Annotated in this window: 55 protein-coding genes (1 of these 55 only partly in view); 40 read left to right on the top strand and 15 right to left on the bottom strand. The window is 70.6% G+C overall.

Translation table 11 applies throughout. The features are described from left to right. Positions 1-268: 268 nt before the first annotated feature. From secY to KSO97_RS02640, 4 genes are all read left to right on the top strand, one after another. Entirely contained in the window at positions 269-1576 is a 1308-nt protein-coding gene (secY, locus tag KSO97_RS02625) for a preprotein translocase subunit SecY (protein ID WP_232676324.1), read from the top strand. A 6-nt stretch (positions 1577-1582) separates the two neighbouring features. Next, positions 1583-2158, top strand: a complete 576-nt coding sequence (locus KSO97_RS02630; RefSeq protein WP_232676326.1) for an adenylate kinase — start codon at positions 1583-1585, stop codon at positions 2156-2158. 19 nt (positions 2159-2177) lie between these two features. After that, a complete protein-coding gene (gene map, locus KSO97_RS02635; protein ID WP_232676328.1) occupies positions 2178-3005 on the top strand; it encodes a type I methionyl aminopeptidase in 828 nt (275 codons plus the stop codon). A gap of 267 nt (positions 3006-3272) precedes the next feature. Further along, positions 3273-4283: a TerC family protein gene (locus KSO97_RS02640; protein ID WP_232676330.1), complete on the top strand. Its 1011-nt coding sequence runs from the start codon at positions 3273-3275 to the stop codon at positions 4281-4283. Between the two features lie 82 nt (positions 4284-4365). Here the strand turns inward: KSO97_RS02640 and KSO97_RS02645 are convergent, their stop codons facing one another. Continuing rightward, complete coding sequence (locus tag KSO97_RS02645) at positions 4366-4854, bottom strand: inorganic diphosphatase (protein WP_232676492.1); 489 nt, start codon at positions 4852-4854, stop codon at positions 4366-4368. Between the two features lie 139 nt (positions 4855-4993). On the opposite strand from KSO97_RS02645, the gene dacB reads away from it, so the two are divergent. The 13 genes from dacB (at position 4994) to KSO97_RS18145 (ending at position 18080) form a co-directional block, all read left to right on the top strand. After that, entirely contained in the window at positions 4994-6559 is a 1566-nt protein-coding gene (gene dacB, locus KSO97_RS02650) for a D-alanyl-D-alanine carboxypeptidase/D-alanyl-D-alanine-endopeptidase (protein WP_232676331.1), read from the top strand. 90 nt (positions 6560-6649) lie between these two features. Continuing rightward, positions 6650-7714, top strand: coding sequence for a zinc-dependent metalloprotease (locus KSO97_RS02655; RefSeq protein ID WP_232676332.1), 1065 nt, complete (start codon positions 6650-6652; stop codon positions 7712-7714). 10 nt (positions 7715-7724) lie between these two features. Next, the gene (tilS, locus tag KSO97_RS18140; RefSeq protein ID WP_232676333.1) at positions 7725-8699 is read left to right on the top strand and encodes a tRNA lysidine(34) synthetase TilS; all 975 of its coding nucleotides are present in this window, start codon (positions 7725-7727) and stop codon (positions 8697-8699) included. A gap of 257 nt (positions 8700-8956) precedes the next feature. Continuing rightward, positions 8957-9508 carry a hypoxanthine phosphoribosyltransferase gene (hpt, locus tag KSO97_RS02665; RefSeq protein WP_232676334.1) on the top strand — a complete coding sequence of 184 codons (552 nt, stop codon included), beginning with the start codon at positions 8957-8959 and terminating at the stop codon, positions 9506-9508. Positions 9509-9643: 135 nt separating this feature from the next. Continuing rightward, on the top strand, positions 9644-11695 hold the full coding sequence (ftsH, locus tag KSO97_RS02670; protein ID WP_232676335.1) for an ATP-dependent zinc metalloprotease FtsH: 2052 nt from the start codon (positions 9644-9646) through the stop codon (positions 11693-11695). 14 nt (positions 11696-11709) lie between these two features. Beyond that, positions 11710-12324, top strand: coding sequence for a GTP cyclohydrolase I FolE (folE, locus tag KSO97_RS02675; RefSeq protein WP_232676336.1), 615 nt, complete (start codon positions 11710-11712; stop codon positions 12322-12324). Continuing rightward, positions 12321-13835: a sulfatase gene (locus KSO97_RS02680; protein ID WP_232676338.1), complete on the top strand. Its 1515-nt coding sequence runs from the start codon at positions 12321-12323 to the stop codon at positions 13833-13835. The genes folE and KSO97_RS02680 overlap by 4 nt, the downstream gene beginning before the upstream one ends. A gap of 55 nt (positions 13836-13890) precedes the next feature. Further along, a complete protein-coding gene (gene folP / locus KSO97_RS02685) occupies positions 13891-14718 on the top strand; it encodes a dihydropteroate synthase (RefSeq protein ID WP_232676493.1) in 828 nt (275 codons plus the stop codon). Beyond that, positions 14715-15086, top strand: coding sequence for a dihydroneopterin aldolase (gene folB, locus KSO97_RS02690; RefSeq protein WP_232676339.1), 372 nt, complete (start codon positions 14715-14717; stop codon positions 15084-15086). Before folP ends, folB begins: the two co-directional genes overlap by 4 nt. Beyond that, positions 15083-15652 carry a 2-amino-4-hydroxy-6-hydroxymethyldihydropteridine diphosphokinase gene (gene folK, locus KSO97_RS02695; protein WP_232676340.1) on the top strand — a complete coding sequence of 190 codons (570 nt, stop codon included), beginning with the start codon at positions 15083-15085 and terminating at the stop codon, positions 15650-15652. Before folB ends, folK begins: the two co-directional genes overlap by 4 nt. A gap of 84 nt (positions 15653-15736) precedes the next feature. Next, a complete protein-coding gene (locus tag KSO97_RS02700) occupies positions 15737-16159 on the top strand; it encodes a DUF3180 domain-containing protein (protein WP_232676341.1) in 423 nt (140 codons plus the stop codon). A 118-nt stretch (positions 16160-16277) separates the two neighbouring features. Then, entirely contained in the window at positions 16278-16868 is a 591-nt protein-coding gene (locus KSO97_RS02705; protein WP_232676342.1) for a hypothetical protein, read from the top strand. 108 nt (positions 16869-16976) lie between these two features. Then, positions 16977-18080 (top strand): N-acetyltransferase, encoded by a 1104-nt coding sequence (locus tag KSO97_RS18145; protein WP_232676343.1) that lies wholly within the window; start codon positions 16977-16979, stop codon positions 18078-18080. A gap of 14 nt (positions 18081-18094) precedes the next feature. Here KSO97_RS18145 and KSO97_RS02715 read toward each other — a convergent pair whose 3' ends face one another. After that, positions 18095-19111 carry an ABC transporter ATP-binding protein gene (locus tag KSO97_RS02715; RefSeq protein WP_374198433.1) on the bottom strand — a complete coding sequence of 339 codons (1017 nt, stop codon included), beginning with the start codon at positions 19109-19111 and terminating at the stop codon, positions 18095-18097. A gap of 3 nt (positions 19112-19114) precedes the next feature. Between KSO97_RS02715 and KSO97_RS02720 the strand changes: the two genes are divergently transcribed. The 3 genes from KSO97_RS02720 (at position 19115) to KSO97_RS02730 (ending at position 21667) form a co-directional block, all read left to right on the top strand. Beyond that, positions 19115-19831 (top strand): ABC transporter permease, encoded by a 717-nt coding sequence (locus KSO97_RS02720; protein ID WP_232676344.1) that lies wholly within the window; start codon positions 19115-19117, stop codon positions 19829-19831. Positions 19832-19898: 67 nt separating this feature from the next. After that, positions 19899-20708, top strand: a complete 810-nt coding sequence (locus KSO97_RS02725) for an ABC transporter permease (protein WP_232676345.1) — start codon at positions 19899-19901, stop codon at positions 20706-20708. Next, a complete protein-coding gene (locus tag KSO97_RS02730; RefSeq protein WP_232676347.1) occupies positions 20705-21667 on the top strand; it encodes a glycine betaine ABC transporter substrate-binding protein in 963 nt (320 codons plus the stop codon). The genes KSO97_RS02725 and KSO97_RS02730 overlap by 4 nt, the downstream gene beginning before the upstream one ends. Positions 21668-21775: 108 nt before the next feature. On the opposite strand, the gene KSO97_RS02735 is transcribed toward KSO97_RS02730, so the two are convergent. Beyond that, entirely contained in the window at positions 21776-22900 is a 1125-nt protein-coding gene (locus KSO97_RS02735; protein WP_232676348.1) for a glycosyltransferase, read from the bottom strand. Between the two features lie 100 nt (positions 22901-23000). Here KSO97_RS02735 and KSO97_RS02740 point away from each other — a divergent pair, with 100 nt between their 5' ends. The 11 genes from KSO97_RS02740 (at position 23001) to KSO97_RS02790 (ending at position 35730) form a co-directional block, all read left to right on the top strand. Beyond that, a complete protein-coding gene (locus KSO97_RS02740; protein ID WP_232676349.1) occupies positions 23001-24110 on the top strand; it encodes a sulfotransferase family protein in 1110 nt (369 codons plus the stop codon). Position 24111: 1 nt separating this feature from the next. Further along, positions 24112-25056 (top strand): glycosyltransferase, encoded by a 945-nt coding sequence (locus KSO97_RS02745; RefSeq protein ID WP_232676350.1) that lies wholly within the window; start codon positions 24112-24114, stop codon positions 25054-25056. Between the two features lie 197 nt (positions 25057-25253). Then, entirely contained in the window at positions 25254-26240 is a 987-nt protein-coding gene (locus tag KSO97_RS02750; protein ID WP_232676351.1) for a Rossmann-like and DUF2520 domain-containing protein, read from the top strand. Continuing rightward, positions 26237-27175 (top strand): pantoate--beta-alanine ligase, encoded by a 939-nt coding sequence (gene panC, locus KSO97_RS02755; protein ID WP_232676352.1) that lies wholly within the window; start codon positions 26237-26239, stop codon positions 27173-27175. The genes KSO97_RS02750 and panC overlap by 4 nt, the downstream gene beginning before the upstream one ends. Continuing rightward, entirely contained in the window at positions 27175-27597 is a 423-nt protein-coding gene (gene panD / locus KSO97_RS02760; protein ID WP_232676353.1) for an aspartate 1-decarboxylase, read from the top strand. Before panC ends, panD begins: the two co-directional genes overlap by 1 nt. A 41-nt stretch (positions 27598-27638) precedes the next feature. After that, on the top strand, positions 27639-29375 hold the full coding sequence (locus tag KSO97_RS02765) for an L-aspartate oxidase (protein ID WP_232676354.1): 1737 nt from the start codon (positions 27639-27641) through the stop codon (positions 29373-29375). Further along, a complete protein-coding gene (gene nadC / locus KSO97_RS02770) occupies positions 29372-30274 on the top strand; it encodes a carboxylating nicotinate-nucleotide diphosphorylase (RefSeq protein ID WP_232676357.1) in 903 nt (300 codons plus the stop codon). The genes KSO97_RS02765 and nadC overlap by 4 nt, the downstream gene beginning before the upstream one ends. Before the next feature lie 3 nt (positions 30275-30277). Then, positions 30278-31051, top strand: a complete 774-nt coding sequence (locus KSO97_RS02775) for a type III pantothenate kinase (protein WP_232676358.1) — start codon at positions 30278-30280, stop codon at positions 31049-31051. An 87-nt stretch (positions 31052-31138) separates the two neighbouring features. Beyond that, complete coding sequence (locus tag KSO97_RS02780; protein WP_232676359.1) at positions 31139-31468, top strand: Lsr2 family protein; 330 nt, start codon at positions 31139-31141, stop codon at positions 31466-31468. A 349-nt stretch (positions 31469-31817) separates the two neighbouring features. Beyond that, positions 31818-34427, top strand: coding sequence for an ATP-dependent Clp protease ATP-binding subunit (locus tag KSO97_RS02785; protein ID WP_232676360.1), 2610 nt, complete (start codon positions 31818-31820; stop codon positions 34425-34427). Positions 34428-34527: 100 nt separating this feature from the next. Continuing rightward, on the top strand, positions 34528-35730 hold the full coding sequence (locus KSO97_RS02790) for a glycosyltransferase family 2 protein (RefSeq protein WP_232676361.1): 1203 nt from the start codon (positions 34528-34530) through the stop codon (positions 35728-35730). A 16-nt stretch (positions 35731-35746) separates the two neighbouring features. Here the strand turns inward: KSO97_RS02790 and KSO97_RS02795 are convergent, their stop codons facing one another. Then, entirely contained in the window at positions 35747-36658 is a 912-nt protein-coding gene (locus KSO97_RS02795) for an A/G-specific adenine glycosylase (RefSeq protein WP_232676362.1), read from the bottom strand. Positions 36659-36769: 111 nt separating this feature from the next. On the opposite strand from KSO97_RS02795, the gene KSO97_RS02800 reads away from it, so the two are divergent. Beyond that, a complete protein-coding gene (locus KSO97_RS02800; protein WP_232676363.1) occupies positions 36770-37507 on the top strand; it encodes a hypothetical protein in 738 nt (245 codons plus the stop codon). Positions 37508-37665: 158 nt separating this feature from the next. Here KSO97_RS02800 and disA read toward each other — a convergent pair whose 3' ends face one another. Together disA and radA are read right to left on the bottom strand one after the other, a co-directional pair. Further along, on the bottom strand, positions 37666-38748 hold the full coding sequence (disA, locus tag KSO97_RS02805; RefSeq protein ID WP_232676364.1) for a DNA integrity scanning diadenylate cyclase DisA: 1083 nt from the start codon (positions 38746-38748) through the stop codon (positions 37666-37668). A 75-nt stretch (positions 38749-38823) separates the two neighbouring features. Further along, positions 38824-40194, bottom strand: coding sequence for a DNA repair protein RadA (gene radA, locus KSO97_RS02810; protein WP_232676366.1), 1371 nt, complete (start codon positions 40192-40194; stop codon positions 38824-38826). A gap of 85 nt (positions 40195-40279) precedes the next feature. Between radA and KSO97_RS02815 the strand changes: the two genes are divergently transcribed. Further along, positions 40280-41344 carry a LacI family DNA-binding transcriptional regulator gene (locus tag KSO97_RS02815; protein WP_232676367.1) on the top strand — a complete coding sequence of 355 codons (1065 nt, stop codon included), beginning with the start codon at positions 40280-40282 and terminating at the stop codon, positions 41342-41344. Positions 41345-41374: 30 nt separating this feature from the next. On the opposite strand, the gene KSO97_RS02820 is transcribed toward KSO97_RS02815, so the two are convergent. The 3 genes from KSO97_RS02820 to KSO97_RS02830 form a co-directional block, all read right to left on the bottom strand. Further along, complete coding sequence (locus KSO97_RS02820; RefSeq protein ID WP_232676368.1) at positions 41375-42082, bottom strand: class I SAM-dependent methyltransferase; 708 nt, start codon at positions 42080-42082, stop codon at positions 41375-41377. A 26-nt stretch (positions 42083-42108) separates the two neighbouring features. Then, positions 42109-42750, bottom strand: a complete 642-nt coding sequence (locus KSO97_RS02825) for a VOC family protein (protein WP_232676369.1) — start codon at positions 42748-42750, stop codon at positions 42109-42111. A gap of 203 nt (positions 42751-42953) precedes the next feature. Next, positions 42954-43715 carry a hypothetical protein gene (locus KSO97_RS02830; RefSeq protein WP_232676370.1) on the bottom strand — a complete coding sequence of 254 codons (762 nt, stop codon included), beginning with the start codon at positions 43713-43715 and terminating at the stop codon, positions 42954-42956. A 143-nt stretch (positions 43716-43858) separates the two neighbouring features. On the opposite strand from KSO97_RS02830, the gene KSO97_RS02835 reads away from it, so the two are divergent. The 5 genes from KSO97_RS02835 (at position 43859) to KSO97_RS02855 (ending at position 48446) form a co-directional block, all read left to right on the top strand. Beyond that, positions 43859-44833 (top strand): Ppx/GppA phosphatase family protein, encoded by a 975-nt coding sequence (locus tag KSO97_RS02835; protein WP_232676371.1) that lies wholly within the window; start codon positions 43859-43861, stop codon positions 44831-44833. Continuing rightward, entirely contained in the window at positions 44830-45666 is an 837-nt protein-coding gene (locus KSO97_RS02840; protein ID WP_232676372.1) for a sugar phosphate isomerase/epimerase, read from the top strand. The genes KSO97_RS02835 and KSO97_RS02840 overlap by 4 nt, the downstream gene beginning before the upstream one ends. A gap of 194 nt (positions 45667-45860) precedes the next feature. Further along, positions 45861-46796 carry a proline dehydrogenase family protein gene (locus KSO97_RS02845; RefSeq protein WP_232676374.1) on the top strand — a complete coding sequence of 312 codons (936 nt, stop codon included), beginning with the start codon at positions 45861-45863 and terminating at the stop codon, positions 46794-46796. A gap of 9 nt (positions 46797-46805) precedes the next feature. Next, positions 46806-47630 (top strand): pyrroline-5-carboxylate reductase, encoded by an 825-nt coding sequence (proC, locus tag KSO97_RS02850; protein WP_308188249.1) that lies wholly within the window; start codon positions 46806-46808, stop codon positions 47628-47630. 60 nt (positions 47631-47690) lie between these two features. Next, positions 47691-48446, top strand: a complete 756-nt coding sequence (locus KSO97_RS02855) for a hypothetical protein (RefSeq protein WP_232676375.1) — start codon at positions 47691-47693, stop codon at positions 48444-48446. 31 nt (positions 48447-48477) lie between these two features. On the opposite strand, the gene KSO97_RS02860 is transcribed toward KSO97_RS02855, so the two are convergent. The 5 genes from KSO97_RS02860 to KSO97_RS18150 form a co-directional block, all read right to left on the bottom strand. After that, positions 48478-49170, bottom strand: a complete 693-nt coding sequence (locus KSO97_RS02860) for an EthD domain-containing protein (RefSeq protein ID WP_232676376.1) — start codon at positions 49168-49170, stop codon at positions 48478-48480. 65 nt (positions 49171-49235) lie between these two features. After that, the gene (locus tag KSO97_RS02865; protein ID WP_232676377.1) at positions 49236-49841 is read right to left on the bottom strand and encodes a mismatch-specific DNA-glycosylase; all 606 of its coding nucleotides are present in this window, start codon (positions 49839-49841) and stop codon (positions 49236-49238) included. A 60-nt stretch (positions 49842-49901) separates the two neighbouring features. Beyond that, complete coding sequence (locus tag KSO97_RS02870; protein ID WP_232676378.1) at positions 49902-51173, bottom strand: DUF1501 domain-containing protein; 1272 nt, start codon at positions 51171-51173, stop codon at positions 49902-49904. A 15-nt stretch (positions 51174-51188) separates the two neighbouring features. Continuing rightward, entirely contained in the window at positions 51189-52766 is a 1578-nt protein-coding gene (locus tag KSO97_RS02875; protein WP_232676379.1) for a DUF1800 domain-containing protein, read from the bottom strand. A 91-nt stretch (positions 52767-52857) separates the two neighbouring features. Continuing rightward, entirely contained in the window at positions 52858-54132 is a 1275-nt protein-coding gene (locus tag KSO97_RS18150; protein ID WP_232676380.1) for a phosphodiester glycosidase family protein, read from the bottom strand. 92 nt (positions 54133-54224) lie between these two features. Between KSO97_RS18150 and KSO97_RS02885 the strand changes: the two genes are divergently transcribed. Next, complete coding sequence (locus KSO97_RS02885; RefSeq protein WP_232676381.1) at positions 54225-55415, top strand: site-specific DNA-methyltransferase; 1191 nt, start codon at positions 54225-54227, stop codon at positions 55413-55415. Between the two features lie 20 nt (positions 55416-55435). On the opposite strand, the gene KSO97_RS02890 is transcribed toward KSO97_RS02885, so the two are convergent. Then, entirely contained in the window at positions 55436-56860 is a 1425-nt protein-coding gene (locus KSO97_RS02890) for a wax ester/triacylglycerol synthase family O-acyltransferase (protein WP_232676382.1), read from the bottom strand. A 228-nt stretch (positions 56861-57088) separates the two neighbouring features. On the opposite strand from KSO97_RS02890, the gene KSO97_RS02895 reads away from it, so the two are divergent. Next, positions 57089-57277 carry the beginning of a hypothetical protein gene (locus tag KSO97_RS02895; protein WP_232676383.1) on the top strand. It continues 207 nt past the right edge of the window, so only the first 189 of its 396 coding nucleotides appear in the window; its start codon is at positions 57089-57091; its stop codon lies beyond the right edge, outside the window.

Here is a 57277-nt window from a genome sequence, read left to right on the forward strand (position 1 = left end):
CCCGTCCGCTGAGTGCAGACGGGTCGACGTCGTTCAGGGGTCTACCGCTCTCCTGGAGAGCGGCAGACCCGTGGCGACGGCGCGTCCCGCGTCGTCGGCACAACAGTCGGACACGTGGCCAGCGCAGCCCTTCGCTCCATGGCCCCGGCTTCGGTCGGGCGGTGTGGGCCGAGAGCGCGATGCGAGGCCGTGCGTGCCTGCCTGTTAGGCTCCCGTGGGCTTTGGGGTGACCCGAAGCCACGATGTTTGTCGGAGAAAGAGGAACTTCGTGCTCAGCGCGTTCGTGAACGCCTTCAGGACACCTGACCTGCGGCGCAAACTGCTCTTCGTCCTCGCGATCGTCGTGATCTTCCGGGCCGGATCTCAGATCCCGGCGCCAGGGGTGAACGTCGCGAACGTGCAGGAATGTCTGAGCGACTCCGCCAACAACGAGGGCATCTACAACCTCATCAACCTGTTCTCAGGTGGTGCGCTGCTCCAGCTGACGGTCTTCGCGCTGGGGATCATGCCCTACATCACCGCGAGCATCATCCTGCAGCTCCTCGTCGTGGTCATCCCGCGTCTGGAGGCCCTCAAGAAGGAGGGGCAGGCCGGGCAGACGAAGATCACGCAGTACACGCGCTACCTCACTCTCGGGCTCGCGCTGCTCCAGGCCACGGGCATCGTGGCGCTCGCACGGTCGGGCAATCTGCTGCAGAACTGCGACACGACCGAGTTCCCGTTGCTGCACAGCGACAACCTCTCGACCTTCATCATCATGGTCATCACGATGACCGCCGGTACCGCGGTGATCATGTGGCTCGGCGAGCAGATCACCGAGCGCGGCATCGGTAACGGCATGTCGATCCTGATCTTCACCCAGGTCGTCGCGACCTTCCCGACCGCCCTGTGGGCGGTCGGCAAGTCGCAGGGCTGGTGGGTCTTCGGCGTCGTGATCGCCGTCGGACTGGTGATCGTCGCCGCCGTCATCTTCATCGAGCAGGCGCAGCGCCGGATCCCCGTGCAGTACGCCCGTCGGATGGTCGGCCGCCGCATGTTCGGAGGCTCCTCGACCTACATCCCGTTGAAGGTCAACCAGGCCGGCATCATCCCCGTCATCTTCGCCAGCTCGCTGCTCTACCTGCCGGCGATGGCGGTGCAGTTCAACCAGAACAGCACCAACGGCTTCATCGACTTCGTCAACGCCCACTTCGTGCGCGGCGACCACCCGCTCTACATGGCGACCTACTTCGCCCTCATCATCTTCTTCACCTACTTCTACGTGTCGATCACCTTCAACCCCGAAGAGGTCGCCGACAACATGAAGAAGTACGGCGGCTTCATCCCCGGGATCCGGGCGGGCAAGCCGACCGAGGACTACCTGTCCTACGTCCTGTCCCGCATCACGTTGCCTGGCGCCCTGTACCTCGGTCTGATCTCGCTCATCCCGCTGATCGCCCTGGTGCTCATCGAGGCCAACCAGAACTTCCCGTTCGGCGGCACCTCGATCCTCATCATGGTCGGTGTCGCGCTCGACACGGTGAAGCAGATCGAGAGCCAGCTGCAGCAGCGCAACTACGAAGGGTTCCTGCGGTAACACGCCATGCGATTGATCCTGATGGGGCCGCCGGGAGCCGGTAAGGGCACCCAGGCCAAGTACGTGGCCGAACACTTCGGCATCCCGGCGATCTCGACCGGCGACATCTTCCGCGCCAACGTCTCCCAGGGAACGCCGCTCGGTGTCGAGGCCAAGCGGTACATGGACGCCGGGGAGTACGTCCCGGACGAGGTCACCAACCGGATGGTGCGCAACCGCATCGACGAGGACGACGCCGCGCCCGGCTTCCTGCTCGACGGATACCCGCGCACGGTCGCCCAGGTCTCCGAGCTCGACCAGATGATCGAGGCCACGGGTCACCGGCTCGACGCCGCGGTCGTGCTGACCGTCGACGCCGAGGAACTCGTCCAGCGGCTTCTTGCCCGTGCTCAGACCGAGGGACGCGCCGACGACACCGAAGAGGTGATCCGGCGCCGGCAGGAGGTCTACACCGAGCAGACCGAGCCGCTGATCGACGTCTACCGCTCGCGCGGACTGCTCGTCGAGGTCGACGGCATGGGCGAGGTCGACGAGGTGACCCAGCGGGTCTTCGCCGCACTCGACGTCCTGCCGTCCTCTTGACCCCTGCGCGGGATCCACGATGACGTGGAGGAATCCCGGCGTCGAGATCAAGACGCCGGAGCAGATCGCCGGGATGCGACGCGCCGGGCTCGTCGTCGGACGCACCCTGGAGATGCTCCAAGGGCTTGCCCGGCCGGGCCTGACGACCGGTGAGCTCGACGCTGCCGCCCAGCGGCACATCGAGCAGCTCGGTGCGCAGCCGAGCTTCCTCGGCTACCACGGCTTCACCGGCTCGATCTGCGCATCGGTCAACGACGAGGTCGTTCACGGCGTGCCGGGAGCGCGTGTCCTGCAACCGGGGGACCTGGTCTCGATCGACTGCGGAGCCATCGTCGACGGCTGGCACGGAGACGCCGCCGTCACCTTCTCGCTGGGCGAGCCCAGCCCCGAGGTCGCCGCACTCATGGACGTCACCCGGGACTCCCTCTGGCACGGCATCGCCGCCGCCCGGCTCGGTGGTCGCGTCGGTGACATCTCGACGGCCGTCGAGCAGCACGTCCGCGCGGCGGGCGACTACGGCATCGTCGAGGACTACACCGGACACGGCATCGGCTCGGAGATGCATCAGGAGCCCGACGTGCCCAATCTGGCTCCGCGCCGTCGCCGCGACCAGGGGCCGCGGCTGGTCGAGGGGCTCGCGCTCGCGATCGAGCCGATGATCACGCTCGGTACGGCCGAGACCACCGAGCTCGACGACGAGTGGACGGTCGTGACCGACGACGGCTCCTGGGCCGCGCACTTCGAGCACACCATGACCGTCACCACGGACGGCGTGTGGGTGCTGACGGCCCTCGACGGCGGCCGAGAGCACCTCGGTGCACTCGGCGTCGCGTACGGCGGCGACTGAGCCGGTCGCTCAGCCCGCCCGGAGCCGTCGTCGGAGATTTGGTCGAGGGCCGATCCCGCGTGGGAGGATCGCTCGAGCAGGAGGGGAGTATTCCTTCGCTGCGGAGTCGTCAACACGATCAGCCGCCGATGCCAGCGACGTCATCGGCATCAGGGTGATCCGGGTCCGCAGGTCAGGTGGGACCGTGTCGAGTGGCGTGGCCTGAGCACCGGGCGGAAGAGACCTCACGCGGTTATAGCCATCCCCTGACCTGCAGGAGCTACTGAGTTGGACGTCAGCACCCTCCAATGGAGCATCACCATCGCCATCACGTGCGCGGTGCTCCTCTTCGACGTGGTCGTCATCGCCCGCAACCCGCACGAGCCGACGATGAAGGAGTGCGCGCTCGCGCTCTCGGTCTACATCGGCGCGGCGCTGGCCTTCGCCGCCTACGTCTTCGCGACCGCCGGGCGAGACGATTCCGGCAACCTCTACGGGACCCAGTTCCTCACCGGCTGGCTGGTCGAGTACAGCCTCTCGATCGACAACTTGTTCGTGTTCATCATCGTGATGTCCTCGCTCGCGGTGCCGAAGAAGTATCAGCAGGAAGCGTTGATGGTGGGCATCATTCTGGCCCTCATCTTCCGCGCCATCTTCATCGCACTCGGCTACCAGCTCGTGTCGAACTTCAGCTGGATCTTCTACATCTTCGGCGCCTTCCTGGTCTACACGGCCGTCAAGCTGGTGCAGTCCTACCGGGCTCACGAGGAGGAGCATCCCGAGGAGAACCGGGTCGTGCGGTTCGCCAAGGCGCACCTCAACGTGGGCGATGAGTGGCGTGGGCTGAAGCTCTTCTGGCGTGAGAACGGCGTCCGGATCGTCTCCCCGATGCTGATCGTCATCATCGCGCTCGGCACCACCGACATCCTGTTCGCGCTGGACTCGATCCCGGCCATCTTCGGTATCACCCAGGAGCCGTACCTGGTCTTCACCGCGAACGTCTTCGCGCTGATGGGCCTGCGCCAGCTCTACTTCCTGCTGGGCGGCCTGCTGCAGCGTCTGGTGTACCTGTCGCTGGGGCTCTCGTTCATCCTGGCCTTCATCGGCGCGAAGCTGGTGATCCACGCGCTGCACAAGAACGAGCTGTCCTTCATCAACGGCGGCGAGAAGGTCATCGACTGGGAGGTGCCGACGCTGCTCAGCCTTGGCGTCATCATCGTCACGCTGGTCGTCACCGCCGTCGCGAGCCTGGCCAAGGACCGTCGCGACCGCTCGGCCGAGCAGGTCGACGCTCGCTGATCCGCCGAGCTCACGGCTGAAATCGACGCTGCCCCACCCTCCGAGGAAGGCGGGGCAGCGTCGATCCCAGCGTCAGCGGGGCTCAGTGCCCCTGGTGCTTGAGGCGCTCGAAGGAGGCCACGACCTCGGCCTCGGCGTCGGTGCGGCCGACCCAGTCGGCGCCTTCGACGGACTTGCCGGGCTCGAGGTCCTTGTAGACCTCGAAGAAGTGCTGGATCTCCAGCCGCTCGAACTTCGGCACGTGGCTGATGTCGCGCAGGTGCTCCAGGCGCGGGTCGGTCGCAGGCACGCAGAGGACCTTGTCGTCGCCGCCGGCCTCGTCGGTCATCCGGAACATGCCGATCGCGCGGCACTTGATCAGACAGCCCGGGAACGTGGGCTCCTGCAGCAGCACCAAGGCGTCGAGCGGGTCGCCGTCGAGCCCGAGGGTGTCCTCGATGTAGCCGTAGTCGGCCGGGTACATCGTGGAGGTGAACAGGTGGCGATCGAGACGGATCCGGTTGGACTCGTGGTCGACCTCGTACTTGTTGCGGCTCCCCTTGGGGATCTCCACCAGTACGTCGAACTCCAGCACCTGATGCCTCCAGCGTGATCGGGGTCAAAGTGCCCCACGGCCCACAGCGGTGGCGGCACACGAACGCGGGCCTCGTGACCCGTCGGCGCACAGTCTCGCGCACAATGTCGGCCAACGTGCAGTCGAGGGGGTCACGGTGAGAAGCGGGCAGGACGGCGTGGGCCACCACGCGGGTCGCAACGAGCGAGGAGCCGCGCGTACCGGCGTCGTGATCGCGACGGTGCTGCTGATGCTGGTGGGCGCGGTTGCCGGCATCGGCATCTGGCGTCAGGACGACGTGCGCGACTGGTACGACGCTCGCACCTGGCCGTGGGACGACGCGCCCGTCGCCGGGCCCGTCGACGTCGCCCCGCCGCCGCAGGTGGACGTCGAGCCGGCTCCGACCCTCGACGAGGTCGACCCGGTGGCGGCGCCGAGCGACACCGCGACCGGACTGTCCGTCCAGGCCGTGCGCCGAGCCATCGCGCGCCGTCTCGGCGTCCGCGCTCTCGGGCCGCACGTGGTGACGGCCGTCGCAGCGGTCGACGGAGGAGGCCCTCCGGTGTCCATCGGCCGCGGCACCGCCGTCCCCGCCTCGACGACCAAGATCGTCACCGCCGCGGCCGCACTGCTCGCTCTCGGCCCCGAGACGCGATTCTCGACCCGGGTCGTCGCCGCCGACCCCGTCGGCACCCGCGACGGCGCGCCCGATGTCGCGGGCGCACCGTCGATCGTGCTGGTGGGCGGAGGAGACCCCTTCCTGGAGCGCACGCCCTTCCAACCCGGCGCCGCCGATGGATCCGCGAACGGTCCCGCGTGGCCGTACCCCGTGCGGGCCGACCTGCAGACCCTGGCCGCCACGACGGCCTCGGCGCTGGCTGCCGACGGCGTCCGCCGCGTGCGGGTGCGCTACGACACGACGCTCTTCGCGGGCCCCTCGATAAGCCCCGCCTGGGAGTCCGGCTACGTGCCCGACGGCGTGGTCAGTCCGGTCAGTTCGCTGTGGGTGGACGGCGGACGCCCGCCGTCGCGATCAGGGCGGGTCGCCGACGCGCCCCTGGACGCCGCGCAGTCGTTCGCCGCGTCGTTGCGCGCGGCCGGCGTCCGAGTCGTGGGGGCCGTCGAGGAGCAGCCTGCGCCGCTCGACGCTGCCACCATCAGCAGCGTCGAGAGCGCACCGCTGGGCCAGATCGTCGAACGCGTCCTCGATGTGAGCGACAACGAGGGCGCCGAGGTGCTCCTGCGCCACGTCGGGCTCGCCGAGGCCGGGCGCGGCACGTTCGCCGCGGGCCGGCGCGCGGTTCGCGACCTCCTGACCGAAGCGGGTGTGCACTGGGGGCGCAGCGTGTTCCACGACGGCAGTGGTCTGGCGCGCACGAACGCCGTCGAACCGCGCACGCTGCTCGACGTCCTGAGGCTGGCCGCCTCCGACGACGAGCCCGACCTCCGTTCGGTCATCACCGGCCTCCCCGTCGCCGGCTTCACCGGTTCTCTGGCCTATCGCATGACGGAGGGGCCGCCCGCAGGACTGGGACGGGTCCGTGCCAAGACCGGAACGCTGACCAACGTCACAGCACTGGCCGGTGTCGCGACGACGCCCGACGGTGCGGTGCTGGTGTTCGCGATGCTCGCCGACCGGGTGCGGGTGGAGGACACCCTGACCGCTCGCGCGGCCATGGACGGTGCCGCCGCGGCGCTCGGTGCCTGCCGCTGCGCCGGCTAGTGTCGCGAGCGCGGACGAGGATCTGACCCTCGGCGCTCCCCGGAGACCAGCGAGACGTCCCTGCTATCTGGACCCCGGTACGTTCAAGGCATGAAACGCGAGTCCGAGGGCGACGCCGGGAACAGCGCGAGCTCGGACATGGTCGACTGGAACCTCGCGGTGCGGATCGGGTCGGCGCTGGCCGGCGAGGGGCCTCAGGTCGGGCGCGGCGAGGCCGCCGACGTCGTCGCGGAGCTGCGGGCCGGGGCTGACCGGTCCACCGGGTTGGTGCGCGACTTCACGGGGTTGGTCGCTCCTGCCGCGACCGCGCCCGTCCTCGTCGTCGATCGGGCGGGCTGGGTGCAGGCCAACGCCGACGCCTTCCAGCACGTCGTCACACCGCTCACCGACAGCCTCACCTCCGACCGCAAGGCTCCGAGCGGCCTCACCAAGGCGATCGGCTCGCGCATCACGGGTGCCGAGGTCGGCGGACTGCTGGGTTTCCTCGCGGGCAAGGTGCTCGGGCAGTTCGACCCCTTCCACGAGCCGAGCGGCCGGCTGCTCCTCGTGGCACCGAACATCGTGCACCTCGAGCGCGAGCTCGGCGTCGACCCGCACGACTTCCGACTCTGGGTCTGCCTGCACGAGGAGACCCATCGGGTGCAGTTCACCGCGGTGCCGTGGATGCGCGAGCATCTCTTCTCCGAGGTCACGGCGTTGTCGTCGACCGTCTCGCCCAGCGGCATCGACGACCTGACGAATCGTGTGGTCGAGGCTCTCAAGGGCGGCCTGGCCCGCGGCAACCTGATCGACCTGCTCAGCACGCCGGAGCAGAAGGAGATCCTCGACCGGGTCACCGGGATGATGTCGTTGCTCGAGGGCCACGCCGACGTCGTCATGGACGACGTCGGGCCGAGCGTGATCCCCAGCGTCGCCGGCATCCGCGCGAAGTTCACCAAGCGACGAGGAGGCGTCGGCACCCTCGACCGCATCCTGCATCGACTGCTGGGCCTGGATCAGAAGATGGCCCAGTACCGCGACGGCGCCCGCTTCGTCCGCGGGGTCCTGGACGAGGTCGGCATGGAGCAGTTCAACGTGGTCTGGGATGGCCCGGAGAATCTGCCGTCCAAGGCCGAGCTGAGCGACCCGGGCGCCTGGATGCGCCGCGTGCTGTGAGCCACGCACCGTGACGCTACCGCCGGCCGTGGCCGCCGTCCGGGTGGCCGTCCGCGGCTGTCTCGTCCGCGAGTCGCCGGACGTCGTCGCCGTCGCCTGTTCGGGAGGTGCCGATTCGCTCGCGCTGCTGGCGGCCACGGTGTTCGAGGCGCGATCGCGGGACGTGCGGGTGATCGGGGTGACCGTCGATCACGGTCTCCAGCCCGAGTCGGCCGACCACGCCGCGCACGTCGTCGCGCAGATGGCGGCGCTCGGCGTGCACGAGACCGTCGGTGCGCGCGTCGACGTCGAGGCGTCCGGCCGCGGGATCGAGGCCGCTGCTCGCGAGGCCCGCTACGCCGTCCTCGACCAGGTGGCCGATCACTTCTCCGTCGACCTGGTGCTCGTCGGGCACACCCTCGACGACCAGGCCGAGACGGTGCTGCTGGGGCTGACGCGGGGGAGCGGCGGGCGCTCGATCGCGGGCATGCGGCCTGCCTTCGACCGGATCAGACGACCGCTCCTGGGCATCACCCGCGAGCAGACCGAGCAGGCCTGCCGCGACGAGGACATCGAGTTCTGGCGCGACCCGCACAACCTCGACCCTCGCTTCGCACGCGCCCGGGTGCGCCACACCGTCCTGCCCGTGCTCGAGACCGAGCTCGGGCCCGGCGTGGCCCAGACCCTGGCCCGTACCGCCGAGACCCTGCGCCCCGACATGGAGCTACTCGACGACCTGGCCGACCTCGCCTATCTCGCCGCGCGCGTCGACGACGGCCTCGACCTCGATCGGTTGGACGACGAGCACGTCGCGATCCGCACCCGGGTGCTCCGCCTCGCCGCGCTCGCCGCGGGCAGTCCGGCGAGTGAGTTGTTCCACGTGCACGTGCGCGCCCTGCTGGCGTTGGGTGACGGCCACGTACGCGGGGAGGTCCAGCTGCCCGGCCGCGTCACCGCCGTCCGGGAGGCCCGCCGGCTGCGCTTCGGCCCGACCTCGACCGGTTGAGGGTCTCGGCAGGCTCGACCACCGGGGGTGCGGTCATCGAGCTTGTCGAGATGCGGTGAGGGTCTCGGCAGGCTCGACCACCGGGGGTGCGGTCATCGAGCTTGTCGAGATGCGGTGAGGGTCTCGGCAGGCTCGACCACCGGGGGTGCGGTCATCGAGCTTGTCGAGATGCGGTGAGGGTCTCGACAGGCTCGACCACCGTGGGGTGGGGCTCGGGCGCCTCCAGCGCCGTCGGGGCCGCCGGTTAGGCTCGCGCCATGGACGCCGCGCACGTCGATGACGACCTCGTCAACGTTCTCTTCACCGAGAAGCAGATCCTCGAGAGGCTCGACGGCCTCGCTGCCCAGATCGAGCGCGACTACGAGGGCCAGGAGCTGCTGATCGTCGGCATCCTCCGCGGTGCCGCGATGGTGATGGCCGACATGGCGCGTGCCTTCACCCGCCACGTCGAGATGGACTGGATGGCCGTCTCCTCCTACGGATCGGGCACCAAGTCGAGCGGGGTCGTGCGGATCCTCAAGGACCTCGACACCGACATCGCCGGTCGTCAGGTGCTCATCGTCGACGAGATCATCGACACCGGCCTGACCTTGAGCTGGCTCACCTCGAACCTGAAGTCCCGCAGCCCCGCGAGCGTCGAGATCTGCACGCTCCTGCGCAAGCCGGAGGCGCTGCAGATGCCGGTCGACGTCAAGTACGTCGGCTGGGACATCCCCAACGAGTTCGTCGTCGGCTACGGCCTGGACTACCGCGAGCGCTACCGCAACCTGCGCGACATCGGCACGCTCGCGCCGCACGTCTACTCCTGAGCCCCGTCGCACGCTCCACCGGGAGCGCCTGAGTAGGCGTCGCACCCACCCGCCTGCGACACTGGGACCGTCCACGGCGAGACCGCGCGCGTGTAGCGTCGTGGGCTCAGTCATGCCAGAAGTGAGAGACGGTCTGTGAAGCGCATTCTCAAGGGTCCCTGGGTCTGGATCGGCCTCGCGGTCGTCGGCGTCCTGCTCGCCCTGCAGTTCCTGGCCCCCGGTGGCGGCTTCGACGAGGTTCCGACGTCGAAGCTGGAGTCCTACATCGCCGACGGCAAGGTCGAGAAGATCACCTTCGTCGACGGCGACCAGAAGATCGAGGCCACCCTCGACAAGGGCACCCGCTCCGAGGGCGACAAGGTCGTCGCGTACTACGTGCTCGGCCAGCAGCAGGGCATCATCGCCCAGGTCGACGCCCAGGTCTCGGCCGGCACGATCGAGGAGTCGAACTCGGAGAACCCGCAGCCCTCGTTGCTGGGCACGCTGCTGGTCAGCTTCCTGCCGATCCTGCTGATCATCGTCGTGTTCTTCTGGCTGATGAACAGCATGCAGGGTGGCGGCCGCGGTGTGATGCAGTTCGCCAAGTCGCGCGCCAAGTTGATCTCCAAGGACATGCCGAAGACCACGTTCGCCGACGTCGCCGGGTGCGACGAGGCGATCGAGGAGCTCGGTGAGATCAAGGAGTTCCTCCAAGAGCCCGCCAAGTTCCAGGCCGTGGGCGCCAAGATCCCCAAGGGCGTGCTGCTCTACGGCCAGCCCGGTACCGGCAAGACGCTGCTCGCGCGCGCCGTCGCCGGGGAGGCGGGCGTGCCGTTCTACTCCATCTCGGGGTCCGACTTCGTCGAGATGTTCGTCGGCGTCGGCGCGAGCCGGGTGCGCGACCTGTTCGAGCAGGCGAAGGAGAACGCGCCTGCCATCGTCTTCATCGACGAGATCGACGCCGTGGGGCGCCATCGCGGCGCCGGTATGGGCGGCGGCCACGACGAGCGTGAGCAGACCCTGAACCAGCTCCTCGTCGAGATGGACGGCTTCGACGTCCGCGGCGGCGTGATCCTGATCGCGGCCACCAACCGGCCCGACGTCCTCGACCCGGCGCTGCTGCGCCCGGGCCGTTTCGACCGCCAGATCCAGGTCGACGCGCCCGACCTCGCCGGCCGCCACAAGATCCTCCAGGTCCACTCGCGCGGCAAGCCGCTCGCGGGCGACGTCGACCTGATGTCGGTCGCGCGTCGGACTCCCGGTTTCAGCGGGGCCGACCTGGCCAACGTGCTCAACGAGGCGGCCCTGCTCACCGCGCGGAGCAACCTCAAGCTGATCAGCGCCGACGAACTCGACGAGGCGATCGACCGCGTCATCGCCGGTCCGCAGCGCCGCACGCGGCTGATGAGCGAGAAGGAGAAGCTGATCACCGCCTATCACGAGGGCGGCCACGCGCTCGTGGCGGCGGCGCTCCCGGGCACCGACCCGGTGCACAAGATCACGATCCTGCCGCGCGGTCGCGCACTGGGCTACACGATGGTGCTGCCCGACGAGGACAAGTACTCCCAGACCCGCTCGGAGATGCTCGACAAGCTCGCCTACATGCTGGGCGGTCGGGCCGCTGAGGAGATGGTCTTCCACGACCCGACCACGGGCGCGGGCAACGACATCGAGAAGGCCACCTCGCTGGCCCGGGCGATGGTCACTCAGTACGGCATGACCGAGCGGCTCGGCGCCATCAAGCTGGGCGACGGCAACTCCGAGCCGTTCTTGGGCCGCGACCTGGGGCACTCGCGCAACTACTCCGAGGACGTCGCCGCGATCGTCGACGACGAGACCAAGAAGCTGCTGGCGCACGCGCACCAGGAGGCCTTCGACATCCTCGAGGAGAACCGCGACGTCCTCGATCAGCTCGTGCTCGAGCTGCTCGACAAGGAGACCCTCGACAAGGCCGAGGTGGCCGAGATCTTCACCGCGTTGCGGTTGCGACCCGAGCGTCCGGCGTGGACCGGATCGCCTCACCGCACCCCGTCGAGCATCCCGCCCGTCGACGTGCCCCAGGAGATCCGCGATCGCGCTGTCGCGCCGGCGAGTGCTGGCGAGTCCGGGGTGATCGTCACCCCGCCGGGCCCCGACGGCGACGTGCACGGCGATCCCGGTCTCCCGCCGACGGACGGCGGCCCGGTGCCGCCGCACCCGGCCCAGTAGTACGGAGCGTCGCGATGACCGACCAGATCTCGTTGCCCGACCGCGCCGCGGCGGACGTCCCGGAGTTCGACCACGCGCGAGCCGAGGCGGCCGTCCGCGAGCTGCTGTTCGCGATCGGGGAGGACCCCGACCGCGAGGGCCTGCGTGAGACGCCGGCCCGCGTGGCCCGCGCCTACGCCGAGCTCACGGCGGGCTTGCGCCAGGAACCCGAGGACGTGCTCACCACGACGTTCGATCTCGGGCACGACGAGCTCGTGCTGGTGCGCGACATCGAGCTGTGGTCGATGTGCGAGCACCACCTGGTGCCCTTCACGGGCGTGGCGCACGTCGGGTACATCCCGGCGCGTAGCGGCAAGATCACCGGGCTGTCCAAGCTCGCCCGCCTCGTCGACGTCTACGCCAAACGTCCCCAGGTGCAGGAGCGGCTCACCACGCAGGTCGCCGATGCGCTGATGCGCATCCTCGACGCGCGCGGCGTCGTCGTCGTGATCGAGGCCGAGCACCTGTGCATGACGATGCGCGGCGTGCGCAAGGCCGGTGCGCGGACCACCACCTCGGCCGTGCGCGGCACGATGCGCAGCAATGCGTCCACCCGTGCCGAGGCGATGGCGCTGATCCATCGGCGATGACGATCCCCCGTCCACGTGCCCGGGCCCGCGCCGCGGTCGGTGTGGTCTCGGTCGTGGCGATGCTCGTCATGGGCGCCTTCGCTGTCACCAGCGGCAGCGCGGCGCCCGGAGCGGCGGAGCGCAGCGGTCCGGTGCGGCCCAACATCGTGCTGGTGATGGCCGACGACCTCTCCCTCGCCGAGCTCCAGTTCCTCCCGCGAGTGCGGTCCTTGCTCGGCACCGGCGGTGTGACGTTCTCCGAGGCGACGGCGCCTCACCCGCTCTGCTGCCCCTCGCGCGCCCAGATGCTCACGGGCCAGTACGCGCAGAACAACGGGGTCCGGAACAACCGGACCGCGCTGGGGGGCTACCGGGCGTTCGAGCCTCGCACCGCGCTTCCCGTATGGCTCCAGCGGGCCGGCTACACCACGGCCATGATCGGCAAGTACCTCAACGGCTACGCGGAGGAGGGAGTGGGCCCGGAGCCGGGCTGGGACTACTGGGACCCGACGATCGCGCGCACCTACCAGTACTACGGCTTCACCCAGTACGCCGACGGGTCGCCGACGAAGCCGTGGGAGTACCACACCGACTACGTCGCGCGCCGCTCCGCCGATCTCGTGCAGAAGTACGCCGGCCAGAAGGCGCCGTACTTCCTGTGGGCGTCCTTCGTGGCCCCGCACGGGCGCTGCGGAGAACGCTTCGAGACGGGGAAGTCCTGCGAGCGCCCGCCTCGGCCCTCGGCGCTCGACCTGCTCAGCTACCTGACCCTGGAGCCGCCGACCGCGGACTATCCCTCGTTCAACGAGGCCGATGTGAGCGACAAGCCGCAGCGGATCCGCGAGCTGCCACCCGTCGACGTCTCCGAGATCCGTGAGCTGCAGACGCGTCGGGCGCAGGCGCTCGCGGCACTCGACCGCGGCGTCGAGCAGATCGTGGACGCCGTCGAGAGCAGCGGTGAAGCCGACAACACGCTGATCGTCTTCACCTCCGACAACGGCTACCTGCTCGGTCAGCACCGCTACGAGGGCAAGGTCTACGCCTACGACGAGTCGGTGCGGGTGCCGTTGCTGATGCGAGGCGCCGGCCTGCCCCGCGGTGTCGTGGACCGGCAGACGGCGGCGATGATCGATCTCGCCCCGACCTTCGCCGCGCTGGCTGGAGCGCACCCGCGAGTCGAGGTGGACGGCGACCCGCTGACGGTGCGCCAGGGCGGACAGGCGGCCCGCGTCGACGATCGAACGTTGCTGGTGCAGGCCGGGGCTCCGCAGCTGAATGTCTTTCCGGGGAACTGGCTCTATCAGGGAGCCCGCACGGCCCGCTACACGTTCGTGCAGTGGACCCGGCCGGTGTTCGCCGAGCTCTACGACCGCAGGGCCGATCCGTACGAACTGCGCAACCGGGCCGACGACCCGCGCTACGCAGCGGTCCGCCGCGAGCTGGAGCGGCGCACCGTGCTGCTCTCCGGCTGCTCGGGAGCGAGCTGTCGCCAGAGCTTCGGGCGCATGCCGCAGCCGCGCCGTGGGCGATAGCCTGCGCGGCGTGAGCATCCCGGTCTGGTCGCGTCCGGTGGGCAGGCCGCTGGTGATGGGGGTCGTCAACGTCACCCCCGACTCGTTCTCCGACGGCGGCCGCTATGCCAGCACCGAGACGGCCATCGCGCACGGACGGCGCCTCCTTGCCGACGGCGCTGACCTCCTCGACGTCGGCGGCGAATCGACCCGACCCGGTGCGACCAGGCCCGTGGTCGCCGAGGAGTTGGCTCGCGTGATCCCGGTCATCTCCGGTCTCGTCGCAGCCGGCGCTGTCGTCTCGGTGGACACCATGCGCGCCGAGGTCGCCGCTGCGGCGCTCGACGCGGGCGCGGTCGTCGTCAACGACGTCTCCGGTGGGCTTGCCGACCCGGCCGTGCTCGACGTCGTCGCGGGGGCAGGGGCGACCTATGTCGCGATGCACTGGCGTGGTCACAGCGACCGAATGCAGCAACAAGCGGTCTATGCCGAGCCCGACGGCGTGGCCGGTGCCGTGCGCCAGGAGCTGGCCGAACGGGTCGCGGCCGCGACCTCTGCCGGGATCGCTCCCGAACGCCTCGTCCTCGACCCGGGCCTGGGCTTCGCCAAGACCGCGCAGCAGAACTGGGAGCTCATCGCGGGCCTGGACGAGCTCGCCTCGCTCGGCCGGCCGCTTCTCGTCGGAGCGAGTCGGAAGTCCTTCATCGGCGCGCTGCTGGCCACACCCGACGGAGCTCCGCGGCCCGTGGAGGAGCGCGAGGTCGCCGGGCACGCGCTCACCGTGCTGCTCGCGCAGCGAGGCGTGTGGGGGGTCCGCGTGCACGACGTCCGGGGCACGCGTGATGTGCTGGCCGTGTGGCAGCGCATGCACCAGGAGCAGGGACGAGGAGGGAGCCCCCGATGACCGACGAACTCTCGATCACCGGGATCGCCTGCTTCGGTCACCACGGCGTCTTCGAGCACGAGCGCCGCGATGGTCAGACCTTCATGGTGGACCTGCGGATCGGCGTCGACACCCGCCCCGCGGCCGCCTCGGACGACTTGCGCGACACCGTCGACTACGGGAGTCTCGTGATGGCGGTCAAGGCCGCCGTGGAGAGGGACCCGGTCGATCTGATCGAGACCCTGGCCCAGCGCATCTCGGACGTCTGCTTGTTGGACAGCCGTGTTGAATGGGCGCAGGTGACCATTCACAAGCCGGATGCACCCATCGACACGACGTTCGCAGACGTGACCATCACGATCACCCGAAAGCGCGAGGGACAGGCGTGACCGAGACCCCCAACCCGCACATCATCGATGCCGACACCCTGACGGGGGAGATGCGGCCGATCCGGCGGGTGGTGATCGCACTGGGGTCGAACCTCGGTGAGCGTCTTTCCGCGATGCAGGGGGCAGTCAACGCCCTCGCCGACACCCCCGACGTCTGGATCACGGGAGTCTCGCCGGTCTATGAGACCGAGCCTGTCGACTGCCCACCGGACGCCAAGTCCTTCCTCAACGCGGTCGTGCTCGCCGACACCACATTGGCCGCGAACCGGTTGATGGACCGAGCACTGGCCATCGAGGACGCCTACGACCGTGAGCGCAGCGACGTGCCCAACGCGCCGCGCACTCTCGACGTGGACCTGATCGTGGTGGGCGACCGACGCAGCGACACCGAGAGCCTGCGCCTTCCGCATCCGCGGGCCGCCCAGCGGTCGTTCGTGCTCAAGCCGTGGTTCGACCTCGAGCCGGACGCCGAACTGCCCGACGCCGGGCCGATCGCCGACCTGTTGGCTGCCGTGGGAGTCGAAGGTCTCACTCTGCGCGACGACCTCACCCTCGACCTGGAGTAGGTCATCGCCCCGCGCGTACCGGGTTCAGGAGCCGGGGGACCCCGGCCTCCGGGGCCTGGGCATCTGCGCCCCACCCCCGCGGGCGTGCTCGCTGTCTGGGCCATCGTCGGTCTGGTCGTCGGCTGGTTGGCCAACCCGCTCTCGGACCGCTGGGGGAGCCCGCCCGTCGTCACCTGGACTCCCGCGGTCAGCCTGGCGGTCGTGGCGGCCGTCGTCGGGGGTGCCGCCTGGGCGACCTGGCGGGCAGTCCAGGTTCGTCGCGAGCGCCTCGAGCCGCATCGCGCGTTGAACCGGTTGGTGCTCGCCCGCGCCTGCGCCTACGTCGGGTCGATCGTCGCGGGCGGCTATGCGGGATACGCGCTGAGCTGGCTGGGGAGCTCGGCCGAACTCGCGGACCACCGCGCATGGAGGTCCGGTGGGGCGGCAGCGGCCTCGGTGGTGCTGGTGGCAGCGGCTCTCGTGCTCGAGCGAGCGTGTCGCGTCCGTGAGGACGACGCTCGCGGTTAGCGTGCCTGGCATGACTTCCCCGTCTGCTCGTTCCCCACGCTCCGCCGCCGATTCCACTCCTCCCACCTCTCCCACCTCGGCCGTTCGGGTCGCCGACACCGCTACCGCGATTCCTGTCGTGCCCGCCGAAACGGCACCGCCGGTGCGGGTGCCCGGCCGCCGGCGCCAGCGCTCGGCACGACTGTCATCCGCCCTGGGACTGCTGGTGGTCGCGGTTCTCGCCGTCGTCGCAGCGTTCGCCGGCGGTTCGTGGCTCGTCGCCACCCTCGGCGCCGCCGTCGCCGCAGCGACGGGAGCCGGCGCGACCAAGCTGACCTACTCCGAGGTCGTCGACGCGCGCCGTCACGGGGCTCGGGATCGTGCCGAGCAGGCGCGTGCCTACGTACGGATCACCGAGGCTCGGGTCGCCGAGCAGGTGGTCTTCGCCGCCGACATGAGCGGTCGGATCGCTCGTCACGAGGCGACCATCGGCCGGCTGGAGCGGCGTCTGGTCGACGCCGCGCGCGAGGTGTCCGAAGCCCATCAGCGTCTGGCCGTGGAGCAGTCCCGTGGAGCCGATGAGCGCGACCGCCTCGCCGCGCGTGTCGCCGAGGCACAGTCGCGTGCCGCGGCGGCCGAGGTACGTGCGGCGGAGCTGGAGCGCGAGCTCGAGGTCGTGCTCGCCGAATGGCGTTCGGGTGTGACTCCGCAGCAACGCAAGCACGCCTGAGCCCGGCACCGGTGGATTCGGGCTGGACCGGCATAGCCCGAGCGCCGTGGGCCGGTCAGCCACCGGCATGAGCATGAGTCCACGACATCGGGGGCATACTGCACTGATGTGATCCCCGCGCAGAGCCGATTCGAGTCCGACCCAGACGAACTCGTCGAGGTTCCGCCGGCACTACCCGACGCCTGGACCGTCGATACCCCCGACCCGAGCGACCGCTTCGATCTCGCGCGTCTGACGCAACTGCTCCGCGCGCACGAGGGACACGGTCGCGGCTGGCCCGGTTCCGGCGTGGACGACGTGCTGGTCGAGGTCTCCGAGCACGGACTGCGGATGCGCGAGAACGTCGTGGTGCGCGACGGCGACGGCGTGATCCGGGCATGGGGGAGCGTGCACGACCGGGCGAGCGGGCGGATGCTCTTCGTGCACATCGTCGAGCGTGACCTGCCGAGCGGGATCGCGCGCGCGTGCTCCGACGTCCTGGTGGACTGGGCGGTGGGTCAGGCGCAGGCCGTCGGCGCGGCGCGCGGATTGGACGTCCAGCAGATCGACACCGGTGCCTTCGCCGACGACGAGCGCCAACACCGATGGCTCGCCGGATCGGGGTTCGACCGCGTGCGCACGTGGTGGCAGATGAGTCGCCCGGTCGAGCCGGAGGAGACCGATCTCGTGCCGTCGTCGCACTCGTGGGGCGAGGACGGCGTCCGCATCCGGCTCGTGCGCCGCACCGCCGACGGGATGCCCGACGTCGACGACCTCCGCGCCGTGCACGATGCGATCGAGGGGGCTTTCGTCGATCACTTCAACCACTGGGAGGAGACCTTCGAGGAGTTCGTCCACCGACTCCGGGAGGACCCCGGCCATCGCTGGGACCACTGGTGGCTGGCCGAGCTCGTCGATGGGGACGACGACGGAGACGGCACGGGCGAGGCGGTCACGGCCGGTGCCCTCGTGGCCACCGTCTCGGAGTCGTCCTCGGGCCCCGACGGCTCCTACGTCGCCTACCTGGGCGTGCTGGAGTCCGCGCGAGGGCGCGGCGTCGCCAAGGCCCTGCTGCGCACGGTGATCTCCGACGCCGCCGAGCGCGGTCGCGACCGCGTCGGGCTCGAGGTCGACGCGGACTCCTCGACCGGAGCCAATGCCCTCTACGAATCGATGGGCTGGACGACGAAGTACGTCACCGAGTCCTGGCACCGCGACGTGCCGCTCGACTGAGCGGGCGCGCTCCCTCACGCTCCCCGATCGGGCGCCCCGGCGCGCAGCGCCCGATGCACCGATGCGGGCGTCAGGACGCCCGCGAACCCGCGGGCGTCGCGCACACCGATCAGAGCGACGTCATCCTCCATCAGCAGCGCGAGCGCGTCGGCCAGGGTCGGCTCTGCGTCCAGGTCCAGCACCGCGGCGAGATCGCCGGTGCGCACGCCGTCGAGCGGTTCCAGGTGCTCGCGGCACACGGGCGTGACGCCGAGCCGGCGCAGCGAGCGCCCACGCCCGAGGAATCCGGCGACGACGTCGTCGGCGGGCTCCGCGAGCAGCGCGGCCGGCGTGGCGTACTGCGCGAGCCGTCCGCCCTCGGTCAGAACGGCCACCCGGTCGCCGAGTCGGGTGGCCTCGTCGAGGTCGTGCGTGACGAGCACGACCGTCGTGCCGAGGTCGCGCTGGAGGCGGGAGAACTCCTCCTGCAGCCGCACCCTCACCTCGGGATCCACGGCGCCGAAGGGCTCATCCATCAGCAGGACCGGAGGGTCGGCGGCCAGCGCGCGTGCCACCCCGACCCGCTGGCGCTGCCCGCCGGAGAGCTGATGGGGATAGCGATCCGCGTAGATCGCGGGGTCCAGGCCCACCAGGTCGAGCAGTTCCTCCGCCCGCCGCCGAGCCGCGCGTCTGCCGGTCCCCTGAAGCACCGGCACCGTCATCACGTTGGCGGCGACCCGTTGATGTGGGAACAGGCCGACGGCCTGGATGACGTAGCCGATCCCACGGCGCAGCTGTACCGCGTCGTGATGAGTGACGTCGACGCCGTCGATCTCGATCGTTCCCGTGCTCGGCTCGATCAGGCGGTTGATCATCCGCAGCGTGGTCGACTTGCCGCATCCGGACGGCCCCACGAGGCAGACCATCTCACCGCGTTCGACGACCAGGTCGAGGTCGGCCACGGCGACCGTGCCGTCGTCGTAGGTCTTGCCGACACCGCGCAACCTGATCATGGGTGAACCCACGCCGGAGCCGGGCTCGGTAGCGTTCATGCGGTGACCCTACTGATCGGCGCCTCTCCCTTGGGGGCTCGCGAGCCGGTCTGTTACTCCCGCGATGTCAACGCGTGGTTCTGCTGGGACTACGTGCGCGACCGCCAGGACGAGCTCGTCGAGGCCACCTCGGCGCACCTCCAGATCACCGTCGCCGCCGTGGCGTTGGGTCTGCTCCTCGCGGTGCCGATGGCGTTGGCCGCCCGTGGGCGGCCGCGTGCGGAGTCGATGGTGCTCGGAGGCAGCACGCTGGTCTACACCATCCCCTCCCTCGCACTGCTGCCTCTCCTGGTGCCCCTGACCGGTCTGACGCGCACCACCGTCGTCATCGGCCTCGGCGCCTACTGCCTGACGATCCTGGTGCGTGCCGTGCTCGACGGCCTCCGATCGGTTCCCGACGACGTGCGCGACGCGGCGCGGGGCATGGGATACGGCCGGTGGCTGCTGCTGTGGCGTGTCGAGCTGCCCCTCGCGCTGCCGGTCGTGATGGCGGGACTGCGGGTCGCGACCGTGTCCACAGTCGCCCTGGCGACCATCGGCACCGTGGTCTCCGAGGGCGGGTTGGGCGCGCTGATCGCCGATGGCAAGAACACCCAGTTCAACGCCGAGTTGATGACCGCCTCGGTGCTGTGCGTCGTCCTCGCGCTGCTCCTGGACGCCGTGCTGCTGGTGGTGCAACGGGCTGCCACGCCCTGGGCGCGGGGACGGGCGACCGCATGACCACCCCACGACCTTCTCCGCTTCCCCCGCTTCGCTCCTCCGCGAACAAGCCCGCGAGGACCCCGTCATGAGCGACGTCTGGAACTTCCTGACCGACGGCGAGGCCTGGTCACGTCAGGGCGGGCTCGCCGACCAGCTCACCCAGCAGCTGCTGCTCACCGGGACCGCTCTCGCGCTGACGATGCTCGTCGGACTCCCCGTCGCCCTGTGGCTGGGGCACATCGGACGGCTGGGGTGGCTCGCGATCCAGATCTCCGCGGTCGGTCGCGCCGTGCCGACCTTCGCGCTCCTCGCGCTGCTCGCCCGTGCCTCCTGGCCGGGCTCGGACCAGTTCGGTCCCTACGGCCGGGCGGGGCTGGCCACGCTGCTGGCGCTGGTGTGCTTCGCGCTTCCGCCGATCGTCACCCAGGCCTACGTGGCGATGCGCGGCGTCTCGGACGAGGTGGTCGATGCGGCTCGCGGTCTCGGGATGTCGGGGTGGCAGCGCTTCCGCCGCATCGAACTGCCGCTCGCATTGCCGCTGATCGTGTCGGGTGTCCGGCTCGCGCTGGTACAGGTGTGGGCGACCGCGACCATCGCCGCGCTGGTCGGCGGCCCCGGCCTGGGGAACGTGATCCGGCTCGGCTTCGCCAACACCGACCGTCGCAGCCAGGGCATCGCAGGCGCCTTGATCGTCGCGGGTGTCGCGGTCTGCCTGGAGCTGGCGATGGCCTGGCTGCAGCGTCGGGCCGAGCACGCGGCGTCCGGTGGGCGTTCCGGCGCCGGCTCGGATCGCCGATCGGATCGCGGCTCCAGGCCTCGCTTCGGTGCGGCGCGCACGCCTCGCCGTCCGGGTGAGAGCGGCATGTCGGCGGATGCCTCTACGGTGTCGCCATGATGCTCCCACGCAAGAACCGCTCCTTCGCGCGCCCGATCGCGCTCGCTTCCGCTCTCCTGCTCGCCGGCACCGCCCTGGCTGCCTGTGGCGACGACGCCGACTCCGACCCGGCAGGGTCGGGCAACGACGTGGGCGGCGGTGCCTCGGTCACCGTCGCCACCCAGAACTTCCCCGAGGCCGCGTTGGTCGGGTCCCTGTACGACGTGCTGCTCAGCGAGAACGGGTTCGACGTGCAGGTCAAGGCCGTCGATGCCCGCGACGCCTACATGGGTGAGTTCCCCGGCAGCGTCGACATCGTGCCGGAGTACCTCGGTGCGCTCGGCGACTTCCTCAACACCCGCGAGAACGGCGAAGGTGCCGAGCCGGTCACCTCCAACGACTCCGAGGCCACGCTGGCCGAGGTCGCGCCGCTCGCCGAGGCGGCCGGCATCACCCTGCTCGACCTGTCCGAGGCCAACTCGCAGAACGCCTTCTTCGTCACCGCGGAGCAGGCCGACGGCGGCCTGGAGAAGCTCTCCGACCTCGAGGGTGAGTCGATCGTGCTGGCGGCCTCGCCCGACTGCGAGGGTCGCGCCGACTGCGAGGGCGGCCTGAGCGGCGTCTACGGCATCGACATCACCGAGATCCTTCCGCTGGGCTTCGCCTCCCCGGAGACCTACTCCGCCGTGCAGAGCGGCGAGGCGCAGCTGGGCCTGACCGGCACGATCGACCCGAACCTCGAGGCCGAGGAGCTCGTCCTGCTCGAGGACGACCGTGGCATCCAGCCGGCCCAGAACTACGTGCCTGCGGTTGCGACCGACTTCCTCGCCGAGCACGAGGGTCTCGCCGACCTGCTGGATGCTCTGATGGCCGAGCTCGACAACGACGTGATCAACGACCTGCTGGCACGCGTCACCATCGACCGCGAGAAGTCCGACGACGTCGCGCGCGACTTCCTCGAGGAGCAGGGCCTGATCTGATCACCGGGATGGTCGGTCATCGAGCTTGTCGAGATGCCGTGAGCGTCTCGGGAAGCTCGGCCACCGGGCTGGTCGGTCGTCGAGCTTGTCGAGATGCGACCACCGGTCTCACCGCTCGTGCGCTCGCACCTCCAGAGCGGCGCGGAGCACGGTGTCGGCGTCGAGCCCCGGCACGTCGAGCCGCAGACCGCCGCTGTCGGTGACGCGCGGCAGGCGCTCGCCCGGCGCGAGCGCGGCCAGGCGCTCCTGCACCAGGACGGCGTCGGCCCGTCGTCCCTGCTCGACCAGCCAGCCGGTCAGCCGGTGTGCCGGCGGTAGCCCGGAGTAGACGAGCGAGCGCTGCCGACCGAACAGTTCATCGACGCCCTCCTCCAGGCCGGCGTACCAGGCGTCGTCGCAACCGGGGATCAGCACGAAGTAGCGGTGCAGATCCCCAGGAAGCACCAGGTCGCGGAACGCCCGGGTGACCTTCGCCGAGCCGTACTCCTCGACGTGGCGCAGACTCAGACGCTTGGTGAGCCAGCGATCAGCGAGGTCGTCTAGCGACGCTCGTTGCTGGGTGATGGAGGAGCCGTCCGTGCGGATCCGCCAGTGGTAGACCACCTCGGGGATGACGCCGACCCGGGCGGCAGCGAGGTAGGCGCGCGTCGCGGTGGGCTGGTCCTCGTACCGGTGTCCCTCGAGCCAGGTCAGGCCGGTTCGGTCCCAGAAGGCGCGGGTGAAGACCTTGTTCCACGCGAAGACGTCGCCGAGGAGTTCGGGCATCTGATCGATCATCCCGGCCGCACGAGTCCGATGGAGGCGCCGCATCCACGGTGGCTGCACCAGCTGTTGGCTCGGTTCCTCGGGGCGCCACCAGGCGATCGATCCCGTCACCAGGTCGGATCCCGTGCGACGCAGCTGCCGGGTCAGAGCGGCGTAGGCCGTCTCTGGCACGACGTCGTCGGAGTCGGCGAAGGTGAGCAGGTCGCCGCGCGCATGCCGGATGCCCTCGTTGCGCGCGGCTCCGAGGCCGCGGTTCTCGGTGTGCACGACACGCACCCGAGGGTCCGTGGCGGCCAGTTCGTCGGCGAGTGCGCCGGAGCCGTCGGTCGAGCCGTCGTCCACCACGACGACGTCGAGGTCCCGATAGGTCTGCGCCAGCACCGACGCGAGCGCCTGGGCCAGATACGCCTCGACGTTGTAGACGGGGACCACCACGCTCAGCAGCGGACGACGTCGGCGCAGCGGCATGGCGGCAACCTACGCCACCGCGCCTTCCGGTTCGGGTCCGTCGGCGCGTTGACCCAGCGGCGCGAAGCCGGACCCATCCCTGCCGTTAGGCTGGCTGATCGTGAGTGAGGCGAACGCGATCGACCCGACGGATCCCGCGCAGTACCCGCGCAAGGTCCTCTTCGTGGCCGGTGCGGGCCGGAGCGGCACCAGCACCATGGCGGGCCTCATGCAGATCCTCGGTCTGCACGTGCCTCTCCCGGAGGTGGCCCCCGACGAGACGAACCCCAAGGGCTTCAGCGAGCCGCAGTGGGTCGTCGACCATCACGACCGGCTGCTCAAGGAAGCTCTGGTGCAGGTCTCCGACTCCCGCCCCGACGCGTGGTTCGAGACCGGCCGTATCGCCACCCGCGAACCGGTGCGGATCGAGACTGCCGAGTGGCTCGCGCAGCACTTCTCCGTGAACAACGAACTGGTCGTCAAGGATCCGCGGCTCAGTTGGTTCCTGGGACTGTGGCGGGTGGCCGCGATCCGCACCGGCGCCACGCCTGTGTTCGCGACGATGCTGCGTCCGCCGGCCGAGGTCGTGGGCTCCAAGCAGACCTACTACGCCAACAAGCTCGGCTCGGCGCACCTGGCTGCCAGCTGGCTCAACATGCTCCTGCACACCGAGCGCGGCACCCGCGAGTCGGTGGCCGACGGCGGCCGGGTCTTCGTGCGCTACGCCGACCTGCTCAGCGACTGGACCAAGACCACCATGCACGTCGGACAGGTGCTGCAGCTGCAGCACGTCCTGCACGCGGACAGCGAGAAGATCCGCGCCGGACACCGCTTCGTCGACCCGTCGTTGCGACGGATGAGCCAGACCCTCGACGACCTCGGGTTGCCCGCGCGGCTGCACGACCTGGTCGGCGAGACCTGGAACGAGCTGAACAAGCTCGCCGAGCCGGAGGGCGACACCGCGGACGTGCACGCGACGCTCGACGAGTTGCGCGAGGCCTACACCGACCTCTACGCCGAGTCCGAGGCGATCTCGCGGTCCACCGTCGTCGCGACCGAGCAACGGTTGCGGCGTCAGGGCAAGGCGGCCCCCAGTGGTCCTGGCGCACCGGGCTCGCCTGCGGACGCGTCCACCTTCGCCGCCGACCGGGTGCCGCACGGCCTGCGGGCCATGGTCCCGCCGGGTATGCGGCGCGGCCTGCGCAAGATGGCCGGCCGCGAGCGGGGCTGAGGTGGCCGCGCACGCCGGCGCCTCGGGGTTGCAGAACCTCGAGGGTCACTCCGACTTCGACATCACCTGGCCCTGGGCCCGGCCCGAGGGACTGCGCGCGGGGAGCACCGCCGTCCTCCGGGTGAAGGACGAGGCGCCGTCGATGCCGTTCGTGCTGCCGCCGCTGTTGCGCGCGATGGACCACGTGCTCGTCGTCGACAACGGATCGACCGACGGCACTCTCGAGGTGACGCTCGACGCGGCTGAGCGCACCGGGCTCGCCCACAAGCTCGCGACCGCCGTCTACCCCTTCGACGTCGCACGCGCGGGTGCCGAGCACCTCGCCGTCCACGAGCTCTCGGTGCACTCGCTCTCCTACTTCTACAACTGGTGCTTCGCCCAGGTCGGCACGCGGTACTCGTTCAAGTGGGACGGCGACATGGTGCTGACCACCGAGGGTGAGGCCTCGCTGGGTGATCTGGCGTGGCAGATCGGCGGCGTGCAGTCGATCATCCGGGTGCCACGTCATGGCCTCTACCTCGACGGCGACCGCCGCGGCTTCCTGGATCTCGGCCTCCGCAACGCCGAGGAGTGGGGCTTCCCGATCGGCCCGGACTTCACCTTCACCAAAGCCTTCGAGTGGGAGGTCCGCACGACGCCGGACCCGGTGCGCTCGATCGGGCTCCCGCACGGCCTCTGCGTCGAGCTGAAGTACCTCGACGGCGACGAGTTCGCGCACTGGACCGATCCGTCGTCCTTCGCCACCAGCTTCCGCAACAAGCGAAAGCGCCGGGAGTGGACGGTCTTCAACGCCCTCAAGGACGGCGTGGTGCCCGAGGGCGTGCACGAGATCCTCGCCCCCGAGGGCGTGCACATCGTCGACCACGTGACACGCACCTGGCTGCCTCAGGCGCCTCGCCCCCTCCAGGTGGGCACCGTCGTCTCCTCCGACGACCAGCGCCGCTGACCCGTCGGCAACACGGACGGGTCAGCGCAATGTGGCGTTGAGCACGTTGTGTTCGGTTCCCACGCCGACCGGGAGCGGCGTAGATTGGTGATGACCGAGCACACCGTCTGGTACCCACACCGGCCTGGTGACGCGCCTCTGCCAGCAGAGCGCACGATCTGGGTGGTCGGAGGGACTGAAACGTCAGGACTCGTCCCATGTCACACCCCACGCAGTCGATGCTGCCTGCGCACTCCGCCGTGCCCGCACGGGCCGAGGTGCCGACGACCAGCGAGCACGCTCGTCGCTTCCGGATCGGCGTCGTCGGTGCAGGGCGGGTCGGCGCGGTGCTCGCCGCCGCGCTGCAGCACGCAGGCCACGACGTCGTGGCCGTCGCCGGTGAGTCCGGCGCCTCGCGTCGGCGCATCGACGACCTTCTGCCGGGCGTCGCAGTGCTCAAGCCCAGCGCCGTCGCCCGCGCCTGCGATCTGCTGCTGCTCACCGTGCCCGACGACATGCTCGGCAACGTCGTCACGGTGCTCAGCGAGTCCGGCGCGATCAGCGAGCGTCAGCTCGTCGTGCACACCTCGGGGAGACACGGCCTCGCCGTTCTCGCACCGGCGATCGCCCGCGGTGCGCGCGCGATCGCGCTGCACCCGGCGATGACCTTCACCGGGACCGCCGTCGACCTCGATCGGCTGCACGGGTGCGTGTTCGGCCTGACGGCCGAGCCCGAGGAGCGTGCGATCGCGGCCGAGCTCGTCGACGCGATCGGTGGACGGGCGATGTGGGTACCCGAGACCCGCCGCGCGCTCTACCACGCAGGACTCGCCCACGGCGCGAACCACCTGGTGACCCTGGTGACCGAGGCGATGGAGCTGCTCGCCGCCGCAGGCGCCGACGACCCGGCGGCCACGCTGCGCCCGCTGCTGACCGCGGCTCTCGACAACGCTCTGGACCAGGGCGATGCCGCCCTGACCGGGCCGATCGTGCGCGGGGACGTGAACACCGTGCAGGCCCACCTGGAGCAGATCGCGGCACAAGCGCCCACCACGATGCCGTCCTACCTGGCGCTCGCCCGAGCGACGCTCGGCCGTGCGGTCACCGACGGTCGCCTGGTGCCGTTGCGCGCCCTCAAACTCAGCGAGGTGCTCGACGAGGCCGAGACCACAGCCCGGCCGCGCCCGAGCTGGCGGACGGCGTGACCTCACCCACCGTCGCGTCGACCCGCGGTGAGCTCGCCGAGTTGCTCGGTTCCGCACGTGGCGCCGGGCACCGCAGCGCGTTCGTGCCGACCATGGGCGCGTTGCACGATGGTCATGCCAGCCTGATGCAGGTCGCGCGGGCCGAGGTCGGTGCCGACGCCCCCGTCGTCGTCTCGATCTTCGTCAACCCGCTGCAGTTCGGTGCCGGCGAGGACCTGGACCGCTACCCGCGCACCTGGGACTCCGACCTCGAGGTCTGTGCGCGCCAGGGAGTCGACGTCGTGTTCGCGCCCAGCGTCGACGAGGTCTACCCCGGCGGCACGCCGATGGTCACCGTGTCACCGGGGCCGCTCGCGGAGGTGCTCGAAGGGCGTACCCGCCCCGGCCACTTCGCCGGAGTGCTGACCGTCGTCGCCAAGCTCTTCGGTCTGGTGCGCCCCGACGTCGCCGTGTTCGGTCAGAAGGACTACCAGCAGCTCGTGCTGATCCGACGGATGGTCGCCGACCTCTGCCTCGGCGTCGACGTCGTCGGTGCGCCGACTCTGCGGGAGGACGATGGCCTGGCGATGTCGAGCCGCAACGTCTACCTCGACGGCGAGCAACGGCGTCAGGCCGCGGCGCTCTCGCGCACCCTGCGCGCCGTCCAGGACGCCGGCGCCGACGGGCTGGTGGCGGCCCTGGACGCCGCTCGTACGGAACTGCGATCGGCCGAGGGGGTCGACCTCGACTACCTGGCCATCACCACGCCGGAGCTGGACGACCTGACCTCTCGCGGCGAGCGCGTCGAGCGGGACGACCCCGACCTGCCGACCGGGCCGGCGCGTGCGCTGATCGCCGCCCGCATCGGCACGACCCGCCTGATCGACAACCTGCCCCTGACCCTGGGGCCCCCGAGTCCGGCACATCCTGAGAACCACCGCGGAGGAGACCGCTGATGTTGCGCACGATGATGACGAGCAAGATCCACCGGGCCACCGTCACCCAGGCCGACCTGCACTACGTCGGATCGGTCACCGTCGACGAGGACCTCCTCGATGCCGCCGATCTGCTCCCCGGGGAGCTGGTGCACATCGTCGACATCACCAACGGCGCACGGTTGGAGACCTACACGATCGCCGGCGAGCGCGGCAGCGGCGTGATCGGCATCAACGGCGCGGCGGCACGCCTGGTGCACCCGGGTGACCTGGTGATCCTGATCGCCTACGGCCAGATGACGACCGAGGAGGCGAAGGCCCACCAGCCGCACGTCGTCTTCGTGGACGCCGACAACAAGATCATGGCCACCGGCTTCGACCCGGCCGAGACGTTCGGCGACCCGAGCCTGGTGCGCGGCGACGCCGTCCGTACGGTCAGCTGACCGAGCCACCCGCTCCGAACGCCCGCCGATACTCTGCTGCGATGCCCACTTCCCGCCGCGCACCGCGCCGACTGAGCGCCCCCGAGCCCGGCTGGACGACGAGCGCCGACGTCGTGATCATCGGCTCCGGCATCGCCGGCCTGACCGCCGCGTTGCGGCTGAAGGACCACGTCGACAAGGTCCTCGTCGTCACCAAGGACCGCATCGCGGCCGGCTCGACGCAATGGGCACAAGGTGGCATCGCGGCCGCTCTCGGCCCGGGCGACACCCCGGGCGAGCATGCCTGGGACACCCTCGTCGCGGGTGCCGGAGTGTGCGACGCCGCGGCTGTGCAGGTCCTCGTCGACGAGGGCCCCGAGGCGGTTCGCGAGCTGATCGCGCTGGGCGCGATGTTCGACCACGACCCCGACGGAGAGCTGTCACTGACGCGCGAGGGTGGACACCACCGGGATCGCATCGCGCACGCGGGCGGCGACGCCACCGGAGCGGAGATCCAGCGGGCGCTCATCGCGGCCGTCGGCGCAGCGCCCGAGATCGAGATCATCAAGCACGCCCTGGCCCTGGACCTCCTCCTGGCCGAGGACGGCGGCGTCGCCGGGGTGACGCTGCACGTGATGGGGGAGGGGCAGCGGGACGGCGTGGGTGCGGTGCACTGCCGCGCCGTGGTTCTCGCCTCCGGTGGCCTCGGCCAGGTCTTCGAGCAGACCACCAACCCGATCGTCGCCACCGGTGACGGGATGGCGCTCGCCCTGCGCGCGGGTGCCACGCTGCGCGACCTGGAGTTCGTCCAGTTCCACCCCACCGTGATGTACCTGGGCGTGGACGCGCACGGGCAGCAGCCGCTGATCTCCGAGGCGGTGCGCGGGGAGGGCGCGGTGCTCGTCGACTTCGACGGCGTCCCGTTCATGCAGGGCGTCCACGAGCTGGCCGACCTCGCCCCGCGTGACGTCGTCGCCAAGGCGATCATGCGCCGGATGCTCGACACCGGCCACGACCACATGTGGCTCGACGCCCGCCACATCGGCGGGGCGGAGGGTGCCGCCGCCTTCTGGGAGCGCCGCTTCCCGACCATCCTGGCGACCTGCCGTGCGCACGGCGTGGACCCGGTGACCGACCTCATCCCCGTCGCGCCGGCATGCCATTACGCCTCGGGCGGGGTGCGTACCGACCTGCACGGCCGCACCGACGTCCGCGGGCTCTACGCCACCGGCGAGGTGGCCTGTTCCGGGGTCCACGGCGCCAACCGCCTCGCGTCCAACTCCTTGCTCGAGGGACTGGTCTTCTCTCGCCGGATCGCGGCCGTGCTGCCCGAGGAACTGCCCGCACCGCGCGATCCCGCGCCCGATGCCCGCGACGTCGGACTCGTGGCGGGCGAGACGCGTGAGGAGGTCCAGCGGACGATGACCTCGCGGGTCGGCGTGCTGCGCCACGAGTCCGGCCTCGCCGAGGCCGCGGCGTCCCTGGAGAAGCTCGGCGCGCGTGCAGGAGCCGCGCCCGACCTCGCGGCCTGGGAGACCACGAACCTGTTGAGCCTCGCCCAGGTGCTGACCGACGCCGCCCGCCTGCGCCAGGAGACGCGCGGCTCCCATTGGCGCGAGGACCACCCCGACCGCGACGACGTCGCGTGGGCGGGCCACTTCGACACCCGGCTGATCGACGGCGAGGCGGTGATCGAGTTCGTCGCGGCCCAGCCGAGCGACGTCCTCGATCCTTTCGCGCGACCCGATGCAGCCTCGGTCGGGCCGACGTCGAACCACGAGGGGGGCAGTCGCTCATGAAGTTCTACGTCGAGGAGGCCGGTCGGATCCTCCGCGAGGAGATGGCGACGGCCGGCGTGCCGTTCGAGGAGACCGTCGACCACATCCTGCGAGCTCTGCAGGAGGACTGCCCGGGCGACACGGTCGATGTCACGTCGGTGGCGACGATCCCGGCCGAGGCGCGAGCCGAAGGGGTCTTCGCCGCCCGCCACGCCGGCGTCGTGGCCGGGCTGGGCATCGCCGAGCTGGTCTTCCGCATCGTGCTCGGCGATGACGTCGTCGTCTCCGGTCGGCTCCCGGACGGTGCGCGCGTGCAGGCCGGAGACGTCGTGCTGCGCGTGGCGGGCCCGACCCGGGGATTGCTGACCGCCGAACGCACGGCGTTGAACCTGGCCAGCCATCTCTCCGGGATCGCCACCGCGACCGCTGAGTGGGTCGAGGCCCTCGACGGCACGCGCGCGCGGGTGCTCGACACCCGCAAGACCCTGCCGGGGCTCCGAGCGCTGCAGAAATACGCGGTGCGCTGCGGTGGTGGGGTCAACCATCGTTTCGGGCTCTCCGATCGTGCCATGGTCAAGGACAACCACGTCGTCGCTGCCGGCGGCGTGGTGCCGGCGTTCGAGGCCGTCCGTGCGTCGTACCCCGAGATGCGCGTGGAGGTCGAGGTCACCGACCTCGACCAGCTCCGTGCTCTGCTGGAGGCGGGCTGCACCGAGATCCTGCTCGACAACATGAGCACCGAGACGATGGCCGAGGCGGTACGCCTGACCGCCGGCCGCGCCACATTGGAGGCCTCGGGTGGTCTGACCATCGAGCGGGCGCGGGACGTCGCGCTGACCGGCGTCGATTTCATCTCGGTCGGCGCCCTGACGCATTCGGTGCAGGTATTCGACCTCGGCCTCGATCTGATCGAGGAGTAGGTCATGAGCTTGCTCGCCGTCGATATCGGCAATGCCCACACCGTGCTCGGACTCATCGAGGACGGCGAGGTCGGGGCGCATTGGCGAATCTCCACCGATGAGCATCGCACCGCCGACGAATGGGCGATCTATCTGCGGGGTCTGCTGCGGCGCCGACTCGATGATCTGGACGGCATCGTGGTGTGTTCCACCGTCCCGGTGCTCACCCAGGCGGGGCGCGACATGTTGACGCGGCATTTCCCGCAGGTGCCCTCCCTCATGGTCGAACCCGGCGTGCGGACCGGAATTCCGGTGCTGACAGACAACCCGCGCGAGGTCGGCACCGATCGGATCGTGAATTCACTGGCGGCGGCGACGCTCTATGGCGGACCGGCGATCGTCGTGGACTTCGGCGGCACCGCCACGACCTACGACGTCGTCAGCGCCTCAGGTCAGTACCTGGGCGGCGCGATCACTCCGGGCATCGAGATCTCCTTGGCTGCGCTGGGCCGCCGAGGCGCCCAGTTGCGGCAGGTCGAGATCGCTCGTCCACGTGCGGTCATCGCGAAGAACACCGTCGAGGCACTGCAGTCGGGACTGGTGTTCGGTGTCGCCGCTCAGGTGGACGGACTGGTGGCCCGCATGATCGAGGAACTGGGCTGCGCTCGCGCCGACGTCTCGGTGATCAGCACCGGATATCTGGCCGAGCAGGTCGTCGACGAATGCGATGTTTTCACCGATCACGATCCCTGGCTTACGCTGCGTGGTCTGGAAATGGTTTTTCGGCGTAATTGCTGAATTGAGAATCGAACGCTTCTTTGCCACGATGGAACGCGGTGCACGTGGGCATTCTCGCGTGTTTCGGGCATAGATGAAGGAGCGGATATGGCGCAACGGGTGAACATCGTTCTCGTCGATGACCTCGACGGTAGCGAAGCGGTCGAGACCGTGAGTTTCGGTCTCGACGGAAGCAATTACGAGATCGATCTCAACGAGGAGAACGCCAGCGCCCTGCGCGAGGCCCTCGCCGGATACATCGGGCACGGCCGTCGAGTCACGGCATCGCGCAAGAGCGGCCGTCGCGCTGCCTCGGCGTCGGGAACCGGGCCGAGCGCCCGGGAGATCCGCGACTGGGCTCGCTCCAACGGTCACGACGTGCCCGACCGCGGTCGCATCCCGGCCGACGTGCGTGAGGCGTTCGACGCCGCGAACTGACGTACCGGTTCTGATCAGACCCTCGCCTCCGCATGGAGGTGGGGGTCTGACCGTTGCATGCCTCTTCCGTGAACCCGCCGCTGCTCTCGAACCGGCTCGCGGGCTCGCCGCTTCGGCGCGACGGTTTCGAGACGCGGCCGCGAGTTCGTTCATCACTCGCGACCGCTCCTCAACCTCCCACTACCCCTGAATCGGCTCGCAAGCTCGTCGCTCAGAGCGGGACGTTCGCTCAGGGCGGACACCCGAACAGCCGAACAGGGAACGCGTAGGCTGGCCGAGGGGTTGTACCTCGTGTTCCCCGCCGTCCGGCACAGGACGGTGCGGCCCCACGTACGCGGAGGAGATGCATATGTTCGAGCGGTTTACCGACCGAGCTCGTCGGGTGGTCGTGCTGGCGCAGGAAGAGGCCCGCATGCTGTCCCACAACTACATCGGCACCGAGCACATCCTGCTCGGCCTGATCCACGAGGGTGAGGGCGTCGCGGCCAAGGCCCTCGAGAGCCTCGACATCTCCTTGGAGGCGGTGCGCGCCCAGGTCGAGGAGATCATCGGCCAGGGTCAGCAGGCGCCGTCGGGCCACATTCCCTTCACCCCGCGTGCCAAGAAGGTGCTCGAGCTCTCGCTGCGCGAGGCGCTGCAGTTGGGCCACTCCTACATCGGCACCGAGCACATCCTGCTGGGGCTGATCCGCGAGGGTGAGGGCGTCGCCGCCCAGGTGCTGCAGAAGCTCGGTGCGGACCTCAACCGCGTGCGCCAGCAGGTCATCCAGCTGCTCTCGGGCTTCCAAGGCAAGGAGTCGGCCCAGGCGGCGGCCACGGCCGGTGGCGGCGAGGCACCGTCGTCCTCGCTGGTGCTCGACCAGTTCGGTCAGAATCTCACCCAGGACGCGCGCGAGGGCAAGCTCGACCCCGTCATCGGTCGTGAGAAGGAAGTCGAGCGGGTCATGCAGATCCTCTCGCGCCGCACGAAGAACAACCCGGTGCTGATCGGTGAGCCCGGCGTCGGCAAGACGACGATCGTCTCGGGCCTGGCCCAGGACATCGTGCGCGGCCACGTGCCGGAGACGCTCAAGGACAAGCAGATCTACACCCTCGACCTCGGCGCACTGGTGGCGGGCAGCCGTTACCGCGGTGACTTCGAGGAGCGCCTGAAGAAGGTGCTCAAGGAGATCCGTACCCGCGGCGACATCATCTTGTTCATCGACGAGATCCACACCCTCGTCGGCGCCGGGGCAGCCGAGGGCGCCATCGACGCGGCGAGCATCCTCAAGCCGATGCTGGCACGCGGTGAGCTGCAGACCATCGGCGCCACGACGCTGGACGAGTACCGGAAGTACCTGGAGAAGGACGCCGCGCTCGAGCGCCGCTTCCAGCCGATCCAGGTCGCCGAGCCGACCATCGCGCACACCATCGAGATGCTCAAGGGACTGCGCGACCGCTACGAGGCCCACCACCGCGTGACCATCACCGACGAGGCGCTGGTCAGCGCCGCGACGTTGGCCGATCGCTACATCTCCGACCGGTTCCTGCCGGACAAGGCGATCGACCTCATCGACGAGGCGGGATCGCGACTGCGCATCCGCCGGATGACGGCCCCGCCGGACCTGCGCGAGTTCGACGAGAAGATCGCCGACGTGCGCGCCCGCAAGGAGGCCGCGATCGACGGGCAGGACTTCGAGGCCGCCGCGCGTCTGCGCGACGAGGAGAAGCAGCTCATCCTGAAGAAGTCCGAGCGCGAGAAGCAGTGGCGCGCCGGCGACATGGACGAGGTGGCCGAGGTCGACGAGGAGCTGATCGCCGAGGTGCTCGCCGTCGCGACCGGCATCCCGATCGTGAAACTGTCGGAGGAGGAGTCGACGCGCCTGCTCAAGATGGAGGACGAGCTGCACAAGCGCGTGATCGGTCAGGAAGAGGCCGTCCGGGCGCTCTCCCGCGCGATCCGTCGTACCCGTGCGGGTCTGAAGGACCCGAAGCGCCCCGGTGGCTCGTTCATCTTCGCCGGCCCCTCGGGTGTCGGTAAGACCTGGTTGTCCAAGACGCTGGCGGAGTTCCTCTTCGGCGACGAGGACGCGCTCATCCAGCTCGACATGAGCGAGTTCAGCGAGAAGCACACCGTCTCGCGCCTCTTCGGCTCGCCCCCGGGCTACGTGGGCTACGAGGAGGGCGGCCAGCTGACCGAGAAGGTGCGGCGCAAGCCGTTCTCGGTCGTGCTGTTCGACGAGGTCGAGAAGGCGCACCCCGACATCTTCAACAGCCTGCTGCAGATCCTGGAGGAGGGTCGTCTGACCGACTCCCAGGGCCGCGTGGTCGACTTCAAGAACACCGTCATCATCATGACCACCAACCTGGGTACCCGTGACATCGCGAAGTCGGTCCACCTGGGCTTCAACCAGTCCGGGGACGCCGCAGGCAGCTACGAGCGGATGAAGGGCAAGGTCTCCGACGAGCTCAAGCAGCACTTCCGCCCCGAGTTCCTCAACCGCGTCGACGAGATCATCGTCTTCCCGCCGCTCTCGCAGGAGCAGATCGTGGCGATGGTCGACAACATGATCGCCGCCGTCGAGGGACGTCTGCGCGATCGCGACATGCGGATCGAGCTCACCCAGGCGGCCAAGGACCTCCTTGCGGAGCGGGGCTTCGACCCGGTGCTCGGCGCTCGACCGCTGCGTCGCACGGTGCAGCGCGAGATCGAGGACGTGCTCGCCGAGAAGATGCTCTACGGCGAGGTCGGCCCGGGCCAGATCGTGCTGGTCGACGTCGAGGGGACCGGCCCGTCGGCCGTCTTCACCTTCGCCGGCGAGAAGGTCAGCGAGGTGCCCGACCTGCCGCCGCTGGAGACCGCCGAGGTCGGCGGCTCCACCGACGCGGGAGCCCACGGCCAGTCCGCCGATGACGGCCCCGTCGACATCCCGAAGGCGCCGGGAACCGGCGCCGCCGGCGAGGGCGACGCGACCGCCTGATCCACCGACACGGTGGGCCCGCCTCCCCCTGAAGACGGGTCAACGTGTCGTGGAGGGTGACCCATCGCGTCGCCGAGACGGGTCAGCGTAGGTTGGCGGCGTGATTCTGACGGCGAGCACGGTCAAGGACACCTCGACCAGCCTGAGCAGATTCGTGGAGCGGAACCTCGCTAACGGCGTCGACCACCTCGTCGTCTTCGTCGACGACGCCGACCGGAGGGTTGTCCGGAGACTCCGACGTCACCCCCACGTAACGGTCGTGGCCGCGGACGAGGCCTGGTGGCACGGCAAGCGGCCCGTGCAACTCAACGCTCGCCAGCGGATCAACGCCAACGTCGCTCGCGTGTTGTTGGCGCCCTTCGCCTCGGGCGCGGGCGGTCCGGTGGAGTGGCTCTTCCACATCGATGCCGACGAGGTGCTTCTGCTCGACCGTCCGGTGATCGACACGTTGCCCGCGGACGTCGACGTCGTGCGGGCCCTGCCGTGGGAGGCCGTGAGCCGGTGGCAGTGGCGGGGCGATCGCGTGACGCACTTCAAACGCCTGCTCGACTCCGACGAACTGAGGCGTGCGCATGAGCAGGGCCTTCTCGTCGCTGCGGGGAACGGCAGCTACTTCCACGGCCATCTGGAGGGCAAGAGCGCCATCCGCCCGCGGATGGACCGCTGGCACACCCTGCACGGCGCGCACGACGTCCGGCAGGACGAGACGCCGGGCCGCACCGGCGACTTCGCCCGGGTGCTGCACTACGAGTCGTGGTCGGGGGAGGAGTTCGTCCGCAAGTGGACCAACATCCTCACCTCCGGCGGCAAGGTGAGCTTCCGGCCCGGCCGTGAACCCGTGGCCCGCGCTCTACAGGAGGTCCTCGACGCCGACCTCTCGCCGAGGCAGGCGCGGGCACGGTTCGCCGAGATCTACCGGGCGACGACCGAGGACCCGTTCGACGCCCTGCTGGCGCTCGGCGCCCTCGAAGCCGTCGACCCCGACGCCGGTGCGCACCGGCCGGCGTCCTTCGATGCCGTCCAGGCCGCGGAGTTGGAGCGGGTGCTGGCCGCACTCGCTCCGGAGAACAAGTGGCCCTTCCACACCGGGCGCACGGCACGTGACTTGGCCAGGCTCCTCGATCGCGTCGTGACGCGCCTGGACGCGGAGGACCGCGCCCTCGCCGACCGCTGTGGCCGCGCGTGGCAGATGTCGGAGGAGGTGCTGGCCGCAGCTGCGGGGAACCGGCAGGAGATCGCTGCCCGTGAGGCGCAGGCCGGCGGAGACCCCGACCCGATCGAGTCGGGCCAGAACACCGGCTGACTCGGTCCCCGGTGATTCAGGGGAGCGCGTACACCTCGGCACCCACCTGCACGAGCAGCTCGTCGGCGATGAGGCTGGCCACGCATCGCTCGCGCTGGACAGCGTCGTGCCACGCCGCCTCCAGCCGCGAGCGGTGGACGGGCCCCTCGCTGTCGCGCAGGACGGCCAACAGCCGTCCGCGGCACTGCCGATCGGTTCCGGCCCAGGTCTGGGACTTGCGGGGCGGACCGTCGTAGGGAGGCCGTCCCGCCGCCGTCCACGCGCACAGATCGACGATGGGGCAGGCCTCACAGCGTGGCGCCGCCGCGGTGCACACCAGAGCACCGAGCTCCATGACCGCGACCGACCAGGTCGCCGCGGTGGCGTCGTCCTCCGGGAGCGCGGTGGCGGCGAGGTCGCGCTCGGCGCGCGTCACCGAGACGGAGGGGAACTCCGTGCCTGACAGCGCCCGAGCCAGCACTCGTCGCACGTTGGTGTCGAGCACCACGTGCCGACGTCCGTAGGCGAAGCTGGCGATCGCCGCCGCGGTGTAGTCGCCCACACCGGGCAGCCGTCTCAGGTCGTCGTAGTCGGCCGGCACGTCGCCGTGGTGGTCGGCGACGATGGCGCTCGCAGCCCCGTGCAGGCGCAGGGCCCGGCGCGGGTAGCCCAGGCGTCCCCAGGCGCGGACCGCTTCGCCCGTCGGCTCGGCGGCCAGATCGGCTGGCGTCGGCCATCGCTCGAGCCACGCGTTGTGCACGGGGATGACTCGAGCCACCGGGGTCTGCTGCAGCATGAACTCCGAGACCATCACCGACCAGGCGCTCGCCTCGGACCGGCGCCAGGGCAGGTCGCGCTGGTGCTCGTCGTACCAGGCCAGCACCGGGTCGACGACCGGATGCACCGCAGCCGGAGGAGTCGCTGCGGACGACGTGGCAGGTACCGGCACAGCTCGATTCTGCCGCGCCCCCACGCACCTGGAAGGAGAAGGGTCCGGTCGGGCGAGCCGGGTCCGGAGTGGCTCCGCGTCTTGTCCGCGCCGCGCGGCTACCGTGGCGGCGTGAGCAGCGGCCCGCCTCGAACCAACCTCCGGTCGACGCGTGGCCCCCTCGAGCCCGGGGTCTACTGGCGTCGGCGTCTCTTCGTCCTCGGCACGGTCGCCGCGCTCCTCTTCATCGCCGTGGACGTCGTGCGCGGGGATGAAGAGCCCGTGCCGGCGCCAGCGAGCGCATCGAAGGTCTCCAGCGAGCCCAGGCAGCAGGCCGGTGCGGAGTCCGACGAGGCGTCGTCGCAGGAGGAGACGACCGGGAAGCAGCGAGGACGCAAGGGGCGCCGGAACCAGAACGGCTCGACGCCGTCACCCACGCCCACCCCGGTGCTCGCGATGCCGAGCGGCCCCTGCGCCGAGGAGGACGTCGCCGTGAGTCCGCTGGTGGCCGGGGCCGTCGCCGGACGTCCGGTCACGATCACCCTGCAGATCCGCACCCTGGCATCGCCCGCCTGCAACTGGAAGCTCAGCGCAGATCACCTGGCGCTCAAGATCACGCGCGGTGACCAGCAGGTCTGGGCCACCTGGCAGTGCCCGCGGCAGGTCCCCGACCAACTCGTGGTCGCGCGCCGCGACGTCACCACGACCGTCGAGTTCACCTGGAACGCCCGGTTCTCCGAGGCCGGATGCCCGCAGCAGATGGGATGGGCGCCGATCGGTGAGTACGGCGTCACCGCCGCCACGTTCGGCGGCGAGCCGATGGACACCACGTTCGATCTCGCCCAGCGAGTCGTCACCCGTCAGGGCTGAGGTGGCGAGGCACCCACGCCCTCGCCGAGCCAACCGGTTGTCGGCCCCTCGGCCATCGAGCTTGTCGAGATGCCGCGGGGGTCTCGACAAGCTCGACCACCGGGTCGGCCCTCGACCACCGGGTCGGCCCTCGACCACCGGGTCGCTTGGCCTGACGCTCAGACGTAGCGTTCGAGGATCGTCGACTCCGCGAGGCGGCTGAGCCCCTCGCGCACGCTGCGGGCACGCAGCTCGCCGACGCCCTCGACCGCCTGCAGGTCGTCGATGCCGGCAGAGAGCAGCTTCTGCAGGGTGCCGAAGTGGTCGACCAGGCGGTCCACCACCGGTGCCGGGAGGCGCGGGACCTTCGTCAGCAGGCGATACCCACGGGGAGCGACCGCGCCGTCGAGGTGCTCGGCGGTACCCAGCCCGAGCACCTTCGCGGTCGCGGCGGGGTCGACGAGCTCGGTCGGGGAGAGCGCCTCGAGCTTGGCCAGCAGTACCTCGGGCGGCTTGACCCGACGGCCGTTGGGCACGTAGTCGCGGATCACGAGCTCGCGCTCGGCGTCCACGCCGGTGATCAGCTCCTCCAACTGCAGGGAGAGCAGCCGCCCGTCGGTGCCGAGCTCGAGCACGTAGTCCTCGATCTCGCGGGCGATGCGGGTCACCATCTCCAGCCGCTGGGCGACCACGGCGACATCACGCACGGTGACCAGGTCCTCGATCTCCAACGCCGACAAGGTGCTCGACACCTCGTCGAGCCGCAGCTTGTAGCGCTCGAGCGTCGCCAGGGCCTGGTTGGCGCGGGTCAGGATCTGGCCGGAGTCCTCCAGCACGTGGCGGGTCTCGCCGACGTAGGCGGCGATGATCTGCATCGACTGCGACACCGAGATGACGGGGTAGCCGGTCTGGCGGGCGACGCGGTCGGCGGTGCGGTGCCGGGTGCCGGTCTCGTCCGACGGGATGGTGATGTCGGGCATCAGGTGCACGGCGGCGCGGCTGATGCGCGTGATGTCGCGGTCGACGATGATCCCACCGTCCATCTTGGCCAACTCGCGCAGGCCCGTCGCGGTGAACGGCACGTCGAGCGCGAAACCACCAGTGGTGATCGACTCGACGACGCGGTCGTGGCCGAGCACGATGAGCGCCCCGGTGCGCCCGCGCAGGATCCGCTCGAGGCCGTCGCGGAGCGCGGTTCCCGGGGCGATCAGGGCGAGCGTCTCGCGCAGCCGCTCCTGCTCCTCGGTGCGCACGGTGGTCATGGCAGAACCCTAGTGCCGCGTTCGCGAAAACTCGGAGAGGTTATGCGCCTGCCGGTGGCACGCCTACGTCGGCCTTCACAGCAGACGCAGACCCTCCAGCGCTTCGTGCAGGTTCGGCACCTGCACGACCTTCATGCCGGCGTGCTCGGTGGCCTCGGTCCTCCCGCGATCCGGGGGCGCCGGCACGACGGCGAGCGCGAAGCCCAGCCGGGCGGCCTCGGCCAGGCGTTGAGGGAGGTCGCGCACCCGGCGCAGCTCACCCGAGAGTCCGAGCTCACCCATCGCGACGACGCCGCGCGGCGTGGGCTTGCCCGACGTCGCCGATGCGACCGCGATGGCGACGGCGAGATCGCTCGCGGGCTCCTGCAGACGCGCACCACCGACGGTGGACGCGAAGACGTCGTGGGAGTGCAGCCGAAGTCCGGCATGCTGCTGTATCACCGCGAGCACCATCGCCAGGCGCGAACCGTCCAGCCCCGACGTCGTCCGGCGCGGCCGCTCCAACGGTGAGGGCGCGACCAGTGCTTGCACCTCGGCCAGGAGTGGACGTCGTCCTTCCATGGTGACGGCGACGCAGGTGCCGGTGACCTCGCTGCGGTGTTGCTCGACGAAGAGTCCGGTGGGGTCGGACACGGCGGCGATGCCGTCGGGGCCGAGATCGAAGCAGCCGACCTCGTCGACAGGACCGAAGCGGTTCTTCACCGCCCGGACCATGCGGAAGCGCGAGTCGCGATCGCCCTCGAAGTAGAGGACGACGTCGACCAGGTGCTCCAGCACGCGGGGGCCGGCGATCGAGCCGTCCTTGGTGACGTGGCCGACGATCACGGTGGCGATGCCGCGGGTCTTGGCCATCCTCACCAGCGCCGCCGACACCTCCTTGACCTGGGTGACTCCGCCGGGTGCGCCGTCGCTGCCGCTGGCACCGATGGTCTGCACGGAGTCGACCACGAGCAGGCTCGGGCGGACGTCCTCGATGTGGGTCAGGACGGCACCGAGATCGGTCTCGGCGGCGAGGTAGAGCTCGTCGTGGATCCCGCCGGTCCGGTCGGCGCGCAACCGCACCTGACTGGCGGACTCCTCGCCGGTGACATAGAGGACGCGCTGCTTGGTGCGTGCGGTCTGGGCGGCGACTTCCAGGAGCAGCGTGCTCTTGCCGACGCCGGGTTCGCCCGCGAGCAGGATCGCGGCACCGGGCACGAGGCCACCGCCGAGGACCCGGTCGAGCTCGGCGACGCCGCTGGCCCGGAACGTCGCATCGGTGCGCGGGACCTCGCCGATCGGCACCGCCTTCGCGGTGACGGGGGCGGCTGCGGTGCGCAGGGCGGGCGTGCCGGCCTCGACGACCGATCCCCAGGCCTGGCACTCGCCGCATCGGCCGACCCACTTGCCGGTCTGCCAGCCGCACTCGGAGCAGGTGTACTGCGCGCGTGCGACTGCCTTGGCCATGACCAGGACGGTAGAGCAGGGTGCCGACACCCTGGCCGCCTGGCGGCGTATGCTGCGCTTGGATCGTTCACAAAGGAGCCCGGCCGTGGCCGTTCCCGCCCGCAGCACCCGTCCGGCCCCGCGGCACGTCGCGGCGCCGACGCTCGCCGACGTCGCCGAACGCGCGGGGGTCTCCCGGCAGACGGTGTCGAATGCCGTCAACAACCCCGATCTGCTCCGCCCCGAGACGTTGATGCGCGTGCAGGAGGCGATCGAGACCCTCGGCTACGTGCCCAACCGCGCCGCGCGCAATCTGCGCACCCGTGCCTCGAACCTGATCGGGTTGAGGCTCAGCCCGATCTGGGAGGGCACCGCCAGCACCGCGATGGACCGGTTCGTCCACTCGTTGGTATGGGCCTCGCGCGAGGCCGGCTACCACCTGCTGCTCTTCTCCGACGACGCTCCGTTCACGCGCGATCCCGGCCCGATGGCGGGCTACGACGACCTCCTGCGTTCCACCGCTGTCGACGCCTTCGTCGTCACCGACACCTTCTTGGGCAACCCCCAGGCGGCCTGGCTGCGCGAGCGGCGCGCTCCGTTCGTGGCGTTCGGACGTCCGTGGGACGACGACGCCGCACGCCATCCGTGGGTCGACGTCGACGGTGCGGCGGGTACCAGTGCGGCGACCGAGCACCTGATCGAGCGCGGGCACACCCGGATCGCGTGGATCGGCTGGCGCAAGGACTCCCACCTCGGCGAGGACCGTCGATCCGGATGGACACGTGCCATGCACGGTCACCACCTGTCCACCTCCGGACTGGCCTCGCGGGTCGAGGACACCGTGGCCAGCGGTCGCGAGGCCAGTGCGGTGATGTTGGACGACGCCGCACCCACCGCGTTCGTCTGCGCCTCCGACACCCTGGCGATGGGGGTGCTGCACACGCTGGCCGAGCGAGGACTCCATGCCGGGCAGGACGTGGCCGTCGTCGGCTTCGACGACTCCCAGGTCGCCCAGGTCGTGCACCCCGGACTGACCTCGGTACGTCAGCCCCTGGAGGAGGTCGCCCTCGCGCTGGTGAGGGCGTTGGAGGACCTGCTCGCGACCCCGTCGGTCGTCGCGCCCGCGCAGCTCCTGGCGCCGTCGCTGGTGGTGCGGCCCTCCAGCGGCTGAGGCCGGCGCCGCGGCAGGGAGACGCGGGCGTCAGTAGGTCCGCGTCCAGAGGTTGACGGCATAGTCGACGGCGAGGCCGTCGTGGTGGGCGAGGATCCAGTCGGCGGTCGCCGGAGGGAACTCGATCCTGACGACGGCCTCGAGGTCGGTGCGCGAGTCGAACCGCCAGCCCATGTCGACGCTGCGGCGCTGCCAACCTCGGGTGGAGAAGAACCGCTCGATCGTCGCGGGGGAGGGCAGATGAGGGAATCCCCTGCGGAACCAGGCGCCGAAGGTCGAGCGTGAGGCGTCGTTGTCGATGATCATCGCCGTGCCGCCACGTCGGACGACCCGGTCGAGTTCCGTCAGGCCCGGTTCGCACCCCGGGCCGAAGAAGTAGGCCCAGCGGGCGTGCACGACGTCGACGGAGGAATCGGGCAGGGGAAGGCGTTGCGCAGCGCCGGGCAGCAGGCGCACGTGGGGGTGGGCGCGGGTACGTCGCGCCGCGATCGTCAGCAGGTCCGGGTGGGGCTCGACGCCGATCACCTCGGCCGCGTCCGCGGCGAAGAGGGGGAGATGGAAGCCGGTACCGCAGCCGAGGTCGAGCAGCGTGCGTCCCGACCAGTCCGCGGCGTCCCGCATGGCCTGCCACAACACGCCGTCAGGGTCGACGGCGCGGTTCTCCACCTCGTAGGTCTCGGGGTGCCGCCAGATGTTGGCGCTCTCGATGGCGCCACGCACCGGGCGTGAGCGCGTCACCGATCGGCAGGTCGAGCCGATGACGATCAGATCCGGACGAGTCCGCCGGCGCACTCGAACTGGGCGGCCAGGATGCCGGGCGTGCCGTGCGGGGCGACCCACTCGACCTTGACGTCCTCCAGCGGCGCCTCGACGGTCTCGCCGAGCCACTCGCTGACGCGGAGCGGGTCGCCGGCGATCTCCAGGCAGGCGAGCGCGGGGGCGTCGTCGGCCGGGTGGGAGTAGGGGCGCAGGCCCGAGTCCACGGTCCACTGGATGAAGAACGGCAGCTGCGGGTCCGCGATCAGGCCGTTGACGCCGATCTGCTTCCAGGTCAGCTCGGTGCCGTCGGGACGGTGCCGGTTGCCCGGAACCGCGGCGCGGCCCAGTCGCTCCTCCACCGGCGTGATGTCGGAGACCGCCACGACCCAGCCCAGCCAGCCGCCACCGAGGGCCGAACGCGCCTTGACCGCCTGGCCGAACGGCGCCTTGTCCGAGGCCGGGTGGTCGAGGGCCTCGACGATCTCGAGGTAGGTGTGGTCGGCCAGTGCGAGCGTGACGTTGCGGGTGCCGAAGCGCGGGTGGATGCCGCCGTCGGTGAAGCTGGCGCCGAGCAGGGCGCCGATGCGCTCCGCGGTGGCGTTGAGACCATCAGGTCCGGCGGCGTACGACAGATGGTCGAGATGCATGCGGACCATTCTCAGCGCTCACTCAGGCGGAGCGGACGTCGGGGTCGAGGTGTCTTGACGTCGAGAGGTCGCGGTGTGTGCGGATGGCTCACCTGCGGTGAGTGGGTACCTCGCCGGGTGTCGGCGCGCGCGCTCCGGCTTCGTGCCTCAGCCGGAGCGCTTGCTCGACCTTCGCCCACGCGGTGACCGCTCGTCCCTCGCGGTCACCGCGGGCTCGCCGGATGGAGGGCGAGCAGGGAACGGGACCGCACGTGCGCTTCGCAGTGTCGCACCAACTCGTCGTAGGCGGTCTGCCCCATGAGCGCCACGAGCTCGGGCGCGTGGGTGATGAAGACCGGCTCGGCGGCGACGTGGGCGTCGGTGTTGCCCGAGCAGTACCAGTCAAGATCGTGTCCGCCGGGTCCCCAACCGCGCCGGTCGTACTCGGTGATGGTGACCTCGGTGTAGGTCGAGCCGTCCTGTCGTTCGACCTCGCGGAACAGACGCCGGATCGGGAGCTGCCAGCAGACGTCCGGCTTCGTCTCGACATGCTCACGACCCTGGCGGATCGCCAGGCTGTGCAGGGCGCAGCCGGCGCCGGCCACGGAACCCTCACGATTGGCGAACACGCATGCCTGCTGCCCGTCGACGACGTGCACCCGGGTCTTGCGCTCACCGTCCTCGTCCTTCTCCACCCAGTCATCCGTCCTGACTGTGCGTCCCGGGTGGAACTGCCAGGTGGTCTCGTCGAGTTGGGCCACGAAGCCGGCGACGCGCTGCTCGTCCGCCTCGTCGGCGAAGTGCGCGCCCAGCGTGCAGCACCCGACGTCGGGCGCGTCGGCGTAGATGCCCTGACACCCCGAGCCGAAGATGCAGGTGAAGCTGCTGGTGAGCCAGGTCAGGTCGCACCGCATCATCTCGGAGTCGTCGGCGGGATTCACGAACTCCACGAAGGCACGCGGGAACACCAGATCGACCTCGGCCACGGGGATCAGGCTACGGGCCGGCCCGGCGTGGACCCGACAGGCTCGTCCACCAGGGGCGGCGGGCCTCGGGCACCTCGACGATCGTGGGGTGCCGACGTCGGGCACCTCCACTGGTGGCGGCAGGCGAGGAGTAGCGTTGCCGTATGCGTCTGGGAGTGCTGGACATCGGTTCCAACACCGGCCATCTACTGGTCGTCGACGCCCACGACGGTGCGGCGCCGCTGCCGGCCTACTCGTACAAGCAGCCGCTCCGGCTCGCCGAGCATCTCGACGAGGACGGCGCCGTCAGTGCGACCGGCATCGATGCGTTGACGCGCTTCACGGCCGAGGCACTCGTGGTCGCCGAGGAGAAGGGGTGCGAGGAGTTGCTCTCCTTCGCCACGTCCGCGGTGCGCGACGCCGTGAACTCCGACGCCGTGCTGGCCCACGTCCGCGAGCGCACGGGAGTCGACATCGCGGTGCTCTCGGGCGAGGACGAGGCACGTCTGACGTTCCTCGCCGTACGCCGGTGGTTCGGCTGGTCGGCCGGCCGCCTCGCCGTCTTCGACATCGGCGGCGGCTCGCTGGAGATCGCGGCCGGCGGCGACGAGCGTCCCGACGTCGCATGGTCGCTTCCGCTGGGAGCCGCCCGCCTGGCTCGTGCCCATTTCGACGGCGCTCAGGACGAGTCGGGTCTGCGCGCCATCCGCAAGCAGATCCGCACCGAGATCGCCCGCGACGCCGGCAACCTGCTGCGCGCCGGCACGCCGCACCGGGCCGCCGCGACGTCGAAGACGTTCCGCTCGCTGGCTCGCATCTGCGGTGCCGCACCGTCCGGTGAGGGAGCGCTGGTTCCGCGCGCGCTGCCGCTCGCCGAGCTCCGTGCCTGGATCCCCAAGCTGGTCGCGATGAGCGGTGAGGAGCTGGCAGAGCTACCGGGCGTCTCGCCGAGTCGCACCCATCAGATCGTGCCGGGCGCGCTCGTGGCCGAGGCGTGCATGGACATCTTCGACCTGACCGCGCTCGAGGTCTGCCCGTGGGCCTTGCGCGAGGGAGTCATCCTCGAGCGGATCGACCGCTTCAGCGTGGCCTCGGTCGACGCCGACCACCCGGCCGTCGCGGCGCAGCCGACGCAGTGACCCGCATCGGGCTGTCCACGTCCTCGGTCTATCCCGAGTCGACCGCCCACGCCTTCGGCTACGCGGCGGAGGTGGGATACGACGCCGTCGAGGTGATGGTCGGCATCGACGCGCTGAGCCAGCAGACCACCGCGGTGCGTCAGCTCAGCGAGCACCACGGAGTGCCGGTGTGCGCGGTGCACGCCCCCTGTCTGCTCTTCACCCAACGGGTCTGGGGCACCGAGCCCTGGGGCAAGCTGCAGCGCTCGGCCGAGATGGCCCATGCGCTCGATGCCGAGGTCGTGGTGGTGCACCCGCCGTTCCGGTGGCAGAAGGAGTACGCGCGCGACTTCGTCGACGGCATCGCGGCCCTGGAGAACTCCACCGGCATCCGGTTCGCGGTGGAGAACATGTATCCCTGGCGGGCCACGAAGCGGCGCGGAGCGGAGATGTACCTGCCGGGTTGGGACCCGTCCGACGAGCCGTACGCCAACACCACCATCGACCTCTCCCACGCCGCGATCGCCCACGACGACGTCGTCGAGATGGCCGACCGGCTCGGCGACCGGCTGCGCCACGTGCACCTGACCGACGGCACCGGCTCGGCCAAGGACGAGCACCTGGTACCCGGCCGTGGGCACATGCGGGCCGCAGAGTTCCTCCGGCACATCGCGACGACCGGTTTCGAGGGCGACATCGTGCTCGAGATCAACACCCGTCGCTGCGCTACCCGGGAGGAGCGCGAACTCGACCTGCGCGAGTCGCTCGAGTTCGCCCGCACGCACTTCCGCGCCGCTGGCGAGCCGTCGACGGGGAATCCGGCGCCGAGCGAGGCGGGCGAGCAGGCCCCGTAGGGGTGCGGCCAGATCACCTAGTGGTGCGTCCGAGAAGTTCTGAACGGTTCGCGTGCTCCCGGTGCGTGCAGCGCAAGGCGCCGGCGCGCAGCCATACCGGGTTGTCTTGCAAGCGTCGGCAACGCCGCGGGGTGCGTGCCGGGGGTGCGCGAAGCGCATCAGAACTTCGTGGACGTGCCACTAGCCTGGGCACCATGGCTCTGTTGCGTCAACCGATCCTCCTGCTCGCCCGCAGCGGCGGCGTGAAGCGGTTGATGACCTCGCTGCCGCTCACCTCGGGAGTGGTGTCCGGGTACGTGCCGGGGGAGACGACACAGGCCGCCGTCGAGGCGGCCGCCGGTCTCGTGGGCGAGGGACTCGCGGTGACCCTCGACTTCCTCGGCGAGGACACCGTGGACGAGGAGCAGGCCGGCCGCACCGTGCAGGCCTACTTCGACCTGCTCGCAGCGCTCGCGGCCGCCGGACTCGCCCGGAGGACCGAGGTCTCGGTGAAGCTCTCGGCGATCGGTCAGGCGCTGCCCGACGTCGGAGACCGGGTCGCTCTCGAGAACGCGCGCGCGATCTGTCGCGCCGCCCGCAACACGGGTACCACCGTGACCCTCGACATGGAGGACCACACCACCACGGACCGCACGCTGTCGACGCTGCGTGCGCTGCGGATGGACTTCCCCGAGACCGGCGCGGTGCTGCAGTCCTACCTGCGTCGCACCGAGGCCGACTGCCGCGCGCTGGCCTACGAGGGATCTCGCGTCAGGCTGTGCAAGGGCGCCTACAACGAACCGGACGACGTCGCGTACGGCGATCAGGCCGACGTCGACAAGTCCTACGTACGGTGCCTGAAGATCCTGCTCGGCAGTGAGGCGTATCCGATGATCGCCACCCACGATCCGCGGATGATCGCGATCGGGTCGTCCTTGGCCAGCCGCTACGGCCGCCCCCGTGGCACGTACGAGTTCCAGATGCTCTACGGCGTACGCCCGGCCGAGCAACGTCGACTCGCAGCGGCCGGAGAGGCGGTGCGGGTCTATGTGCCCTACGGCCAGGAGTGGTACGGATACCTGATGCGCCGTCTCGCCGAGCGGCCCCAGAACCTGGCATTCTTCGTGCGCTCGCTGATCTCCAAGAGGTAGGACCTGAACGTGGACACCGCAACGGCACGCCCCGGCAGCACCGCCATCATCGGCGCCGGCGTGATGGGCGAGACGCTGCTCTCCGGGCTGGTCCGCGCCGGACGACGGGTCGACCAGCTGCTGGTCGGAGAGAAGCGCGCCGAGCGTGCTCGCGAGTTGGAGGAGCGCTACGGGGTCGCGGTCGTCTCCAACGTCGAGGCCGCCGCGGCTGCCGCGACCGTGGCCCTGGTGGTCAAGCCCCAGGACATGGTCGAGGTGCTGCGTGAGATCGCACCGTCGTTGCGTGCGGGGCAGCTGCTGGTGTCGCTGGCCGCCGGCATCACGACTGCCACCATCGAGGAGCACGTGCCCGACGGCGTCGCGGTCGTTCGCGTCATGCCGAACACGCCGGCGCTGGTCGACGAGGGCATGTCCGGCATCTCGCCCGGAACCCACTGCACCGAGTCGCATCTCGCCGAGGTCGAGTCGTTGCTCAGCTCGGTGGGACGCGTCGTGCGGGTGCCCGAGCGACAGCAGGACGCCGTCACGGCGATCTCCGGGTCCGGCCCTGCCTACATCTTCTTCGTCGTCGAGTCGATGATCGAGGCGGGCGTCCACCTGGGTCTGCCGCGCGCCACGGCGTCGGAGCTGGTGATCCAGACCCTGGTCGGCTCGGCCAAGATGCTCCGCGAGACCGGGACCCACCCCACCGTGCTGCGCGAGCAGGTGACCTCGCCCGGCGGCACGACGGCGTCGGCGCTGCGGGAACTCGAGGTGCACAAGGTGCGCGCTGCGTTCCTGGCGGCGATGGAGGCCGCTCGCAACCGCTCGCGCGAGCTCGCCGAGGGCTCCTGACCCCACGCCCGGCCTCCGCCGAGGGCTGACGGACGTCGCCGCGAGCCCTACGCTGCCGTCGTGAGCACGACACCGGGGCCTGGTGGCGAGGGCGATCACGAGCATGGATCGACCTGGGAGCAGTACCAGCCCGACGCCGGCCCGCAGCCGGTCACGGTTCGGCCGGACCGGCCGCATCCGGAGGAGCTCGCGCCAGGGTCGCCGCGCCGCGCGGGTCCGGGACGCCCGGCCGCCGCAGCCGGGGTGATCATCGCCGTCGCGGCGACGACCTTCGGGTTCGCCGTCGGCTTCCTCGACGACGACGCAGGCGACCGCGTCGACGTCCCGGGCTTCAGCGGGCTCGGCGACGCGTTCCAGGTCGACGACGAGCCGGAGTCGCCGCAGGTGTTGAGCCCGGCAGGATTCCGTGCGCTGCTGGCCGGCCTGCGCGAGGAGGGCTACGGCACGACCGTCTTCGACGCCACGCTCTACCCCGACTATGCGGTGGTCGTGGTGCCCGAGGACGAGCGCACACTGCGCTCACGGTCGCTGTACTGGAACGGCGAGCTCAGCGACGACGACAATCTCGGCACGTCGCACGTCGGTCGGGTCGACCTGGACGACGTCGACCCGGCGGTGCTCGCACGCCTGAGCCGGCGTGCCCGCACGTTGGTGGAGGACCCGACCAGCGTCTACGTCGTCGTCCGCGGCCCGTCGACGGCATTCGTCGACGACGACCCGTCGCGGATCTGGGCCTATGCCAGCAACGAGTACCGCGAGGGCGGCTACCTCGCGGCCGACATCGAAGGCCGGGTCGTCCGCCGCACCACGTGGTGACCGATGGCGGGCGCCTGCCGGCCGGTGGGGATCAGGCCAGCGCGAAGCAGTAGCGGCTGGTGGGGACGAGTTCGATGTCGCGGTCCGCGCCGAACCGCCCAACGCTGGTCATCAGGCGCGTCATCCGGTCGCCGAGCTCGGTGTCGTCGCCGCCGCTGCCGTAGAACGCGTGCACATCGGTGAGGGCAGCCATCGGGAAGTGTTCCTCGACGATCGCCGCGATCGGTGGTGCCTGCGGCGTCACCGATCGCACCACACGGTTCTGCACGTAGCCGAAGGTGCCCTGCGTGGCGATCGCCACCGGTGTGTGGTCGACCTGCCAGCGGTGCCGCCACTCAGCCTCCTCGAGCTCCTCGGGACGTCGCAGCAGCGCCACGTTGGCGAGCGCGTCCAGACGCACGCCGTCCGGTGTGGTGGGGGGCACGATCGGCTCACGCTCCTCGACCTCCCAGCCGGGGCAGAGATCGACGTCGAGCGCGAGTGTGTCGGCGACCGACCGAACGAGACCGGCCTGGTCGTTCGGCGCCACGTCGCCGTCGATCCACAGGCTCACGAGTGCGTCGACGGCCGGGTCGAGGAACGGGATCCGCAGTGCCCCGTCGACGTCGCCGTCGACGAGGTTGACCTGCAGTCGGGTGACACCGGCATCGGCCAGCGGTCGGTGGTTCTCGGCGGTGAGGAGCGCCGAGGCATCGCCGCGCACCGCGATCATGAGCTTCGCCATGACGCAACCGTAGAGGGAGTGGGCCCCCAGGCTCGGGAGCGGTCGACTCGACGGGTGCGCCCGGGTCAGCCGATCACGCCGGCGGCGCGGGCGGCGCCGGCGTAGGCCCGGGCCAGCGACTCGACCGTCTCGTGGGCGTTGAGGCCGCTCGGGTTCGGGACGACCCACAGTTCGCTGTCTCCGGCATCGGGCAGGGCATCGGGCTGCCGCCCCATCGTCGCCTTCCGACGCCCGAAGGCGGTCCGATAGGCGGTGATGCCCGCGATCGCCACCACCCGAGGGCGCCTGCGCCGCACGAGGTCGGCGAGTTCGGCGCCGCCCGCGCGAAGCTCGTCGTCGGAGAGCTCGGCGGCGCGCGCGGTGGCTCGCCGCACCACGTTGGTGATCCCGATCCCGCGTCGTCGCAACGACGCACGGTCGTGGTCGGTCATGCCGGCGGCCGGATCGATCGGCTCGGTGATGATGCCGGCGCGCAGGAGTGCGGGGTAGAAGCGGTTGCCCGGGTGCGCGAAGTGGGTGCTGGTCGCCGCCGTCCACAGGCCGGGGTTGATCCCTACGAAGAGCAGGCGCAGCGGCTCACCCTCCACACCGTCACGCGGGAGGAGGTCGGGTACCTCCGCGTCGCGGAAGGACTCGAGCTCGGCTCGGGTGAAGCTGCGCTTGGCACTCACCCGCGCGATCGTAGGCCGCGCGGGCGAGCGCCTATGCCCCGCCTCGGTGTGGGTCCGGCCTCAGGCTCCGGCCATCACTCCGACGGTCTGCGGGGAGAAGCCGGGGAACACCGCGGCGCGACTCGCACCCATCCGACTCGTCACGATCTCGGAGAGCACGCTGCGGTAGTCGGTGGTGACCTGCAGGTCGGCGTCGAGGGAGTTGGTCAGCCCCGGCCACTTCGCGTAGTACTTGCCGCCCTTGACTCCCGCGCCGGCGACGAGCATCACGTTGCCCCAGCCGTGGTCGAGCCCGCGGCTCCCGTTCTCCTGCACCCGGCGGCCGAACTCGCTGATCGTCACCAAGGTGACCTTGTCGGCGACGCCCTCCAGGTCGGCGAAGAACGCCGCGATCGCGCCGGCGAGGTCGGTGGCGTTGCGCGCCATCCATCCTGCCGAGACCGTGCCGAGGTCGCTGTGCATGTCCCAGTCGCCGGAGTCGACCGTGACGGCCGTGACGCCGACGTCGGCGCGCAGGGTGCGGGCGACGTCGGCCAAGGCGCGGCCGAGGTCGCTGTCGGGGTAGGTGCTGCTGCGGTTCGGCAGGGCCTGGGCGGTCTTGAGGTCCGTGCTCGCTGAGATGGCGGAGCGAACGCCGGCGCCGTAGGCCGTGGGCGAGTTGCCCCACATCAGGGCCATCGAGTTCAGGCGCTTGTTGCTGCTGTCGTTGCCGGTGATCCCGACCTCGGCCAGCGACATCATGCTGAGGCTGCTCTCCGCGCCCTGCAGTGACGTCGGAATCATCGCGCCCATCGCCAGGCCCTGCACGGCGGAGGTCTCGGTGTCCTGGCCGAGCAGCCGGTTGAGCCACCCGATCCGCTCGGCCGAGCCCGGGTCGGCGTCCTCGAGCTGCTCCATCGCCGAGAAGTGCGAGCGGTTCGGCGCGGGAAGGCCGGTGGCGTGGACGGCGGCCAGCTTGCCGGCGTTCCACAACGGCATCAGGGGCGCCATCGCGGGGTGCATCCCGAAGTAGGCGTCGGCCCCCAGCAGCGAGCCGCGCGGGACAGCGATCGTCGGCCGCGCCGCGGCGTACGCCGGGTCGCCATGGGGCACCACGAGCGAGAGCCCGTCGGCGGCGCCACGCAGGGAGAGCACGACGACGACGGAACGGGCCGGCGCCGCGGCGAACGCGCCACCGGTCGACATCGTGACGACCGAGCTGCCGATCGTGGTGACGGCGCCCACGAGTGCGGCGCTGCGGAGCAGGCCACGCCGGCTGACGGAGAGGAACTCCGAGCAGGAGCAGTCGGCCCCGCCCGGAGCGATCGTGGCGGCGGTGGAGTTCAGAGTCATGGTCGTCGCCTCGCGTCAGCGGTGGAGGTGGTCGGGGTGGTCGAGGAACATCGCCAGCAGCGGAGGCATCGCGGCGTTGGCCGCCGAGGAGTTCCGCGTCAGCGTGGAGGTCGGGGTGAGGCCTGTGGCCAGGCAGGCGGCCTGCAGCAGCGCGGTGGTCGATGCGCGACCGTGGAGGCGGCGGGCGAGATGGTCGACCAGATCGCGGAAGGTCATCGTGGCCGCGGGCATCCAGGAGGCGGGTGTCGGATGGGTCACCCGCAACGTCGGCCAGCTGCGCGTCGCAACGAGCCAGTGCAGCTTCATCGAGGCCATGGTGCGGCCGGGAGAGGCCCACGCGCCGGACACCTGGGGAACGCCGTTCGGCGCCGGCCACGCCTGGGGCCCCAGCCCCATCAGGTTGGCGGCACCGTTGAGCTCGTTGGCGCCCGACTTGTCATCGACCGCGGCGGGGCGTTGGAAGCCGACTCCCAGCGTGCGCAGGGTGGCCACGAGATCCTGGTTGGTGTCGCGCAGCTTGGCTCCCACCGCGCCCTTGAACTCGTTGCTCGCGATCATCGCGCGGAGCACCGGGACGGTGGCGGTGTCGTTGGCGAGGTAGACCCGCGCCAACTCGTCGACGAGCGCCTGGGACGGCGTATCGCTGACGAACGTCGTCGCGAGCTTGCGTGCCACCCGCTGAGCGGTGGCGGGATGGCGGGCCAGGTAGTCCAGGAACGCGGCCGTGGCGGCGATGCCCTCACCGGCCCGGTTGGCGTGGGTGAAGCCGAGGATCTTGACCGACCCGACATGGTGCTGGGCCTGGTCGAGGTAGGCGTCGTAGGGCGAGGAGGTGCGCACCGTCCAGCCCGTGAGGAGCCGGGCCGCGTTCTTGACGTCGTCCTCGGTGAAGTTGCCGACGCCCACGGTGTGCAGCTCCAGGAGCTCCCGTGCCAGGTTCTCGTTCGGGTGGGTCTTGGTCGAGGTCGCGTTGTCGAGGTAGATGAGCATCGCCGGGTGGCCGATGGCGGCCGGCAGCAGGGTGCGGAAGGAGGAGAAGGCGTTCGCCCGCATCAGGTCGCCGTAGGGCCGGCGCACCCGCAGGTAGAAACTCCGGTCGACCGGCACGTGGAAGTGGTTCTCCCAGAACTCCGTCATCACCTCGCGCACCTGGAGGCGGGTGCCCCCGCGGCGCAGGAGCAGGCGGCGGGAGTAGTCCCACATGACCTTGAAGTCGTAGCGCAGCCGCAGCTGGTTGCGCAGGTGGATCTCGCCCGCGGACAGGTGCAGGTCGGGCCACCAGTCGGCCAGGCTCTCGTCCTCGGTGCTCCCGGCATCGGCGATCTGCGCCTCGAACCAGGGCAGCGCCCCGCCGGCGGCGTTCACGGCGGCGATGAGCTCGGGCGTGGTCCCGTAGGAGAAGCGGCTGACCAGGTGCCGGTCGCCGGCCGCGAGGACCGTCGTCGCCGGGTAGGACCCAGCGGTGTAATCCGTCTTCTTCACCACGGGCACGGGCGCGGCCTTGACCGGAGCCCGGCTCGGCTTGCCCTTGCCGCGCTTCCTGCCCTTGGTCGCCTTCGCCTGACGGGCACGACGACGCTCGGTCCTGGACACGGTGTCTTCTCTCCCCATACAGCGATCATCGGCGTCCGTCGCGGCGTTGTCAGGAGGCCGGGGGCAAGTGTGACCGTTCGGCTGGCCGGGACTAGTTCTTCTGGCGACGAGCCGGCGTCGAGATGCTGATTCCGAGGCCGTTCGCGACCCGACGCTGGAATCCGTCGGACGGCGAGTTCACGACGGCGAGCTTCGCGGACGGCGTGCGCGCGACCAGCGTGGAGGACCCGCCGCCGTCCAGGTTGAGTGCCTCGTCGGCACCGAGCTCGATCATCAGGTTGGCCAGCTCGACCATCGTGTAGCCCCGGCTGAAGCTCTGGCGGCCGTCGACGACCAGGAACAGCATCTGGTGGGTGTCGAGGTCGATGCCGACCGCGGTGCGCGGGTGCATCTCGCGGTCGTCGACGACCTGGATCACGCCGTCGAGCACCAGGAACTTGTTGCCGGTGATCGCCACCTTGGGCGCTCCCTGCACCCGGGTGCGCAGCGTCAGCTTGGTGCCGACCGGGATCGACACGAGCTGACGGGCACCGGCGCCGCGCCCCACGAGCATCCAACCGCGGATCGGCTTGCCCTGAGGCAGCTTGTTGGTGTTGCGCACCACGCGGCCGCGCTCGATGGCGAGCATCCGCACCTGCTTCTGCTGGCCGTCGACGATCCGCGTGCCCGAGGTCGTGCCCCAGTGACGGGTGTAGGCCGCGACCGAACCCAACGGCACGACGGCGGGATTGACGCCCGCGACCCGGAGAGCGGGACGCTGCGGCACGGTGGCGCTCAGGGTGAGCGGGCCGATGTCGGGGACGCCGCGTGCGTTGACCCAGAACGCCGAGTTCCATCCGCTGACGCGGCCGTTGAGCAGCCCGCGCGTGCGGTCGCGTCCGATGCCCAGGGGGGCGCTGGTGTCGCCGATGTCGAAGAAGTCGCCGTTGACGCCGGCGATCGCCCCCGCCTGCGCCACCATGGAGGAGACCTGGGCGGTGCGTGCGACGGCGCCGGCGTTGAGGTAGTCCAGCCGCAGCCCGGCCTGCTTCCAGTCGACGGCGAGCAGGTGCATCCGTACCGGTCCACGTGCGCTGTAGGTGTCCCAGCTCGTGACCGTCGCGCCGGGCGCGACCTGCCAGTGCGCACGCAGGGAGGTGTCGTTGCCGGTGCGTGCCGCTGCGGGGACCGGACGAGCGATCGGGCCGGCGACGCCGTCGCTGGTCTGGGGCACGTCGGTGCCGAGCACGTAGCCGGCACGTGGGGTCGGTTCCGCGGTTCGAGGTGCCGCACCCGTCGATGTCGCCGCTGTCGGCACCGCGGCCAGGATCAGCGCGGCGACACTCAGCGGAACGGCCCGAGAGGTGAGCGAGGGGAAGGATCGCACCCGCGCAAGGGTACGTCGATCACTTCTGCCCGGTGGGATCTTGCGCGACCGTGTTCCGCGGGTGCCGCCGCCCGTCGTCCATGATGTGCGGCGTGGGGAACGCGTTCGTCGAGGCCGACAACCTGGAGGTCCTGGCCGCGCTCGACGCTGCCAGCGTCGACCTGATCTACATCGATCCGCCCTACAACACCGGCAACGACTTCGTCTATGCCGACGACGTGCGGGGCACCGAGACCGGCATCGCCGGCCGCCACGGCGCCTGGGTGGCGATGATGCGGCCGCGTCTGGCGGCCGCGCGGGAGGTGCTCGCGCCGTCCGGGGCGATCTTCGTCAGCATCGACGACCACGAGGTCGCTCACCTGCGCCTCCTCCTCGACGAGGTCTTCGGCGAGGCGCAGTTCCTCGCGCAGGTGATCGTCAACCTCAACCCCAAGGGCCGCCAGCTCGGACCCGGGTTCGCCACCAGCCACGAGTACCTGCTGGTCTACGCGCGCGATGCGCGGTCGTGCGGCCTGGAACCGTCGACGACCGACACCGTCGATCCCGGCGACTTCCCCGAGACGACGCCGGACGGACGCCGCTTCCGGCATCTCCCGCTGCGCAACACCAACAAGAAGTTCAACCCGCGCACCTCGCCCACCCTGCATTTCGCGATCTGGGGATCGCCCGAGTCGGGCGACGTGCGCACGCACCCGTTCGACGGCGCTGTCGAGGTGCTGCCGGTGTTCGGTGACGGCGCGCCCGCGGTGTGGCGCTGGAGTCGCCCGCGTATCGAGGAGCGCCCTGATGACCTGGTGTGTCGTCGGGTACGTGGCCGCCGCGGCGATCGGGTCGACGTCTTCCAGCGTGACTGGTGGCATGCCGGACGGCGCAAGAAGCTCCGCACGATCTGGATGGCCGAGGAGATCGGCTCCACCGACACCGCGGTCGCCGAGCTCAAGGACCTGATCGGCCCGCTGTTCGAGTCGCCCAAGCCGACGGGGCTGATCCGGCGGGTGCTCGCCACCATGCCGGACAACGCGCGCGTGCTCGACTTCTTCGCGGGCAGCGGGACGACGGGGCACGCTGTCGCCCTCGCGAACGCCGCGGACGGCGGGACGCGCCGGTGTCTCTCGGTGAACTCGGCCGAGCCGACCCGCCCGGGCTCCAACGCGCACGAGGCCGGCTACGCCACCGTCGCAGCCATCACCCGGGAGCGGCTGGCCGCGGTCGAGCGTCGTCAGGGGGGTGAGCTGGTTCAGTTGGCGCCCACCACGGCAGCTGCCTGGCTCGCCGGCCGCTGACTGCCCCGGCTCGTGCCGGATCAGGCGACCCCGGCGGCCTTCTCCAGCGCCGCCACCTCGGCGTCGAGATGGCCGATCAGACGCTGGAGGTGGGGCACCGTGCGGCGACATCCGGTCAGCCCGAACGCCATCTGCCCGTCGTAGGAGGTGCAGGTGATGTTCAGCGCCATGCCGTTGATCGGGATCGAGAGCGGGTAGTTGCCGACCAGCTTCGCGCCGTTCCAGTATTGGGTGGTGCGCGGTCCGGGCACGTTGCTGATGATGAGGTTGTACGGCGGCCGGACGATGCCCTGCATGCGCAACAGCGGAGTGAGGATCGCCGGCGCCTGACCGATCGCGCTCATCGCCAGGATCTGCAACTGCGTCATCGACGAGAGCGCCTCCTTGCCGTCCTTCATCGAGCGGTGGATGGCGCGCAGGCGATCGCTGGGATCCGACTTGTCGGTGGCGAGCTGGACCATCACCGACCCCACCGCGTTGCCCCCGTCGGCCGAGGCGACCTGCGACTGCTTGGCGTTCAAGCCCACCGGCACCATCGCCACCAGCGGCGTGTCGGGAAGGGCGTCGAGCTCGAGCAGATACGAGCGGATGGCGCCGGCGCACATCGCGAGCACGACGTCGTTGATCGTGGTGCCCGTCGCCTTGCCGATCGCACGGAGCCGCTCGGTCGGCCAGTTCTGGGCGGCGAAGCGCCGCGAACCGGTGATCTGCTGGTTGAACAGCGTGCGCGGGGCGTAGAGGGAGAGCGCGGAGGTCTCGTTGCGTAGGCCCTTCTTCAGAGTGGTCACGAGCGCCCCGGGCATGCCAGCGGCTTCCGCGGTGATGCCGAGGGCGGCGCGGAGTGCGCTGACGGGGACGTCGGTGAGCGACCTGCTGTCGTCGGCCTGCTGGCGATCGGCGGCAGCGGGGCGGGGCCGGGGCCTGGCGCCCCAGGGCGCCGGCATCTCGCGCTTCTCCGGATCGCCCGACAGCACACTGGCGAGCAGCCGCATCGCCGCGACGCCGTCGATCAGCCCGTGGTGCATCTTGCTGTACAGGGCGACTCGACCGTCGTTGAGTCCCTCGATGATGTGGGCTTCCCACAGTGGGCGTTCCCAGTCGAGCCGGGTGCTGTGCAGTCGGCCGCAGAGCTCGAGCAGCTCGCGCACCCGACCGGGGCTGGGCAGCGCGCTGTGCCGGACGTGATGCTCGATGTCGAACTGGTCGTCGGGTTGCCACACCAGCTGGCCGCCGGTGCGGATCGACCGGTGCGGATGCCGCAGGAACAACGGTGCGATCCCGCTGCTGTCGGCGACGTCCTGCATCTGCTCGAACATGTGGCGCGCGTAGTCGCGCGGGGCGTCCTCGGGCTTCTCGAAGAGCTGGAGAGCGCCGACGTGCATCGGCATGCTGCGGTTCTCCGCGAGCAGGAACGCGGCGGAGGTCGGATCGACGGGAACGGCCACGAGGTGCCCCTTTGCTGGGTGGCTGGGTGGCGGTGATCATCGTCTCGGCACGCACGCACCGCAACACCGCACCGATTCGGCGGACAGATCACGGGATCGACCGGTGGTCCACAGGGGGTTCGCCGCCCACTGTCGGACGGCGGCGCGGGTTCCTAGCGTCGGTCGCTCGCACCGGCGTCTGCCGGTGCGCTCACGCCGGCCCGCCGGCCCTGCCCTCTCGGAGTTCTGATGACACTCGACCTCGCCCACCTGCCCGCACCCCGTCACGGCGCACGGTTGAGGGCGCGCCACCTGCTCGCCGCGCTCGCCGTCCTGGCCGCACTCGTGGTCACGGTCGTCGCCGGCATCGGAGCCGCCGACGCCACCGACCGGGCGCCACGCGCCGGCACGCCGTCCGAGCGGCCGATCATCGTCGAG

This window comes from Nocardioides sp. R-C-SC26, assembly GCF_021246465.1.
GTDB lineage: Bacteria > Actinomycetota > Actinomycetes > Propionibacteriales > Nocardioidaceae > Nocardioides.

Excerpts from the sequence above, each read along its gene's own strand:
- KSO97_RS02835 (WP_232676371.1), top strand. The coding sequence starts at position 43,859 with ATGCGTCTGGGAGTGCTGGACATCGGTTCCAACACCGGCCATCTACTG.
- nadC (WP_232676357.1), top strand. The coding sequence starts at position 29,372 with ATGAAGTTCTACGTCGAGGAGGCCGGTCGGATCCTCCGCGAGGAGATG.
- KSO97_RS02725 (WP_232676345.1), top strand. The coding sequence starts at position 19,899 with ATGAGCGACGTCTGGAACTTCCTGACCGACGGCGAGGCCTGGTCACGT.
- folB (WP_232676339.1), top strand. The coding sequence starts at position 14,715 with ATGACCGACGAACTCTCGATCACCGGGATCGCCTGCTTCGGTCACCAC.
- KSO97_RS02765 (WP_232676354.1), top strand. The coding sequence starts at position 27,639 with ATGCCCACTTCCCGCCGCGCACCGCGCCGACTGAGCGCCCCCGAGCCC.
- KSO97_RS02630 (WP_232676326.1), top strand. The coding sequence starts at position 1,583 with ATGCGATTGATCCTGATGGGGCCGCCGGGAGCCGGTAAGGGCACCCAG.
- disA (WP_232676364.1), bottom strand. The coding sequence starts at position 38,748 with ATGACCACCGTGCGCACCGAGGAGCAGGAGCGGCTGCGCGAGACGCTC.
- KSO97_RS02655 (WP_232676332.1), top strand. The coding sequence starts at position 6,650 with ATGAAACGCGAGTCCGAGGGCGACGCCGGGAACAGCGCGAGCTCGGAC.
- KSO97_RS02730 (WP_232676347.1), top strand. The coding sequence starts at position 20,705 with ATGATGCTCCCACGCAAGAACCGCTCCTTCGCGCGCCCGATCGCGCTC.
- KSO97_RS02860 (WP_232676376.1), bottom strand. The coding sequence starts at position 49,170 with ATGGCGAAGCTCATGATCGCGGTGCGCGGCGATGCCTCGGCGCTCCTC.
- map (WP_232676328.1), top strand. The coding sequence starts at position 2,178 with ATGACGTGGAGGAATCCCGGCGTCGAGATCAAGACGCCGGAGCAGATC.
- KSO97_RS02750 (WP_232676351.1), top strand. The coding sequence starts at position 25,254 with ATGTCACACCCCACGCAGTCGATGCTGCCTGCGCACTCCGCCGTGCCC.
- folP (WP_232676493.1), top strand. The coding sequence starts at position 13,891 with ATGGGGGTCGTCAACGTCACCCCCGACTCGTTCTCCGACGGCGGCCGC.
- KSO97_RS02870 (WP_232676378.1), bottom strand. The coding sequence starts at position 51,173 with ATGACTCTGAACTCCACCGCCGCCACGATCGCTCCGGGCGGGGCCGAC.
- KSO97_RS02715 (WP_374198433.1), bottom strand. The coding sequence starts at position 19,111 with ATGAACGCTACCGAGCCCGGCTCCGGCGTGGGTTCACCCATGATCAGG.
- KSO97_RS02825 (WP_232676369.1), bottom strand. The coding sequence starts at position 42,750 with ATGCATCTCGACCATCTGTCGTACGCCGCCGGACCTGATGGTCTCAAC.
- hpt (WP_232676334.1), top strand. The coding sequence starts at position 8,957 with ATGGACGCCGCGCACGTCGATGACGACCTCGTCAACGTTCTCTTCACC.
- KSO97_RS02845 (WP_232676374.1), top strand. The coding sequence starts at position 45,861 with ATGGCTCTGTTGCGTCAACCGATCCTCCTGCTCGCCCGCAGCGGCGGC.
- KSO97_RS02735 (WP_232676348.1), bottom strand. The coding sequence starts at position 22,900 with ATGCCGCTGCGCCGACGTCGTCCGCTGCTGAGCGTGGTGGTCCCCGTC.
- radA (WP_232676366.1), bottom strand. The coding sequence starts at position 40,194 with ATGGCCAAGGCAGTCGCACGCGCGCAGTACACCTGCTCCGAGTGCGGC.
- KSO97_RS02680 (WP_232676338.1), top strand. The coding sequence starts at position 12,321 with ATGACGATCCCCCGTCCACGTGCCCGGGCCCGCGCCGCGGTCGGTGTG.
- KSO97_RS02775 (WP_232676358.1), top strand. The coding sequence starts at position 30,278 with ATGAGCTTGCTCGCCGTCGATATCGGCAATGCCCACACCGTGCTCGGA.
- folE (WP_232676336.1), top strand. The coding sequence starts at position 11,710 with ATGACCGACCAGATCTCGTTGCCCGACCGCGCCGCGGCGGACGTCCCG.
- KSO97_RS02780 (WP_232676359.1), top strand. The coding sequence starts at position 31,139 with ATGGCGCAACGGGTGAACATCGTTCTCGTCGATGACCTCGACGGTAGC.
- KSO97_RS02785 (WP_232676360.1), top strand. The coding sequence starts at position 31,818 with ATGTTCGAGCGGTTTACCGACCGAGCTCGTCGGGTGGTCGTGCTGGCG.
- panD (WP_232676353.1), top strand. The coding sequence starts at position 27,175 with ATGTTGCGCACGATGATGACGAGCAAGATCCACCGGGCCACCGTCACC.